Origin of the sequence: Nocardia sp. CDC153, from assembly GCF_035818515.1 — a bacterium.
Lineage (GTDB): Bacteria > Actinomycetota > Actinomycetes > Mycobacteriales > Mycobacteriaceae > Nocardia.
The window spans coordinates 1-57,671 of the sequence record NZ_JAYKYU010000004.1 but is presented as its reverse complement, the minus strand read 5'-3'; the positions used below and the strand labels follow the sequence as shown (position 1 = coordinate 57,671).

At 67.9% G+C, this 57,671-nt stretch carries 52 protein-coding genes (1 of these 52 running past the window's edge); 22 read left to right on the top strand and 30 right to left on the bottom strand.

Features of this window, described 5'->3' with window-relative positions:
• Positions 1-111 carry the final stretch of an MMPL family transporter gene (locus tag VMT65_RS22780; protein ID WP_326310394.1) on the top strand. 2,115 nt of this gene lie to the left of the window's left edge, so 111 of the gene's 2,226 nt are visible here — the last part of the coding sequence; its start codon lies off the left edge, out of view; its stop codon occupies positions 109-111.
• A 4-nt stretch (positions 112-115) separates the two neighbouring features.
• Here the strand turns inward: VMT65_RS22780 and VMT65_RS22775 are convergent, their stop codons facing one another.
• Both VMT65_RS22775 and VMT65_RS22770 read right to left on the bottom strand, forming a co-directional pair.
• Positions 116-385, bottom strand: coding sequence for a LapA family protein (locus tag VMT65_RS22775; RefSeq protein ID WP_326310393.1), 270 nt, complete (start codon positions 383-385; stop codon positions 116-118).
• Between the two features lie 267 nt (positions 386-652).
• A complete protein-coding gene (locus VMT65_RS22770; RefSeq protein WP_326310392.1) occupies positions 653-1,015 on the bottom strand; it encodes an ArsR/SmtB family transcription factor in 363 nt (120 codons plus the stop codon).
• A 95-nt stretch (positions 1,016-1,110) separates the two neighbouring features.
• Here VMT65_RS22770 and VMT65_RS22765 point away from each other — a divergent pair, with 95 nt between their 5' ends.
• A complete protein-coding gene (locus tag VMT65_RS22765; RefSeq protein ID WP_326310391.1) occupies positions 1,111-1,875 on the top strand; it encodes a hypothetical protein in 765 nt (254 codons plus the stop codon).
• A gap of 12 nt (positions 1,876-1,887) precedes the next feature.
• Here VMT65_RS22765 and VMT65_RS22760 read toward each other — a convergent pair whose 3' ends face one another.
• From VMT65_RS22760 to VMT65_RS22745, 4 genes are all read right to left on the bottom strand, one after another.
• Entirely contained in the window at positions 1,888-3,126 is a 1,239-nt protein-coding gene (locus VMT65_RS22760; RefSeq protein WP_326310390.1) for a thiolase family protein, read from the bottom strand.
• A gap of 124 nt (positions 3,127-3,250) precedes the next feature.
• Positions 3,251-3,979, bottom strand: a complete 729-nt coding sequence (locus VMT65_RS22755) for a TetR/AcrR family transcriptional regulator (protein ID WP_326310389.1) — start codon at positions 3,977-3,979, stop codon at positions 3,251-3,253.
• 13 nt (positions 3,980-3,992) lie between these two features.
• Positions 3,993-5,228, bottom strand: a complete 1,236-nt coding sequence (locus VMT65_RS22750) for a cytochrome P450 (RefSeq protein ID WP_326310388.1) — start codon at positions 5,226-5,228, stop codon at positions 3,993-3,995.
• Between the two features lie 69 nt (positions 5,229-5,297).
• Complete coding sequence (locus tag VMT65_RS22745) at positions 5,298-9,617, bottom strand: caspase, EACC1-associated type (protein ID WP_326310387.1); 4,320 nt, start codon at positions 9,615-9,617, stop codon at positions 5,298-5,300.
• 290 nt (positions 9,618-9,907) lie between these two features.
• On the opposite strand from VMT65_RS22745, the gene VMT65_RS22740 reads away from it, so the two are divergent.
• Together VMT65_RS22740 and VMT65_RS22735 are read left to right on the top strand one after the other, a co-directional pair.
• Positions 9,908-11,413 carry a sugar transferase gene (locus VMT65_RS22740; protein WP_326310386.1) on the top strand — a complete coding sequence of 502 codons (1,506 nt, stop codon included), beginning with the start codon at positions 9,908-9,910 and terminating at the stop codon, positions 11,411-11,413.
• A 68-nt stretch (positions 11,414-11,481) separates the two neighbouring features.
• The gene (locus VMT65_RS22735; protein WP_326310385.1) at positions 11,482-12,426 is read left to right on the top strand and encodes an aldo/keto reductase; all 945 of its coding nucleotides are present in this window, start codon (positions 11,482-11,484) and stop codon (positions 12,424-12,426) included.
• A gap of 307 nt (positions 12,427-12,733) precedes the next feature.
• Here the strand turns inward: VMT65_RS22735 and VMT65_RS22730 are convergent, their stop codons facing one another.
• The 3 genes from VMT65_RS22730 to VMT65_RS22720 form a co-directional block, all read right to left on the bottom strand.
• Complete coding sequence (locus VMT65_RS22730) at positions 12,734-13,735, bottom strand: 4,5-dihydroxyphthalate decarboxylase (protein WP_326310384.1); 1,002 nt, start codon at positions 13,733-13,735, stop codon at positions 12,734-12,736.
• Positions 13,736-13,863: 128 nt separating this feature from the next.
• Complete coding sequence (locus VMT65_RS22725; RefSeq protein ID WP_326310383.1) at positions 13,864-14,016, bottom strand: hypothetical protein; 153 nt, start codon at positions 14,014-14,016, stop codon at positions 13,864-13,866.
• Positions 14,017-14,046: 30 nt separating this feature from the next.
• Positions 14,047-14,508, bottom strand: a complete 462-nt coding sequence (locus VMT65_RS22720; protein ID WP_326310382.1) for a MerR family transcriptional regulator — start codon at positions 14,506-14,508, stop codon at positions 14,047-14,049.
• A 24-nt stretch (positions 14,509-14,532) separates the two neighbouring features.
• Between VMT65_RS22720 and VMT65_RS22715 the strand changes: the two genes are divergently transcribed.
• Positions 14,533-15,243: an SDR family NAD(P)-dependent oxidoreductase gene (locus VMT65_RS22715; RefSeq protein ID WP_326310381.1), complete on the top strand. Its 711-nt coding sequence runs from the start codon at positions 14,533-14,535 to the stop codon at positions 15,241-15,243.
• A gap of 38 nt (positions 15,244-15,281) precedes the next feature.
• Positions 15,282-15,896: a DinB family protein gene (locus VMT65_RS22710; RefSeq protein WP_326310380.1), complete on the top strand. Its 615-nt coding sequence runs from the start codon at positions 15,282-15,284 to the stop codon at positions 15,894-15,896.
• On the opposite strand, the gene VMT65_RS22705 is transcribed toward VMT65_RS22710, so the two are convergent.
• The 5 genes from VMT65_RS22705 to VMT65_RS22685 all read right to left on the bottom strand — a co-directional run bounded on the left by VMT65_RS22705 (position 15,883) and on the right by VMT65_RS22685 (position 19,777).
• Complete coding sequence (locus tag VMT65_RS22705; RefSeq protein WP_326310379.1) at positions 15,883-16,317, bottom strand: thioesterase family protein; 435 nt, start codon at positions 16,315-16,317, stop codon at positions 15,883-15,885. The two genes, VMT65_RS22710 and VMT65_RS22705, sit on opposite strands and share 14 nt — an antisense overlap.
• Positions 16,314-16,877: a YbaK/EbsC family protein gene (locus VMT65_RS22700; protein WP_326310378.1), complete on the bottom strand. Its 564-nt coding sequence runs from the start codon at positions 16,875-16,877 to the stop codon at positions 16,314-16,316. The genes VMT65_RS22705 and VMT65_RS22700 overlap by 4 nt, the downstream gene beginning before the upstream one ends.
• Positions 16,867-17,169, bottom strand: a complete 303-nt coding sequence (locus VMT65_RS22695) for an ArsR/SmtB family transcription factor (protein ID WP_326310377.1) — start codon at positions 17,167-17,169, stop codon at positions 16,867-16,869. Before VMT65_RS22695 ends, VMT65_RS22700 begins: the two co-directional genes overlap by 11 nt.
• 42 nt (positions 17,170-17,211) lie before the next feature.
• Positions 17,212-19,050 carry an asparagine synthase (glutamine-hydrolyzing) gene (gene asnB, locus VMT65_RS22690; RefSeq protein WP_326310376.1) on the bottom strand — a complete coding sequence of 613 codons (1,839 nt, stop codon included), beginning with the start codon at positions 19,048-19,050 and terminating at the stop codon, positions 17,212-17,214.
• A gap of 151 nt (positions 19,051-19,201) precedes the next feature.
• A complete protein-coding gene (locus VMT65_RS22685; protein WP_326310375.1) occupies positions 19,202-19,777 on the bottom strand; it encodes a DapH/DapD/GlmU-related protein in 576 nt (191 codons plus the stop codon).
• Positions 19,778-19,890: 113 nt separating this feature from the next.
• Between VMT65_RS22685 and VMT65_RS22680 the strand changes: the two genes are divergently transcribed.
• The gene (locus VMT65_RS22680) at positions 19,891-22,029 is read left to right on the top strand and encodes a heparinase II/III family protein (protein ID WP_326310374.1); all 2,139 of its coding nucleotides are present in this window, start codon (positions 19,891-19,893) and stop codon (positions 22,027-22,029) included.
• Here the strand turns inward: VMT65_RS22680 and VMT65_RS22675 are convergent.
• Genes VMT65_RS22675 through VMT65_RS22660 form a run of 4 tightly spaced genes read right to left on the bottom strand, consistent with a single transcriptional unit; the run spans position 22,013 to position 26,488 of the window.
• The gene (locus VMT65_RS22675) at positions 22,013-22,582 is read right to left on the bottom strand and encodes a YdcF family protein (RefSeq protein WP_326310373.1); all 570 of its coding nucleotides are present in this window, start codon (positions 22,580-22,582) and stop codon (positions 22,013-22,015) included. The genes VMT65_RS22680 and VMT65_RS22675 overlap by 17 nt on opposite strands.
• Complete coding sequence (locus VMT65_RS22670) at positions 22,579-24,087, bottom strand: oligosaccharide flippase family protein (RefSeq protein ID WP_326310372.1); 1,509 nt, start codon at positions 24,085-24,087, stop codon at positions 22,579-22,581. The genes VMT65_RS22675 and VMT65_RS22670 overlap by 4 nt, the downstream gene beginning before the upstream one ends.
• The gene (locus tag VMT65_RS22665; protein ID WP_326310371.1) at positions 24,084-25,094 is read right to left on the bottom strand and encodes a glycosyltransferase family 2 protein; all 1,011 of its coding nucleotides are present in this window, start codon (positions 25,092-25,094) and stop codon (positions 24,084-24,086) included. The genes VMT65_RS22670 and VMT65_RS22665 overlap by 4 nt, the downstream gene beginning before the upstream one ends.
• Positions 25,095-25,111: 17 nt before the next feature.
• Entirely contained in the window at positions 25,112-26,488 is a 1,377-nt protein-coding gene (locus VMT65_RS22660; RefSeq protein ID WP_326310370.1) for a nucleotide sugar dehydrogenase, read from the bottom strand.
• A gap of 206 nt (positions 26,489-26,694) precedes the next feature.
• Here VMT65_RS22660 and VMT65_RS22655 point away from each other — a divergent pair, with 206 nt between their 5' ends.
• The 4 genes from VMT65_RS22655 to VMT65_RS22640 are packed head-to-tail and all read left to right on the top strand — an operon-like array spanning position 26,695 to position 31,616.
• Positions 26,695-28,056, top strand: a complete 1,362-nt coding sequence (locus VMT65_RS22655; protein WP_326310369.1) for a phenylacetate--CoA ligase family protein — start codon at positions 26,695-26,697, stop codon at positions 28,054-28,056.
• 49 nt (positions 28,057-28,105) lie between these two features.
• A complete protein-coding gene (locus VMT65_RS22650; RefSeq protein WP_326310368.1) occupies positions 28,106-28,681 on the top strand; it encodes an AMIN-like domain-containing (lipo)protein in 576 nt (191 codons plus the stop codon).
• A gap of 11 nt (positions 28,682-28,692) precedes the next feature.
• Positions 28,693-30,069, top strand: coding sequence for a hypothetical protein (locus VMT65_RS22645; RefSeq protein WP_326310367.1), 1,377 nt, complete (start codon positions 28,693-28,695; stop codon positions 30,067-30,069).
• Positions 30,066-31,616 carry an O-antigen ligase family protein gene (locus VMT65_RS22640; RefSeq protein ID WP_326310366.1) on the top strand — a complete coding sequence of 517 codons (1,551 nt, stop codon included), beginning with the start codon at positions 30,066-30,068 and terminating at the stop codon, positions 31,614-31,616. The genes VMT65_RS22645 and VMT65_RS22640 overlap by 4 nt, the downstream gene beginning before the upstream one ends.
• Here the strand turns inward: VMT65_RS22640 and VMT65_RS22635 are convergent.
• Genes VMT65_RS22635 through VMT65_RS22610 form a run of 6 tightly spaced genes read right to left on the bottom strand, consistent with a single transcriptional unit; the run spans position 31,577 to position 39,473 of the window.
• Positions 31,577-32,785: a glycosyltransferase family 4 protein gene (locus tag VMT65_RS22635; RefSeq protein WP_442790293.1), complete on the bottom strand. Its 1,209-nt coding sequence runs from the start codon at positions 32,783-32,785 to the stop codon at positions 31,577-31,579. The two genes, VMT65_RS22640 and VMT65_RS22635, sit on opposite strands and share 40 nt — an antisense overlap.
• Positions 32,786-32,790: 5 nt before the next feature.
• Positions 32,791-33,915, bottom strand: coding sequence for a glycosyltransferase (locus VMT65_RS22630; RefSeq protein WP_326310364.1), 1,125 nt, complete (start codon positions 33,913-33,915; stop codon positions 32,791-32,793).
• Positions 33,912-34,982 (bottom strand): glycosyltransferase family 4 protein, encoded by a 1,071-nt coding sequence (locus VMT65_RS22625; protein ID WP_326310363.1) that lies wholly within the window; start codon positions 34,980-34,982, stop codon positions 33,912-33,914. The genes VMT65_RS22630 and VMT65_RS22625 overlap by 4 nt, the downstream gene beginning before the upstream one ends.
• A gap of 9 nt (positions 34,983-34,991) precedes the next feature.
• Positions 34,992-36,404, bottom strand: a complete 1,413-nt coding sequence (locus VMT65_RS22620) for a Wzz/FepE/Etk N-terminal domain-containing protein (protein WP_326310362.1) — start codon at positions 36,402-36,404, stop codon at positions 34,992-34,994.
• Positions 36,401-38,089 carry an oligosaccharide flippase family protein gene (locus tag VMT65_RS22615; RefSeq protein ID WP_326310361.1) on the bottom strand — a complete coding sequence of 563 codons (1,689 nt, stop codon included), beginning with the start codon at positions 38,087-38,089 and terminating at the stop codon, positions 36,401-36,403. Before VMT65_RS22615 ends, VMT65_RS22620 begins: the two co-directional genes overlap by 4 nt.
• The gene (locus VMT65_RS22610; RefSeq protein ID WP_326310360.1) at positions 38,082-39,473 is read right to left on the bottom strand and encodes a polysaccharide pyruvyl transferase family protein; all 1,392 of its coding nucleotides are present in this window, start codon (positions 39,471-39,473) and stop codon (positions 38,082-38,084) included. Before VMT65_RS22610 ends, VMT65_RS22615 begins: the two co-directional genes overlap by 8 nt.
• 146 nt (positions 39,474-39,619) lie before the next feature.
• Between VMT65_RS22610 and VMT65_RS22605 the strand changes: the two genes are divergently transcribed.
• The 4 genes from VMT65_RS22605 (at position 39,620) to VMT65_RS22590 (ending at position 44,175) form a co-directional block, all read left to right on the top strand.
• Complete coding sequence (locus VMT65_RS22605; RefSeq protein WP_326310359.1) at positions 39,620-41,032, top strand: GNAT family N-acetyltransferase; 1,413 nt, start codon at positions 39,620-39,622, stop codon at positions 41,030-41,032.
• Between the two features lie 57 nt (positions 41,033-41,089).
• The gene (locus VMT65_RS22600; RefSeq protein ID WP_326310358.1) at positions 41,090-42,244 is read left to right on the top strand and encodes a glycosyltransferase family 4 protein; all 1,155 of its coding nucleotides are present in this window, start codon (positions 41,090-41,092) and stop codon (positions 42,242-42,244) included.
• Positions 42,192-43,256, top strand: coding sequence for a GDP-mannose 4,6-dehydratase (locus VMT65_RS22595; protein ID WP_442790292.1), 1,065 nt, complete (start codon positions 42,192-42,194; stop codon positions 43,254-43,256). The genes VMT65_RS22600 and VMT65_RS22595 overlap by 53 nt, the downstream gene beginning before the upstream one ends.
• Positions 43,257-43,335: 79 nt before the next feature.
• Entirely contained in the window at positions 43,336-44,175 is an 840-nt protein-coding gene (locus tag VMT65_RS22590; protein ID WP_326310356.1) for a polysaccharide lyase, read from the top strand.
• A 20-nt stretch (positions 44,176-44,195) separates the two neighbouring features.
• On the opposite strand, the gene VMT65_RS22585 is transcribed toward VMT65_RS22590, so the two are convergent.
• Positions 44,196-45,695 (bottom strand): sugar transferase, encoded by a 1,500-nt coding sequence (locus VMT65_RS22585; protein WP_326310355.1) that lies wholly within the window; start codon positions 45,693-45,695, stop codon positions 44,196-44,198.
• A 520-nt stretch (positions 45,696-46,215) separates the two neighbouring features.
• Between VMT65_RS22585 and VMT65_RS22580 the strand changes: the two genes are divergently transcribed.
• From VMT65_RS22580 to VMT65_RS22565, 4 genes are read left to right on the top strand one after another with little or no spacing between them, the layout of a single operon-like run.
• On the top strand, positions 46,216-47,472 hold the full coding sequence (locus tag VMT65_RS22580; RefSeq protein ID WP_326310354.1) for a class I SAM-dependent methyltransferase: 1,257 nt from the start codon (positions 46,216-46,218) through the stop codon (positions 47,470-47,472).
• A gap of 5 nt (positions 47,473-47,477) precedes the next feature.
• Positions 47,478-48,275 (top strand): sugar phosphate nucleotidyltransferase, encoded by a 798-nt coding sequence (locus VMT65_RS22575; protein WP_326310353.1) that lies wholly within the window; start codon positions 47,478-47,480, stop codon positions 48,273-48,275.
• Positions 48,272-48,922, top strand: a complete 651-nt coding sequence (locus tag VMT65_RS22570; RefSeq protein ID WP_326310352.1) for a PIG-L deacetylase family protein — start codon at positions 48,272-48,274, stop codon at positions 48,920-48,922. The genes VMT65_RS22575 and VMT65_RS22570 overlap by 4 nt, the downstream gene beginning before the upstream one ends.
• A gap of 2 nt (positions 48,923-48,924) precedes the next feature.
• Positions 48,925-49,953 (top strand): NAD-dependent epimerase/dehydratase family protein, encoded by a 1,029-nt coding sequence (locus VMT65_RS22565; protein ID WP_326310351.1) that lies wholly within the window; start codon positions 48,925-48,927, stop codon positions 49,951-49,953.
• Here VMT65_RS22565 and rfbC read toward each other — a convergent pair.
• The gene (gene rfbC, locus VMT65_RS22560) at positions 49,937-50,506 is read right to left on the bottom strand and encodes a dTDP-4-dehydrorhamnose 3,5-epimerase (RefSeq protein ID WP_326310350.1); all 570 of its coding nucleotides are present in this window, start codon (positions 50,504-50,506) and stop codon (positions 49,937-49,939) included. The genes VMT65_RS22565 and rfbC overlap by 17 nt on opposite strands.
• 14 nt (positions 50,507-50,520) lie before the next feature.
• On the opposite strand from rfbC, the gene VMT65_RS22555 reads away from it, so the two are divergent.
• Positions 50,521-51,618 (top strand): methyltransferase domain-containing protein, encoded by a 1,098-nt coding sequence (locus VMT65_RS22555; RefSeq protein ID WP_326310349.1) that lies wholly within the window; start codon positions 50,521-50,523, stop codon positions 51,616-51,618.
• Between the two features lie 241 nt (positions 51,619-51,859).
• Positions 51,860-52,483: an MspA family porin gene (locus VMT65_RS22550; RefSeq protein WP_326310348.1), complete on the top strand. Its 624-nt coding sequence runs from the start codon at positions 51,860-51,862 to the stop codon at positions 52,481-52,483.
• Between the two features lie 71 nt (positions 52,484-52,554).
• Here VMT65_RS22550 and VMT65_RS22545 read toward each other — a convergent pair whose 3' ends face one another.
• The 4 genes from VMT65_RS22545 to VMT65_RS22530 all read right to left on the bottom strand — a co-directional run bounded on the left by VMT65_RS22545 (position 52,555) and on the right by VMT65_RS22530 (position 57,194).
• Positions 52,555-53,370, bottom strand: a complete 816-nt coding sequence (locus VMT65_RS22545) for a glycosyltransferase family 2 protein (protein ID WP_326310347.1) — start codon at positions 53,368-53,370, stop codon at positions 52,555-52,557.
• A complete protein-coding gene (locus VMT65_RS22540; RefSeq protein WP_326310346.1) occupies positions 53,371-54,762 on the bottom strand; it encodes a polysaccharide pyruvyl transferase family protein in 1,392 nt (463 codons plus the stop codon).
• A gap of 141 nt (positions 54,763-54,903) precedes the next feature.
• Positions 54,904-56,580 carry a serine/threonine-protein kinase gene (locus tag VMT65_RS22535; protein WP_326310345.1) on the bottom strand — a complete coding sequence of 559 codons (1,677 nt, stop codon included), beginning with the start codon at positions 56,578-56,580 and terminating at the stop codon, positions 54,904-54,906.
• 71 nt (positions 56,581-56,651) lie between these two features.
• The gene (locus VMT65_RS22530; RefSeq protein WP_326310344.1) at positions 56,652-57,194 is read right to left on the bottom strand and encodes a dihydrofolate reductase family protein; all 543 of its coding nucleotides are present in this window, start codon (positions 57,192-57,194) and stop codon (positions 56,652-56,654) included.
• A 120-nt stretch (positions 57,195-57,314) separates the two neighbouring features.
• On the opposite strand from VMT65_RS22530, the gene VMT65_RS22525 reads away from it, so the two are divergent.
• The coding region (locus tag VMT65_RS22525; RefSeq protein ID WP_326310343.1) for a hypothetical protein at positions 57,315-57,671 on the top strand (357 nt) is incomplete at its 3' end.

Genomic DNA, 57,671 nt, shown 5'->3' with positions numbered 1-57,671 from the left:
GCCCCCCGCTGGATGAAGCGCCTCCAACAACGCATCGGTCTGTCCGAGCCGGTCCTGCACGAAGAACCCGAGCACTTCCGCAAGCCCGAATTGGCCGACGCCCGAGCCTGATTCGCTAGGAGCCCGCGGCGGCGCGGCGCAGCTGCCAGATGCGCGCTCCGCCGACCAGGGCCATCAACAGGATCCCCGCGATCACCGCGAACAACAGCGCCACTCCGAGCGGCCACTCGAAATCCCAACCGAGAAAAGAGATCACGACCCGCTGCGTGTTCTGCAGGATGAAGATCAACACGACGACCAGCACCAGCGCCCCCGACGCGAGCGCCAGCCAAACGCGACCGGTCCGCGTGGATTTGATCGATCCGCGGCGCGGCCCGGTATCCACCGGTGGTCCGGCGGGCGGCGGACCGACAAGGGGCGGCGTGCCCGGTTGCGCAACCGGCGGCGGCTGCACGGGCCCTGGAACCGGGCGATCCCCCGGCGGAGTCGTGGCTGGTGGTTCCGGTGTACTCGTCATAAACCCCGAGTACCCGCAAATCCCCTGACGATCAGCCCAATTCCCCGCCCGGCAGTCGTGAGCTAGCTGCCGACGAGCATGCAAATTGGCAGGTAAATGTCGAGAAGCGACCTGCTGATTTGCATGCTGGTGGGGTTAGGACGCCGATTGGGGGTGGTCGGGGAGTCCAAGGCGGAGGTGGTCTATGTGGTAGATGGCCTCGTCCAGGAGTTGGGCTACGTGGGTGTCGTAGAGGGAGTAGATGATGCTGCGGCCGGTGCGGGTGCCGGTTACCAGGCCGAGGTTTCGGAGGAGGCGGAGTTGGTGGGAGACGGCTGACTGTTCCATGCCGACTGCTTGGGCCAATTCGGTGACCGGAAGGGGGCCCTGGCGGAGTTCGGTGAGGATCAGCAGGCGGCTGGGGGTGGCCAGGGCCTGAAGGGTACTGGCGACGTGAGCTGCGGATTCGGCGTCCAGGCGGGCTGCTGGCCGGTCGCGGCCCTCGACTCCATGTCCCATACTCCGGCATGCTACCGCGACGAGGATATATGAAGACGTCTTCATGTCTTCTGTTATCGTGGGCTGCGTCCCTACTGCTCGCTTCGGAGGTCGCGATGAGTTTGACCGCTCCCGCTCTGCTCGCCGCCGGAGCCGGCGTCGGCTTCGGTCATGCCGTCTTGCCCGACCACTGGGTTCCGCTCGCGGTGATCGCCCGGACCCAGCGATACCCGCTGCGGCGGGTGCTGCGGCTGTCGGCACTGGCGGGGATGGCGCATGTGGCGCTCTCGCTGGTGCTGGGCGCGATCGTGATCGGCGTCGGATTGCAGTTCCGGGCCACGGTCGAACGACACGAAAGCTTGATCGTGGGCGGGCTTTTGGTTGCGACCGGGGTGGTGTTCGCGGTGCTGGAGCTGCTCGGGCGCGGGCACACGCACAGCCATGACGAGCACGGTGGGCATGGGCATGGGCACGCCCACCACGACCATGCCCACACTCACGACCACGACGATCACGACCACGGCGCAGGGCACCGCGCGGTCGACACCATCCCGGTCACCGCCACCGCACATGAGCACAGGCACGGCCAGAACCGGGTTACGCGGTTGTTGGCCTTCGTGATTCCCTTCGGTGCGGCGGCCTCACCGGATTTGACCATCCTGCCGGTCTTTCTCGCCGCGAGTGCGGTGGGCGTGACGGCGGCGGTCGGAACTCTCGTGGCGTTTTCGCTCGTCACGCTCGGCACGATCGTCGGGTTGACGCTGCTCGGGGTGGTCGCCGGTTACCAACTGCGTGGCGCGTGGATCGACAAGAGCGCCAACCTGATCACGGCGGCCGTGCTGGTCCTCCTTGGAATCCTGGTCGCCACCAACGTCATCTGAGGAGGGGAATCCTCAGGCGGCGGAGGGGTTTTCGAGGACGATGGCCACGCCCTGGCCGGATCCGATGCAGACGCCGATCGCGCCGTAGCGCGCATTGCGTTCCCGCAGTTCGGTGGCCAGGGTCAGGACGTAGCGGGCACCCGTGGCACCGAAGGGGTGACCGATCGCGACCGCGCCGCCGTTGGGGGTCAGCTTCTCGTCCGGGATGGTGAAACCGCCCAGCTGGTTGGGCAATTCACGCAGCACGCCCAAAGCCTGCGCGCTGAACGCCTCGTGTACCTCCCACACGTCGATCTGCTCGGGTGTCAGACCCGCGCGTTGGATTGCCAGCGGCAGCGCCCATGCCGGAGCCAGGCCCATGTAGAGCGGATCGATGCCGTACACCGCGGACGACACCACCCGTGCCAGCGGTTCGACGCCGAGTTCGGCGGCCCGCTCGCCCGAGGCCAACACCAATGCGCTCGCCCCGTCGGTCAGCGGGGTGGAGTTCCCGGCGGTCATCTGCGTCGTCCCCGGCTGCGGGGGCAGGGCCGCCAGCGCTTCGGCGGTGGTGTCGTCGCGGATGAACTCGTCGTGCTCGAACAGGCGGGCCGGGGTCTTCCTCGTCCCGGGAATCTCGACCGGCATGATCTCCTTGGCCAGCCGCCCGGAGTCCCTGGCCGCCTTGGCGTTTCGCTGCGTCCGCAGCGCGAACGCGTCGATTTCCTCGCGGGTCAGCCCGTACCGGTCGGCCACGTTCTGCGCCGTCTCGATCATGCCGATGTAGGCATTTCGCGCCAACAGCGTCGGATTGGCCGGGCCGCCCGCACCGGCCCACATGGTGTCGAGCAGGATGACCGGGCCGCGCGGCCCGAACGGGGAGTCGCCCTTCATGTACGCCCAGCCCGACCGCGACATCGACTCGACGCCGCAGGCGATCCCGACGCCCAGGTCCCCCGCTTTGATCGCGTGCGCGATATTCACGGTGGCGCTCAGCGACGACCCGCAGAACCGGTTGATCGTCGCCCCGGCCACGGTATCCGGAAATCCCGCCGCCAATGCCGCCCACCGCGCGACGTCACCCATCCCCTCGTGGGCCGGATTCACGCAGCCCGCCACAATGTCCTCGATCTGGTCGAGCCCCACCCCGACGCGCTCGCACGCGCCCTTCATGGTCATCCCCAGCAGGTCGTCGGCCCGAATGTGCGAGAGCGAGCCGCCGTATTTGGCGAAGGGGGTCCGGACACCACCGAGCACGAACGCTTCCGTCATCACGATCTCCTTCGAGAGTGTCCTCGGATTTCAACGGACCGATCGCCGTTGCCCTTTCGATCTTGCCCCGGTTCCAACGGAATCCGCGACACCGCCCCGAAGGGCGCTCACTCGGCGACGACGCTCACTTGGCGACAAGGCCGATGCTGCGGCCGATGTCGGCGAGGGTGGAGTCGAAGAGAACGTCCGGGTGGGAGATCTGGATGGGGTAGTTGTTGAAGACCTCGAGGGTGACGTGGCCGTAGAGGCGGGCCCAGAACTGGATCATGACGTAGCTGACGCCGAGGTCGAGTTTTTCGGCGGGGAACTTCTGGCCCGAATCGGCCAGGACGCGAAGGAGTTCGGTTTGGAACGTGATGAGGTCGTCGCGGAGTTCGGGCGGAATGAGTTCCGTGGGCGGAGTGACGACCTCGTATTCGGTGAGCAGGCGGCCCGCCGCACCGAGGAAGATGCGGCCGACGGGTTCGCCGAATTGCTGCATGGCACTGGTGATTCCGGCAGTGACCGGGGAGGCGAAGACGAGGGTGAATTCGCGGGAATGGTTCAGCGCCCAGCGCCGGAACCCACGGCAGATGGCGAAGAAGCGGGTGCCCGCGTCGTCGGGGAGGTCGGCGATGGCGGCCTCGAGGTCCTTGGCGAGGTCGCCGCAGACGTCGGTGCGAACCGCCGCGACGAGATCGTCGCGGGATTCGTAGTACCGGTAGAGCGCGGGAGCGGTGATGCCCAGCTCCCGCGCGATGGCCCGCAGCGTGATCGCGTCGGGCCCCTGGTCGACCAGCAATGACCGCGCGACGCGGCGAATGTCGGCGTCGCTGACCGCGGGTACGCGGCCGCGTCGTCGAGGTTCAGTCATGCCGGTGTCGACCTCACTCGTACTTGACCTGCCAGCTCTTGATGCCGTTCAGCCAGCCGGAGCGCAGGCGGACGGGGTCGGAGACCTGGCTCAGGTTCGGCATCACATCGGCGATGGCGTTGAACATGAGGTCGATCTCCAGTCGGGCCAGGTTGGCGCCCACGCAGAAGTGAGTGCCGGTGCCGCCGAAGCCTACATGGGGATTCGGGTTCCGGAGAACATTGAAGTCGAAGGGGTTCTCGAAGACGGTCTCGTCGAAGTTGGCGGCGGAGTAGAACATTCCGACGCGCTGCCCCTTCTTCAGCTCCTGCCCGCCGAGGACGGTGTCCTGCAGAACGGTGCGCTGGAAGGCGATGACCGGGGTGGCCCAGCGCACGATCTCGTCGGGCGCGGTGCGCGGGCGCTGCTCGCGGTAGAGCTCCCACTGCTCGGGGTGGTCGACGAAGGCCTTCATGCCGTGGGTGATGGCATTGCGGGTGGTCTCGTTGCCCGCGACCGCCAACAGGATCACGAACCAGGCGAATTCGTCGGAGGCCAGCGCCTCACCGTCGACGTCGGCATTGAGCAGCGTGGACATGATGTCCCCGTGGCCGTCCAGGTCGACGGGGCACTTGCGCTTCTCCTCGGCGAGGTTCCACGAGTAGCCCATGACCTCCGCGGTGGCGACCTTGTGGTCTCCGTTGAAGTCCGGATCGTCGTAGGAGATCATCTGGTTGGTCCACTCGAAGATCTTGCCGCGATCCTCCTGCGGAATGCCGATGAGCTCGGCGATGGCCTGCAGCGGCAGCTCGCAGGCGACCTGGGTGACGAAGTCGCCGGAGCCGGTCTTCTTGGCCTCGTGCACGATTCGCTCGGCGCGCTCACGCAGCGCGTTGCGCAGGCTCTCGACCGCGCGCGGGGTGAAGCCCTTGGACACGATGCGGCGCAGCTTGGTGTGGCGCGGCGGATCCTGGTTCAGCAGCAGGAAGCGCTGGACCTCGATCTCCTCGCGCATGATGTCGTCGTAGAAGCGGATGACCGCGGTGTTCTCCTCGGAGGAGTACACCTCGGGGGTCTTGGAGATCTCCTTGATGTCTTCCATCTGGGTGACGGCCCAGTAGCCGTCATCCTTGAACCCGCTGCCGGCCTGCGGAATCCAGGCAACGGGGCTGGTACGACGGAGTTCGGCGAACTCTTCGACGGGCAGGCGGGTGGCGAGCAGATCGGGATCGGTGAAATCGATCCGATTGGGGATGGACGGCGCGGACACGGAACCTCCTTTGGAACACGTTCGCCGTCGAGTGAATCACACCACACCCGCGTTTGTGAACAGGTATTACTAAATGGGTTTCATTTGATGTGTCATGGCTTGCTCGGCGTCCAGACGCAGGGCCTCGTCGGCGATATCGGCCAGCAGGTTCGGGTCGAATCGGGCCAGCACATCCAGTGCCGAGAACCAGGGCCCGAGGGTCCACACCTCGGCCAGGAGTCGGCGGATCTCGCGTCGCGCGACCTCCTTCTCCGCGGGCGGGAGACCGGCGGAGGTCCGGACTCGCGCGTCCACGATGCGGGTGAGCAGGCGGGAGCGCGTCTCGCCCTCGGTCGTATGCGCCAATTGCTCCGCATAGCGGCCGTCCCCGATCGCCAGGGCCACCTCGACGAGGGATTCGACCGCCAGGTCGCGGAGGTCGGCGCGTGAAATCTCGCCGAGCAGCAGTGCCGCATCCCGCAGGATCGTTCGCGCGGTGTCGGTTCCGAGATTCTCCGACAGCGCCGGAATGACCACCGCCAAGGCCCGAATCCGCTCCCCCACCAGCGGAATTCGCTCACTGAACCGCAACGCCCGCTGCTCCTGCCCGGCGCGCACGAGGGCCGCGACCACCTCGCGATAGGCGAGGGACCGTTCCATCTCGTCCGAGACGACGCTCGCGATCATGGCCGCCTCACCGACCGGACCGGTCCGGGCCCGGGCCGCCGCGAGCACCGAATACACGTGCTGCGGATCGAGATCGAGGGGCGAGAGTCCGTCGACCAACCGGCCGACCCGATCACCGTCGCCCAGGGCCGCCGACAGCAGCACCAGGCTCACCCGATCCGGCAGCGTCGCACTGTAATCGGCCGCCGCCACGGTCTTCTCGAACTCGTCGAGCAATGGACCCACGATCGGCGCGGCGACCTCGATGCCCGCATTCTCGACCATGTATCGCAGCACCGTGCACCGGCGTACGACTCCGAAGATCCGGTCCAGCACGGCGTGCAGGCGATCGGCATGCCCCAGTTCGACGAAAACGGCCGCCAGGCAACCCAGTTCGTAGTCGAGTCCGGCCGGTGGTTCGGCCCAGCTCGAGTACAGGCCCGCGAGCCGACGACCCAGCCCCGTCGCCGCGTCGATGGCGCCGACGGCGATCAGGCCGCCGGTCAGCTCGGCCAGCGGCGCGGGCCCGTCGCGATCGGGCTTGGCCGCGACCAGCACGGTCCGGGTGAATTCCCACAGTGCCTTCTCGTCTCCCGCGATCACCCGGTCCAGCAGCAGGTGCAGCGTCCGAATCGCGGTCTCGAGGAAAACCGCTGCCTGCTGGGCGGTTTCGTCGGGTCGGGTGCCGAGGTGGGTGAACACCAGGAATCGGCAGCCACTGTCGTCGATGCGGTCGGCCAGCGCGGCGGCCCGGACCATGTCGCGGGCGATGACCTGGGCGCGAATCACCGTGTAGAACGCGAATCCGCGCTCGTAGGGATCGGTGGTCTGATACGAGGCGCGTTCGATTTCGGCGGCGAGACGTCGCCCGTCGGCGATCCGGTCGGCGGCGACCAGCGCGGGCAGCACCGCGGTCAGGATGTCGAGTCCGTCCGTCCCCGGCGCGAATCGGCGAGCCAGCCCGAGGGCACGATCCGGGTCCTCGAGCACGACCAGGCATTCGACCAGATGCTCGACGATCTCTATTCGCGCCCGCCGCGTGGACCCGGCCAGCCCGGTCTCGATGGTGTCGACCTCGGCGCGCAGCTCGTCCCGAAATCCCCCGGCCACCAGATCCGGTGCGACGCGGGCCAGCAGGCTCGACCGTTCGACCAGATCGACGATCGAGCGTCCGATGGCCAGCGCCGACCCGACGCACATGGCGGCGGGCTCCGGCTCACCCTGCAGTGCCATGGATCGCGCGATCCGGCACAGCGCGACGGCTTGGAAGTCCGCGGACTCGATCAGGCGGCCCAGGGAGAAGCCCTCCTCGAAATCGCCGATATCGGCGAAGGCGGCGACCGCGTAACTCAGAATCTCGTCCCGGTGATCGGGCCCCTTCACCAGCAGCGCGTGCCGGTGGATCTCGCCGATCGCCACCTCGAGCTCCGCCCGCCGATCCGCGGCCCGCCAGGCCGAAACCAGCTGCGCGAGAACGCGAACCCGCTCTCGCAGCGTGATGATCTCCTGCGCCAGCTCGGCCGCGGTCTCGGGGTCTCCGGCATCGATCAGGCCGGTGGCGATCCGGCGACGGTCGTTGTCGGTCAGGGTGCGATGGGTCGATTTGCGCAAGGCTTCGACCAACGATCGATTGCCCGACGGATCGGCAGCACTGAATTGCACCGAGTCCAAGGCGATTTGCGCCCGCAGCCGTCGACCGGACCGCAACATGCCGTCGACCAGGCTCTGGGCCCGGGGCAGGTCCCCGAGCAGCGCGAGCGCCGCGGGCAAGCGCACCGGGACATTGGTGCCGCGCTGGGTCAGCCGTCGCCGCCGCATCGCGAGCCGCGAGACGGACAGCAGATCGGGATCACGATCGGCCAGCCAGAGCCGCGAGACGGTGGCGATCTCGTTGCGCGCGGTCCCGTCCCCGCCGGTGAGGTCCAGCAACCGATCGTGGCGGACGGTGTCCAACGCCAGCGCGGTCATGCGCGCCACGTCACGCTGCCCGCGCAGCATCGAGAAGTATCGCGTCAGTAGGTAGGCCGGGGTGCGGTTCGGCCAGCCCTGTTCGCGGTAGCGGGCGGCCCAGGCGTGAATCCGCTCGCGATACCGCTCCATGAGCGTCCGCCCGAGCGCGGTCTCGGCCTCCCGCTGCAGGGTCTCGTGGGCGAGCAGGTTGATCTTGTCGGCGGCGTAGCGACTGGTGTAGGCGCGGAAGGTGCGGCCGGTGACGCCGGTGAGCGTCTTCTCGATCCGGAACGGCGGCAGACCGGTGAGGTCCTCGAGTTCGCTCGCGGTGAGACCGTGTGCCGCGGTGATCAATCCGAGGATCTGCTGATCGTCGTCGGAGCGGTCCAGGATGCCGTGCAACTCCAGCCGCGCGGCCTGAATGATGCCGAAGGCCGCCCGTGACCGATCGACCTCGCGTCGACGGCAATGATGCAGCGGGTGATTGCCGGGAACATCCAGCGGCAGTTCGGGATGCGGTCGTGCGGCGACGATGACCCGCAGTCCGGGGCCCGGATTCTTCGGCAGCAGTGAGGCGATGCTGGGTCTGCCGCGATCCTCGTCGAGGCCGTCGACCAGCAGCACCAGCCGCCCGCCGCTGTCGGCGGCCCGCTGGGCGGCCAGCTCCAGCAGATGCCGGCGCAGCGCGTCACGATTTTGACCGGCTCGCGCGACGGCCGCCGCGTGATCCGGGACCAGCACCGAAAGCTGTTCCAGCACAGCGTCGGTGAACGCGGTGTGGTCATCCTGCGCGGCCAGGCGCGAGGTGACGAAGAACGACACCACCCGCACATTCGGCGGCGGATGCAGCGCGAACCAGGTCATGATGGCGGTCTTGCCCGCCCACGGTCCCGCCTGCCACCAGACGTAAGGCTCGTCGCCCGAACAAAACTCGGCGAGTTCGCGCAGCTCGGCCTCGCGATCGAGCAGCCCGTCGGCGGGTGTCAGGTCGCGGATCTGCGCCGTATAGGCGGTGGCGGTCAGCTCCGGGAGCCCGACGGGCTCGCTGCGGCCGGTCCATCCGGCATTGGCCGCGAGCGCCACCCGCCCGGCCGTGCCGCGTTCCAGCGCTTTGGGTTTGGGCATATTGGCGGCGGGCAGCCGGTCGCGGAGTTCGCGGAACAGCACCGACATGGTCAGGTATCTGTCCGCGGTCGGCACCCCGGTGCGCAGGATGTCGAGCATCATGCCCGTGAACGCGGTGCGCCCGCCGTCGCCCTTCGCGACGGCGAACTTGGTTTTCTCGTCGGTCGCGGTGAGCACGAACGCGCCGTCGATATCGGTGGCGGCGCGCAGTATCTCGCCGTCGGCCGCGAGCACCTCGTGCCCGAACGCCTTGCCGCTGTGGCAGCAGTCGAGGATCACCACGACCGCTCCCCGCGCATTGCTCTTGATGCGCGACCGCACGATGGGATAGCGCAGCGCTGTCACATCCGCCTCGTCGACGCGGGTTCCGGTGTGTGTCAAGTGCAACTGGTTGTCGACGACCACCCCGTGCCCGACGTAATAGACGAGCAGCAGCCCGGTCGCCGCCCGCGCGGCGGCGGTGATGGCGGCGGCAATGGTCGACCCGTCGGCGGGGTCGAGCACGACATCGATGTGGCGCTCGGGGATTCCGGTATGGGTCCGCAGGAACTCGGCGAAGTCGGACAGGCTGCGTGCGATCTCCGGAAAGGAGTCGAGTCCCGAGTGCGCGTCGTAGTGCGCGGTTCCGATCAATACCGCACGGGTCGCTTCCGGATCAGGAAGCGTCATCCAGCACCAATTCCACTATCATCCTTCCCCCGGGCGGCGTGTCCGCAGAAAGTCTGCCATGGGGGGCGAGGCGGTGAGAACCCAACGGCCGACCTGGATTCACCCGGTAACACCCCACTTCCGGCCCTCGATGCACCGGGTGAACGGCGACTGAAACCCATTGAGACCCAAACCCTTCGGTCTCGGAACATTAGTCGCCGCCGGGGTCACAAACCCAGTAGGATTCAGCTCTGGCGTCCAGATCAGGGGGGACGGCCATGATGCGCAGTGTGCACACGATGGAGCTCGGAATGGCCTTCCAAGTCGATCAGGACCAGGCAACAGTCCACAATCACCGCAGCGTTCGGCTGCATCGGTCCGGGCAGGGGCGCTGGCAGGCCGAATACGGTCGCCGGCTACGGATCAGCGATGCGCTGGTGGTGATCGGATCGGTCGCGGGCGCCCAGCTCATCCGATTCGACGGACTCAACAATGACTCGCCGCTGGACTGGGCGGGCGGCGCGCGTGTCGGCTACTCGGTCATCTCGACCCTGCTCGTCGGGGCCTGGCTCGGTTTTCTCGCGCTGGGCAATGCGTGGTCGACCGCGGTCATCGGGACCGGCATGGAGGAGTACCGTCGTCTCGTCGCCGCCACCATGCGACTGTTCGGTCTGATAGCCATTGTGTCGCTGCTGCTTCGGATCGAGTTCGCGCGCGGCTATCTGGCCATCGCCCTGCCGGTCGGTCTCATCGGGCTGATGCTCAATCGGCTGGCCTGGCGCAAGTTCGCCGCCCGCCAACATCGTGACGGCCGCTTTCTGACCTCGGTTCTGGTGGTGGGACGCCATGATTCGGCGCGCGAGATCATGCGCTGCTTCGAACGCGATCCGGCGGTGGGCTACTGCGTGGTCGGCGTCTACAGTCCGTACGCCGCCGATGACGAGATGACCGATATCGAGGAGACCGGCCTGCCGGTGCTCGGTGCCGAGTCCTCCATCATCGAGGCGGTCGAGGCCACCGGCGCGGACACGGTCGCCATCGCGGCCACCGAACGACTAGGCACCACCGGCATCAACGATCTGGTCTGGCAGCTCTCCCCGCGCGGCATCGACCTGGTGGTGTCCCCGGGTGTGGTGGATGTGGCCGATCAGCGCCTGTCGATCCGCCCGGTCGCCAATCTGCCGCTGCTGCACATCGGCCGCCCGCAATACGATCGCGCGAAGTCCTTCGGCAAGGCCGCCTTCGACATTGTCTTCGCCGCGGCGGCGCTGCTGGCCGCGCTGCCGGTCATGGTGGCCGCGGCCCTTGCCATCAAGCTCACCAGCCGAGGGCCGGTGTTCTACCGCTCCGAGCGAATCGGCCTGGACGGCACCGCGTTTCGCATGATCAAGTTCCGCAGCATGTACCAGGACGCCGACCGCGATCTGGCGACGCTGCTGCCCGACAATGACGGCGCGGGCCCGCTGTTCAAGATGCGCGAGGACCCGCGCGTCACCCCGGTCGGCCGAATCCTGCGCCGCTACAGCCTCGATGAACTGCCGCAGTTCATCAATGTCCTGCGCGGCGAGATGAGCGTGGTCGGACCACGCCCGCCGCTGCGCAGCGAAGTCGAGCAGTACGACCGCAAAGTCCGCCGCCGCCTACTGGTCAAGCCCGGCCTCACCGGCCTCTGGCAGGTTTCGGGCCGCTCCGACCTGTCCTGGGACGAATCCGTCCGTCTGGACCTGTCCTACGTCGAGAACTGGTCCATGGTGCAGGATCTCCTGATCATCCGAAAAACGGTCTTCGCCGTCGCCCGCAGCGACGGTGCCTATTGACCCGAACCCAACCCGCGAACGGCCGCGGTGATGATGCCCGGTGGCCGTCGCGGCGCTAGGTTGGCGGCATGGCACTTTTGGGAACGACCGACCTCGATATCTACCCGCTGTGCTTGGGCGGGAACGTCTTCGGCTGGACCGCGGATCGGGAGCAGTCCTTCGCCGTGCTCGACGCGTTCGCGGCGGCGGGCGGGAATCTCATCGATACCGCCGACGCCTACAGCGCGTGGGTGCCGGGCAATTCGGGCGGCGAATCGGAGACGATTCTGGGCGAGTGGATGGCCGCGCGCGGCAACCGGGACAGCATGCACATCGCGACGAAGGTGGCCAAGTCGCCCGCACGCCCGGGCCTGAGCGCCGCCAATATCCGTGCGGCCGTGGATGATTCGCTCCGTCGACTGCGCACCGAGTACATCGACCTCTACTACGCGCACCACGACGACACGGACGTCCCGCTCGCCGAGACCCTGGGCGCGTTCGACGAATTGGTCCGGGCGGGCAAGGTGCGATACCTGGGCGCGTCCCAGCACACCGCCCCGCGCCTGGCCGAGGCCCTGGCCATCGCCGACCGCGAAGGCCTGGCCCGCTACCGGGTCGTGCAGCCGCAGTACAACCTGATGGACCGCACCGTCTACGAGGGCGAACTGGCAGACCTGTGCGTGCGCGAAAAACTGGCAGTACTCCCCTATTACGGCCTCGCGCGGGGCTTCCTCACCGGCAAATACCGCCCCGGCGACACCGACACCGCAGGCGCGAGCCCGCGCGCCGACGCCGCCCGCGCCTACCTCGACGCCCGCGGCATCCGCGTCCTGGCCGCCCTCGACGAAATCGCCGCCGCCCACGCCGTCCCCGTCGCCACCGTGGCCCTGTCCTGGCTCCGCGCCCAACCCGCCATCGCCGCCCCCATAGCCAGCGCCCGCACCGTAGACCAACTCACCCCCCTCCTGGCCTCCGCCGATCTCACCCTCACTCCCGCCGAGGCCGACCGACTCACCGCGGCGTCCCAGCGTTGAAGTCATCCCTGCCCCGCCCGCAGCCTCGCGCGCGCCGCCCCTTCCGCCCCCGCCTCGGCTACTTGATCCTGGCGTTCCTAGCTCTCCCCGTCGTATTCGGCTGCGGCACACTACTACTGATCATCCTCGTATCCCCGCACTCCGCCGACTCCTCTACCCCACACCTCCAATCCCCCATCCCATCCAGCCAATCCACGCCCAACCTACCCACCCAACACCCCTGCTACCCCTTCCAACCGAACTGCTGACATCACTGCTGGGCAACTGAGCGAGGGAAGGTCCAGCGGCCTGTTGCAGCCGGTGCCAGCTACGCGATGTCGAGCAGTTCCGGGGCGAAGGCGTCTTCGATGCGCCAACGGCGGGAGGACAAGCCTTGTTCGTAGTGGTAGCGGAGGTAGGTGTCGATAGTGGTGCGGTTGGCCGGGATCCCGTAGGGCCACCAGTCCTCGTCGAACTGTTCGCCATTGCGTTCGACCAGGGCGTTCATCCATGGGATCATCGTCTGGACTTCGTACAGCCTGCGGTTGCGGCGATACCGGTCGGCGGCGTCTTGTTTTGCTCGACTGAAGGCGCGGTAGACCTCCTGCGCGAGGCCCGGGCGTTCGTCGATCAGGTCCCGCCGGATGACGACGGTGTGCATGATAGGGAAGATGCCGGTTCGCCGGTGGTAGTCGCGTTCCAGCGGTTCGAAATCGGGGAACAGCCGCGCGACGTTCGGTGATCCGTCGAGCACACACTGCGGAACATTGGCCGAGAACAAGGCGTCGATCTCGCCCGCATCGAGCATCGCGCCCAGCGTCGCCCCTTCGGGGGCGGCGGTCACCTCGACATCCGCAGGGTGTGGGTGGGGGATGAAATCGAAAGGGGCCGAGGTCTGGTCGAGTCCGCCGATCACCCACCGGTTCTTGCGGGGCTCGAATTCGTACTCATCCATCAGAATTCCCTTGGCCCACACGCCGGAATCCTGGCCGTAGGTACCGAATTCGCCGATGGTCCGTCCGATCAGATCGGCCGGGCGGGCAATCCCAGCATGAGTATTCACGAAAACGCACGAGTGCCGGAACACGCGGTTGGGGAAGATCGGCAACGCCACATACGGCAAGCCGGTTTCCAGCAGCCGCAAATAGAACGTGAGTCCGAGTTCGGCGACATCGAACTCGTTTCGGCGGATAACCCGCTCGAAGATCTCCGGCAGCGTGGCCGCGCTGTGCACCGTGGCATCGGCACCGCCGACGGTGACGCTTCCATCGAACAGCGCCGCAGTCGTGTCGTATCGAAAACACCCGATGGAGAGAGCAAGATCGGTCATGACGTCGAACCTCGTGTCTGCCTTGTTCTTTCGATCGGCACCGTCGACCATCGAGTGGCACATCCTGGAGGGGATATACCCGAATTCCCCTCCAGGATGCACCACTCGGCGACTGGAAGCGCTCGGGGCTAGCGACTGCCCTCGGTACCGGGGTCGTCCAGGCCGAGATCGCCTGTGAGCTTGCTGACGTCGGAGTTGATCCCGTCGTCACCTGTTGTCGTTATGGAGGTTGTTCCGGGGAATTGGGTGTCGTCCACGTTGGATTTCTCGGCTGATGCCATGGGGTCAACGCCTTTCGGTCCCTCGATTGCTCAGCGGGCGTCTGGGTAGATCGCCCAGAGTGTGTCGGCGTCGCCTGCGTCGAGGCGGCCTCTGTAGACGGCGAGTTTGTGGTCTATGAGTTTCAGGTTTTCTTGGATCTCGGCGAGTTTCGCGATCACGGTGGCGCGGTGGGCTTCTAGTAGATCCAGGCGTTGCTGCTCATTGCCGCGGCCGGCGTCGACGAGTTGGGCGTAGCGGCGGATGGTTTTGATGGGCATGCCGGTGGCGCGCAGCTTCGTGCATACGGTGATCCAGTCCAGATCGAGTTGCCGGTAGCGGCGGCGACCGGTGGAAGTCCTGCTGATGTCGGTGAGGACCAGGCCGGCGCGTTCGTAGTAGCGCAGGGTGTGCACACTGACGCCGGTGCGACGAGCGGCCTCGGCAATGCTGACCCCCGTCTCCGGATCCGAATGGGCCGGTGCGGGTTTCGATGGCGCCTTGACTTCGAGCACGCTCTAAATTCTAGCGTCGGCGGTATGACAACAACTTTGATCACCGGAGCCAACAAGGGACTCGGCTACGAGACCGCCCGCCGGCTCGTTGCCGCGGGCCATACCGTCTACGTCGGCAGCCGCGATGCTGCCCGCGGTCGACGCGCCGCCGAACAGTTGGGCGCACGGGCCGTCCAGCTCGACGTCACCGACGACGCCTCCGTACTCGCCGCGGCCGAGACCATAGGGGCGGCAGGCGGGCTCGACGTGCTGGTCAACAATGCCGGAATCGCACCGGAGTGGAGCGCACCCGACGCCGTGGTCGGCGCAGGAGACGTGACCGCGGACTTGATGCGGAAGACGTTCGAGACCAACGTTTTCGGCATGGTCCGCGTGCTGAACGCGTTTCTGCCACAACTTCAGCGGTCCCCCGCCGCGGTGGTGGTCAACGTCAGCAGCGGGTTGGCATCACTGACCCGGTCCTCCACCAATGGCACAGCGGCACACCGCTACCCCGGCGTCGCCTACCCGGCCTCCAAGACCGCCGTCAACGCCATCACCCTGCGCTACGCACACGCATTCCCCACCATCCGCATCAACGCCGTGGAGCCCGGCTTCACCAGCACCGACCTCAACACGGGAACCGGAACACAGACCGTCGAGCAGGGTGCCGAAATCATCGTCCGCATGGCCCAAATCGACCCCACCGGCCCCACCGGCGGATACTTCGACACCGAAGGCCCCCTCCCCTGGTGATCGAGCCATGATATGTGTGTCCTGGCACAGTGGTTGGTATGAGTGTCCCTGGACCGAAAGCGGATCTGCATCGGTACTTGCGTTCTGCCCGCGAAATCATGCTGTGGAAGCTCGAGGGGTTATCCGAGTACGACGTGCGTCGTCCCATGACTCCTACTGGCACAAACCTATTGGGCTTGGTCAAACATCTCGGGGGCGTCGAGCTCGGCTACTTCGGTGACACCTTCGACCGCCCATACGATGAGCCGCTGGCAGTGCACGACTTCGACGCCGATCCCACCGCCGACATGTGGGCCACCCCCGAACAATCACGTCGAGAGATCATCGAGTTCTACCGCAGGGCCTGGGCGCACGCCGACACCACGATCGACACCCTCGACCTCACCGCCGAGGGCTGGGTCCCCTGGTGGTCCGAGGCCCACCGAACCGTCACCCTGCACCAAATCCTGGTGCACGTGATCGCCGAAACCCAACGCCACGCCGGACACGCCGACATCATCCGCGAGCTCATCGACGGCGCCACCGGCCTGGTCGAGGGCAACGACAATATGCCCGCCGACAAAACATTCCAGTGGCAGGAGTATCGAGAGAAGTTGGAGGACGCCGCAAAACGGGCCGCAGGCTCCCTTGCGGATCGCGCTATTGATGGGTGAGCGGGGGGACGGGGATGGTGGTGGCCTTGGTGTTGAGGCGGGCTATGAATTGGTCGGTGGTGATTATGGCGCGGTGATGGGTGCCCTCGCCGATGGTGTCGCAGTCGTCGCGGGCCTGGGCGGACCATTGAATTCGGCGGCCGAGGACGGCGGTGACCTCGATTTGGACGGTGACCGTCATGCCGGGGAGGGAGGGGGCGGCGTGGCTGACGTCGATGTGGGTGCCGACGCTGGATTGGCCCGGGGGCAGGTGCGGGTGGAGGTGGCGTGCGCACGCCCACTCCATCAGGCCGACCAGGTAGCCCGTTGCGAAGACGGCTGGAATCTGTTGGAACTCTGGCGAATCCGGATAGAGGTCGGGGACCGTCCGGCCCGCCGGGATTCGGTAGATCAGCTGCGAGCGGTCACCGACTTCGATCACCGGACTCCACCTCGTGGCACCGCGACGCCTTCGTCGCCGCTGTCGGCCATTTGGGCGATCGGCGCCAACCGAGGCTGGGCCAGCCGGATGTAGTCGTCGGTGGCCAGCGCGATCGAGCGATCCAATCGGGCGGCGTTGAAGTACAGCTCCGGGATCTGCAGCAGCGCCGGATCGGCGATGAGCTCCAACTGCGGGTGGTAGGTGAAAGGCAGTACGGTGCCGCTGACGCTGCCCGCCAACGCCTCCGCCTTGGTCTTGTCCGCGACCGCGACATAGCTGCCGCCCAGCAGCGCCTTGACCGCGGGCAGATCCACCCGAGCATCACCCGGCACCACGGCCAGCACGTACCGCGTCTGCTTCTTGCCGATCTTGACCATGGCGATCAGACATTTGGCCGCATGCCCCACCTCGTGCCCGCGCAGCGCGCTGACCAGGTCGGTGCGCCCTTCCGGGGCGTGGTCGATGAGCCGGTAGTCGGCACCGGCGGCATCGAGGTCCGAAAGCAGCCGCCGATACCGATCGACATCCGGTTCGGCGACCGCGCGGTCGTCACCACTCACCACTCAACAGCTCCTTCGCCTGAGCAATCCGAGATTCATTGCGCCGGTAGAACACCCACTGCTTGATCTTCGTGCCTTCGACCAGCCCGGCCTGGCTCAACACCTTCAGGTGCTCGCCACACGTCGGCTGACTCACGCCCAGCTTCTCGGCCAAGAACAGCGAGCACACCCCGTCGCGAACCAGATCTCCGTCCTGTTGCGGCGGAAAGTGCCGCTCGGGATCACGCAACCACTCGAGGATCAGCAACCGCTTGTCGTTCGCCAGCGCCTTGACCAGAGCCACATCGATCACTTAGCCAGTAAACTAATTAGCTAAATGCCTGTCAACCCCTGTTCAGGCGGTCAAAGATGTTATGTGGCGCTGTAATTCGCGGTGCCAGACCTCGAGGGAGAGCAGGGTCCAGATGCGAGGTTGTTCGTCGCGGGTCCCCGAGATGTGGGCCTCGAGCAGGCGGCGGACTTCGGATTCGGCGCAGATTCCGCCGACGAAAGACGAAGGGCCGGTGAGGAGGTCGAAGGCCATTTCCCGGAGGTGGCCGCGGAACCAGGTGTCCAGTGGAACTTTGAAGCCGACCTTCGGACGGTCGACGAGGTCGTTCGGGAGGTGGCGTCGCGCAACCTCTTTCACCAGCCATTTGGTGGTGCCGCCGCGGACCTTGTAGGCGCTGGGGAGCCGGAAGGCCAACTCGGCGACGCGGTGGTCGAGGAAGGGTGGCCGGAGTTCGAGGGAGGCGGCCATGGACATGCGGTCGCCGCGTTCGAGGAGGTTGTCGGCGAGCCAGGTGTGGACGTCGGCGTAGAGCATGCGGCGCAAGGGGTCTCCGCGACCGTCGAGGTAGGGGGCGAGGACGGTGCGTTCGGGCGGGGCGCCGAGCAGGCGGGTGCGTTCGCGGGCGGTGAAGGGGGCGAACCAGCCGCGCATGCGTTCGGCGTAATTCGGTTCCGACAGCGCGCGCAGGGCCACCGAAAGCCGGGCCTGACGCGGGGAGAGTCGGCCCTCGAGGGCGCGCAGGGGCGCGCCCGGTAGTGCGCCCGCCAGGCAGGTAGTGCGCGCGTAGCGGTATTTCGGGTAGCCGCCGAACAATTCGTCGCTGCCCTCGCCGGAGAGCACCACCTTCACGTGGTCGCGGGCCAACTCGGCCAGGCGGTAGACCGCGACATCGGCCGGTTCGGACAGCGGGGAGTCGCGGAACCAGCTCAGGCGCGCCCAGTTCTCCTCGAAATCGGCGGCGGTGACGATGGTTTCGTGGTGGTCGCTGCCCACGATCTTGGCGGCGACGCGGGCCCATTCGGTTTCGTCGACCCGGTCGTCGCCGAAGGCGGCCGAGAAGGTGTGCAGCCCTTCGCCCGCGCGCTGCCGGGCGACCAGGGCGCAGATAAGGCTGCTGTCCACGCCGCCGGAGAGGTACGCGCCCACCGGCACATCGGCGACCAGTGCGTCGCGCACCGAATTCCGCAGAGCGTCATCGAGGAGTTCGACGGCGCGTTCCGGACCGACCTGCAAGGTTTCGCCCTCGGCCGGGAGCTGCCAGTACGGCGCGATCCGCACCTTGCCGTCCGCGCGCACCACGAGGTGATGCCCCTGCGGCACCTTCCGCACCCCGTCGAGGAAGGTATACGGCGCGGGAACCGACCGGTGTGCCAGGAAGTCGTGCAGGCTGGCGGTGTCCACCCGCGGCGATTCGATGACCGGCAGCAGCGCCTTGATCTCCGAGGCGAAGGCGAAGAACGTGTCGGTCGCGTAGTAGTACAGCGGCAGGATGCCGAGCCGATCCCGGAACAGGTGGGTCTCGCCGGTCGCGGAATCGTGGATGGCGTAGGCGAATTGCCCGCGCAGCGCCCCGACGCCGGACGGTCCGTACTTGTCGTACATGGCGAGCAGCACCTCGGTGTCGCCGCGCGTGGTGAACGGATAGTCCAGACCGGTCCGTAGCTCTCGGTAGTTCAGGACCTCACCGTTGTAGGTGATGTGCGTGCGCGGCCCCGCCATCGGCTGCGCCGATCCGGCCACGTCGATAATGGCCAGTCGGGCATGGGCGAAACCGACCGACCCCTCCACCCAGACCCCGTGGTCGTCCGGGCCCCGATGGTGCAGTCTCCGGCCCATTTCCGCGAGCAGTTCCCTGCTCACGGGCGCGCCGTCGAAGCGGCGCACACCGGCTATTCCGCACACATCGTCTCCAGTTCGCCGTCAAACCTCACGTACTTCCTCCCCCTATGTGCCGCCCTGCTTCTCAGAGTAGTCGTGCCCGAGCGCCGGTGCCGATTCTCGCCGAGCCGGTGCGGTTCCTGTAATGCGTTGCCACATCGCCGAATTGGCGAGACTACCGCGAGGCGTGATCGATGTCCGACTTGGCCGGGCGAGACCCGTCCGGATTGCGGATGATCTTGGCGGGCACCCCGGCGACATGCGCCCCCGCCGGAACGTCCTTGGTCACGACCGCGCCCGCCTTGATTTCCACGCCATCGCCGATGGTGACGCCCACCACAATCGCATTGGGCCCGATCCAGACGTCGTCGCCGATGATCGGCCACCGCCCGGGCGCGCCGCTGGCCAGCGAGACGCCGTGGTGGATCCGACAGCGCGCGCCGACCTTGGCTCCGGAGTTCACGCACAGCAGCCCGGTGTGCGCGATCGACAGCCCCGGGCCGAACACATTGCGCGGCACCGTGAATCCGAGCCGCTCACCCAGCAGTTTGACGCGCAGTGCGTACCACGCGAACAGCACCCGCCCCAGCGGGTCGGTGCGAACATTGCCCCAGTACTCCGACTTGCGCAGCAACCGCTGGAAATACACCGGCCGCTGGGTCAGCCGGTAGCGCAGCCGCCAGCGCTCGAGGCCATTGGCCGCCAGATCCTCAGCGAGGTAGCGCCGCAGGCTCTCCTTGGAGTCGATCACCGGCTGATCCTCCCTCACCGGTCAGCCGGTCCACAACCAATTCTCGCGGTATGGTCCACACCGTTGTATTTCCACGGGGGTGTGTGCACGCCGTGTCGGAAGGGGCCCTCAGGGTGAGCCGCCTGAACTGGTATCTGCGTCGGCTGCGCGCCATGAGCGGCCCGGAGATCATCTGGCGCGCAGGACGATTGCGATATCGCGCGCTGAACCGGCCGATCACGTGGGCGGCGGCGCGGAGTTCGATCTTCGGGCGCGTCGAGCCCGACTGGGCGGGGCTGCTCGAGCGTTTCCGCGACGGCACGGATCGACCGGTCCTGCTCGATCGCGCGCGCGCCGAATCGCTTGCCGTGCAGTGCCCCGACGAGGTCGCGGCGGTGGTCGCCGCCGCCGAGCAGGTGCTGGCGGGCAAGGTGCGGTATTTCGGCTATCCGCTGGTCGGCGTGGGTGCCAGCATCGACTGGAACTTCGACGCGCAGTCCGGAATCCGCTGGCCCAGCGTGAATTCCGAACGCATCGACCACCGCACCGCCGCCGGTGATCCCAAGTGGATCTGGGAGTTGAACCGGCTCCAGCATCTGCCGTGGCTGGCCCAGGCGTGGCTGTTCACCGGTGAGGACCGCTTCGCCGATGCCGCCTTCGAGCACCTCGACGGTTGGATCGAGCAGCAGCCGCCGGGCACGGGCATCGCCTGGCGCGGGGCGTTCGAGTGCGGGTTGCGCGCGATCTCGGTGGCCATCGCGGTGCAGGGTCTGCGCACCGCACCGGGTTTGACCGCCGAGCGCTACGCGCGCATCGTGACGCTGCTGGCCGAGAGCGCGCGCCGCTGCTGGGCGGAGCGCTCGCTGTTCAGTTCGGCCAACAATCATTTGATCGGTGAACTGACCGGGCTCGCGGTGGTGGCGATCCTGGTGCCGGATTTGCCCGACGCGGTGCGTTGGGAGCGGGATGCGCTGGCGGCGCTCGCCGAACACGCCGATCGCCAGATACTGGCCGACGGTGCGGGCGCGGAACAGGCTGTGGCCTATCAGCTTTTCACCGTGGAACTGCTCGGGATCGTGTACGGCCTGCTGGCCCTGCGCGGCACCCCGCCGCCGCGGCTCGGAGCGGCGATCACCCGCAGCGCGCGGTATCTGGCGCTGCTGGTCGGCGATACCGATCCCCAGCCGCGATTCGGCGATGACGACGGCGGTTTCGCCCTGCGGCTCGGGCCCGAGGAGGTGCGTACGGTGCGTGAACACCTGGGCATCGTCAACGCGCTGCTCCCCGACCCGGCGGCCGCGCGTGCCGCCACCGACACGGTGACCGCCGCGTGGTGGCGAGCCGCGCTCGGCACCGCCTCCACCGCCGCGGACAGCGAATCCGGTGTGGCGTCGGAGGTTCCGGGCAGCGGCTACGCGGCCGACGGCGGTCTGGTGGTGCTGCGTTCGCGGGGTCGGCGCATCACGATGGACGTCGGTCCGCTCGGCTATCTCTCGATCGCCGCGCACGGACACGCGGACGCGCTGGCGGTGACGCTGGCCGCCGACGGGGTCGAGTTGATCGGGGATCCGGGCACGGCCAGCTATTACGGGCATCCGGAATGGCGTGCGGCGCACCGGAGTACGCGGGCGCATGCGACGGTGACCGTGGACGGGATGGATCAGTCCGTGGTGGCAGGGCCGTTCATGTGGAGCGCGCACGCCGGGGTCCGGGTGCGGGCGGTGGATATCGAGCGCGGCGTGGTGGATGCCGAACACGACGGATACCGTCGCCTGGCCGAGCCGGTGGTCCATCGGCGCTGGCTGATCGCGCCGCCCGATCGCGACGCCGTCGCCGTGGTGGATCTGTTGTCCGGCACCGGGATTCACACCGCGGACGTGTCCTGGCCCCTGCACCCGGCCCTGGAGGTGAGCGAGGTCGACGGCGGCCAGGTGGCGGTCGTGGACGGTAATCCGCTGCTGGCGCTCGCCTATGCCGCGACGGTCCCCCTCGATACCGCACGGGTCCGCGGCGACGAGCAGACGAATCTCGGCTGGTGGTCGGAACGGCTGGAGTCACGGGAACCGTCCTGGCTGATCGGCGCTCGCTGCGGCGGCGCAGGGCCTTTCGCGGTGGTCACGGTGTTGAGTCTCGACGCCGAGCCGGTCCGCGACCTCCGGATCGGTCTCTCCGGCGAGGAGATTCGGGCGAACTGGACCGAGGCGGGCGGCCGCCACACGCTGACCATCGACACGAGCCGCGACGGCAGCGCCGAGCTCAGCAGCGATCGATGAGCGCCCGTCCGTAACCGGCGGTCTGATAGACGTAGGACCAGGCCCAGTACCAGGGCTGGATCTCCTGCTCAGTGGGCCGCATGATGAGATCGCCGGAAAAGCACCGGTGCAGGATGAATCTCGCCCGCGACAGGTGCGGCCGCATGGTGACGACGATGACCGTCTTCCAGCCGCGCTCACCGGCCAGCCGACGCAGTTCGCGCCCCTCCCCCAGGGTGGTCGGCGGATTCGGGGCGAAGCATTCGAGGGTGAATCCGGTTTGCGGCGTCCGGCAGGGTTCACGCACCTCGTCGATATCGGTGTCCTCGCCATAGGGATTGGAGAACAGCACCGTCGAGGCGTATCCGCGACGGCCCAATTCCAGTCCGAGCGCGTACCGCTCGACGCCTTCGCCACCGAGGACCAGGATGGCGTCGGCGGGCCGCAGCGGATCCACCTGCGGGCGGACATAGACCGGGAAACCCGCGGCAAACACCGCCGCCAGGACGGCGAGAACGACACCGGCGAGCACCCACCGGCGGCGGGTTCGAAACCCGCCCCACTTCCGCGTCACCGTCGCCGCACCGCGAATACCGGTGAGGTGGGCGAAATCACCCGCAGCACAACCAGAAACAGCGCCGCGAAGGCCAGGGTCTCGACGACGAGGAGTCCCAGGCCGGGCGCGACGGCTCGCTGTCCGGCGTGCAGGACCAGATGCTCGAGCAGACTCGCCGCGACGGCGGCGAGGGCGGCCGCGACGAGCGGGGGTAGCAGGCAACGCGCCAGTTCACCTCGGGTCACATCGACGACGGTACGCGACCTCACAAGACCGGTCAGTCCGGTGAGCAGGGCCGACACCGACAGCGCCACGCCGACGCCGAACAGGCCGTGCGACACCAGGATCAGTACCAGCGGAATGGCGGTCACCGCGCCGACCCCGGTCATCCAGTTGATCGCCTCGGGTCGTCCGGCTCCCTTCAGCGCCTCCGCGCACACCGACATGAGCGCGTAGCCGATGCCCACCCCGGCCATGGATTCCACCAGCACGCCCGCGCCCTGCCAAGGCCGCCCGAGCAGCAGCACCACCGCAGGCTCCCCGAGCACGGCCAATAGCGCCGAGGCGGGCACCACGGCCAGCCACATCCAGCTCAACGCGGTGAGGAAGCCGCGCCGGAAGCGTTCCCGCTCCCCCGCGATGCTCGCGAAGGCCGGAAACAGGACATACGAACAGATTTGGATGATCGCCATCACCGGCAGAAAGGCCAGCCTGCGACCATTGCGATAGTTGCCCAGCGCGTCGGTGCGCAACCGATGGCCGACGAAGATCACCTCGAACGCCTCGATGGCCCGCTCCACGACGCTCTCGATGAGCAGCGGCAGCGCGAACACGGCCATCTCCCGCCACACCCGCACCCGGAACCGCCCGCGCCCCGGCCGCCACCGCGACAGTCGCCAGGCCGCCACCGCGGACACCAGCACCGCGGCGTAGTATCCCGCGACCAGCGCCCACACCCCGAAGCCGCACGCCGCCAAGGTGATCGACACCCCGGCGAAGGCCACCGCATTGGCCGGATCCACGATCACCCGACGCTCGAACTGGAACGACCGCTGCATCATCGCGTCCGGCACCGACATGAGCGAGGTGAACACCACCGTCCCCGCGCACGCCGCCGCCACCGCCGCCACCTGCCCGCTGTGAAAGACCACCCCCAGCACCGGCGCGGTCGCGACCAACACCCCCGCGACCACCACCCCCGACCCCAGCGTCACCCAGAAGACCGTCTCGGCCGCATCGTCGACCTCGTCCTGCCGCTGAATCAGCGCATGACTCAACGAACTGTGCGAGAACACCACCACGAAGGTCGTCAACACGGTCCCCGCCGTGAACACACCCACCTGCCCGGGCGACAGCAAATGCGCCAGCACCAGCGTCTGAATCAGCGCGACAACCTGCACCGATCCCATCCCGATGGCCGACAGCACCGCCCCGCGCCGCAAAACCCCGCGCAGCCCACCGGACTCGGATACGGCCACTTCGGTCGGTGTGCCGGTGGGGGTTGCGGGGTCGTTGGGGGTCACCGGCGGGTGGCGGTTGCTATGCGGCCCGCGATTCGGGTGATGCGTTCGGATACTTGCTGTTTGAGGGGGTGCACCTTGCGCAGCGCACCCGGGGCCACGGTGACGGCGGCGGTGACCGCGGCGGCGCGGAAGGTTTTCCGTTGGGCGAAGGCGGCGCGGGCGGAGCGGCGGGCCTCGGCGTCGTCGTGGGCGAGCAGGGCCTGTTGGGCCTTGCGGAGCAGGACCCAGTACCGGAAGGTGCGCAGGGTTTTGTCCAGCGCGGCTTTGGCTTCGGGGTCGGCGGGGGCGGCCCAGGAGAAGGAGCGTTCCAGCTCCTCCATGAAGGCGTACACCTTGGCCGGGTCCCGGGTCAGCGAGTCGCCGCGAATTCGGAAGCGGGCCAGGCGTTGTGGGAGGACGCGAATGTCGTAGCGGCCGACCATGCGGATCCAGATGGCCACCGATTCGTGCAGTTCCTGCCCACCGCGGTCGTAGCCGCCGACCGCGTCCCAGGCGGGTCGGCGAATGGCGGCCGTGTAGTACGGCATGAGTCCGCCGAGCAGATCGGTCAGGGTCAACCGATGCGCCGGATCGGGCTTCTGCTTCACATTGGTCGAGCGGTAGTACGCCACGGGTAGGTCCGCGCCGGTGTCGTCGAATCGGTAGGCGTCGCAACCGATCGCGTCGATTCCGGGTTCGGCGTCGAACACCGCCTGGATCGTCTCGCAGAACTCGGGCATGACCTGGTCGTCACTGTCGAGGACCACCACGGCGCGCCCGGTGGCCACCGCCGAGGCTGCCATGACACCGCCGTCGTAGCCCTTGTTCTCCTGCCGGACCAGCCGAATCCGCGGATCCTCGCGGTAGGACTCGACGATCTCGGCGATCTCGTCGGACATCCCGTTGTCCACGACGATGAGCTCCCAGTCCGGAAACGTCTGCGCCACCACCGATTCGATGGTGTCGCGCAGATACGCCTCGGTCTTGTACGCCGTCGTCAGAAAGCTGAACGCGGGTGCTGCCCCCATCGAATTCCCCCTACCGGTTACCACCCGATACCCACATAACCCGGCTGTTGCCGCCGCTGCGCCGCCCCGGGCAGACGCACCAGATCGATGACGGTGCGCTCGGGCCCGAGCCCGTCCACCGCCGCGACCACCGCGGGTTCCTTGGACCCCGCGATGAAGATCTCACAGTGTGCCACAACGGCATCGATGTCATCGGTGAGCAGTTCGCCGATGTGCGGCAGCCGCTCCTCGATGAAGTCGCGGTTCGCGCCCATGAGCCGCGACAGCGCCACATTGGCGTCGTAGATGAGTACGTCGTAGCCCTTGCCGATGAGTCGCTCGGCGAATTCCACCAGCGGGCTCTCGCGCAGGTCGTCGGTCCCGGCCTTGAACGACAGGCCGAAGATGCCAACCCGCTTGCGCCCCAGCGAGATCACCAGATCCACCGCGCGCCGGATCTGCGCCTCGTTGGAGACCAGCACGTTCTGCAGCACCGGCAGTTCCAGATCGTGCTGGCGCGCCGTGTGATTGATCGCCCGCACGTCCTTGGGTAGGCAGGAGCCGCCGAAGGCGAAGCCGGGCCGCAGATAGGCCGGGCTGATATTGAGCTTGGTGTCGGCCAGGAAGATGTCCATGACCGCGTGCGAATCGAGGCCGAGTGTTGCGCATAGCGCACCGATCTCGTTGCCGAACGTTACCTTGAGCGCATGGAAGCTGTTGTCGACGTACTTGGTGATCTCCGCCACGGCGATGGGCACCCGGAAGCGCGGTCCGGGCAGCCCGTCGTAGAGGCTGGTCATCTCGTCGCCGGTGCGCTCGTCGCTTTGGCCGATAACGGTTTTGGGCGGGTTCTCGAAGTCGCGCACGCTGCTGCCCTCGCGCAGGAACTCGGGGTTCACGCAGACCCCGAAGTCGATTCCCACGCGTTTGCCGGAGGTGCGTTCGAGGATCGGGATGAGGCTGTGCTCGCAGGTGCCGGGCACCATGGTGCTGCGGTAGGCGATCACGTGCCAGCCGGGTTTGTCGGCCAGCGCGGCCCCGATCTGCTCGCTGACTCGTTCCAGGTAGGCCATGGAAAGCCCACCCCCGCTACCGGAGGGCGTGCCCACGCAGACGATCGAAACATCGCTGTTCGCAACGGCTTCCGCGACATCCTCGGTGACGGTCAGCCGACCGGCCGCCACCACCTCGGCGATGAGTTCGCCGATGCGTTCCTCCACCACGGGCGTGCGCCCCTGCCGAATGAACTCCAGCTTCTGCGGATTCACGTCCACCCCGACCACCGCGTGCCCGCGAGCAGCGAAGCAGGCCGCCGACACGCAGCCGACGTATCCCAGTCCGAAGACGCTCACCCCCAGTTCGCGGCCTGTTCGCCGCGGCTCTCCGTCGCCCACCCACCGGTCCTGCTCGTCCACGTTGCCCACCACCAGGGATCGTCGCTACCGCCGAATTGTTTTATACCAACGTATTCGGAGATTCGCTGGCGTTATTATCGGCCGGTGCGGTGCACGACGGGTCTCGCCTCCGTCGTGTACATTGCGGTCGGGGGTGGAGACTATGCCGGGGCAAACTCGGGCACCGGCTGGGGGATCGCGGATTGATGGCACTATCGACAGTCGGCTTGACACTGAAGTACCAGCTACGACGAACGCATCCGCAGCGCAGCCGCCTGCACAAACGCCTGCGCGAACTGGAACACGCTGACGCCGATGCGATTCGGGCATATCAGGAGCAACGGCTGCGGGCGCTGGTGTGCATCGCGGCCCGGCGTTCGCCGTTCTACCGGGAGTTCTTCCGGACCTCCGGGGTCGATCCCCGGTCGATAAGGACCCTCGACGATCTGACCCGGCTGCCGCTGCTCTCGCGCCAGGATCTGGCCGAACGGTCCGACGACTTCCGCACGCTGCCGCGCTGGCTCATGCGCTCGGCGCGCTCCGGCGGCACCTCGGGGGTGCCGATCGAATGCCATCGCACCCTCGGCTCGGCCATGTTCGAGGTGGCGGCGCTGGAGCGGCAGTGGAGCTGGTTCGGGGTCTCCCCGAACGCGCGCCGAGTCATCTTGCGCGGCAACACCTTTGCCACCGACGGCAAGCGCCCGACCCTGACGGTGCCGGGCGCGCGTCAGCTGCTGGTGTCGAGCTATCACCTCACCCCCGATCGCGTGGACGTGATCGCCGAGGACATCCGCCGCTTCGGCCCCGATGTGGTGGAGGGTTGGCCGTCGAGCATCGCGCTGCTGGCGGCGCTGCTGCGCGACCGCGACATCCGCATCCCGGTGCGGGCGGTGATCACCTCCTCGGAGGTGATGGCCCCCGGCCAGCGCGCCGTCATCGCGCGGGTCTTCGACGCGCCGATCGTCGACCACTACGGGCAGACCGAGCGGGCCGCCATGGCCGGGGTCTGTGAGGCGGGCGGCTATCACGTCTTCCCGCACTACGGGATCGTGGAGCTGCTGCCGGTGCCGGACGCGCCGGACCGGTGGGAGATCGTGGGAACCTCCTTGCAGAACAAGGGTTTTCCGCTGTTCCGCTATCGCACCGGCGACGAGGTGCGCCCGGCCACGCCCGGCCCGTGCCCGTGCGGGCGCGCGTTCCCGCTGTTGGGTGTGGTGGACGGGCGCGTGGAGGACACCTTCGTCTCCGCCGACGGCCGCCCCCTGCCGCTGCCGTCGAGCATCGTGGACGATCTGACCGGATTGCGGGAGGCCCAGATCGCCCAGCTGCGGCCGGGTGTCTTCGAACTGCGGGTGGTGCCCGGCACCGGATTCTCCGAGGCCCGCACCACCGCGCACGCCCGCCGGAATATCGCGCGCCAGTTCGGATCCGGGCAGGAGCTGCGAGTTCGGGTGTTCGACGTGCTGCCCCGGCCCGCGAGTGGAAAGCTCAAGACCGCGGTCGTGGAGCCCGGGTCGAGTGTGAAACCCAGGTCGACAACGGACGAAACACCGCTGCGGCGGCCCACGATACCCGGGCAGCGGACGTAGTTGCGAGAACGTAGTGGCGGGGGCGTGTGATGAGAGAGGTGGGGCCGCGGTGGACGGTCGCTGCGCGAGATCGACGGTGCTGGCGGCGGTTTCGCTGGTCCTGGCCGGAAGCGTCGCGGCCTGCGGCGGCGGTTCGGACACCCAGCCGAATCAGCCGGTCACGGTGACCACGACCGAGACGGTCGACGAATTCGCGGCCCGCGACCGCACTCCGGACCCCGGCGCGGTGGGCATCGGTCTGACGAGCATCACACTGGCGCACACGAATTCGGCCGATCAGGTGACCTTCGAGTTCACCGGCGCCTCGATTCCGGGTTGGGCGGTGCACTACGTGAATCAGCCGATTCAGAACGGCACCCGGGCCGCGTTCCCGGTGACCGGGGAGTCGGTGATCGAGGTGCTGATTCGCGAGGCCGCCAATCCGTTCGGTTCCGGCGCGCCCGCCTACTCGGGTCCGCAGGTCGTGACCGATGCGGGGACGGTCGCGGTCGGCGAGGTGCGCTACGCCAGCCAGGTGCGCGGTGTGACACAGGCTTTTATCGGTCTGGTGACCCCGCAGCGCAAGTTCCGGGTGACCGGACTGACGAATCCGACGCGGGTCGTCGTGGAGATCGATCACCGATGACCGGGGGAGACATGGGAACAAGCACGCTCAGCGTGGTCATCGACCGCATTTGGCAGCGCCGCTGGCTGGTGGCGGCCGTGGCGCTGGTGGTGGCGTTCGGCGCGTACTACACCGCACACGGGCGCATGACGACTTATACGGCGCGGGTGCTGGTTTCGGCGGGTTCGAACCGCCCGCCCACCCAGGACGCGATTCTGGCGCAGGGGTTCACCTACTACCTCAACGATCCGTCGTATCAGGCCTCGCTCGGGCACAAGAAGGGTTTCCCGGACGGCATCAACAGCTTCTCGGCGCAGTTCGTGGCGGCCAGTCCCCTGTTCTACGTGCAGGTGACGGCGAATTCGGCGGCGGCGGCCGTCGCCGCGGCCCCCAAGGTCGCGCAGCTGTACGTCGATGATGTCAATGGCCGTCTGGACGCGAACCGGGCCGCGACCGCCGATGCCATGACGGCGTCGATGATGAAGGTGTGGAGTGATCGGCTGGCGGCCAACGACCCGAATGCCTACAGCGCGCAGATCCAGTTGCAGCAGGCCATCGACGTTCTCAATGCCGACACCCAGAATCGGCTGACCGTCCTGCAATCCGGTGCGGGCGCGACACCCATCGGTCCCGGCAAGACCAAGACGATGGGCACCGGCATCATCGGCGGCCTCATCCTCGGCTGCGTGGTGGCGCTCATGGCCGGGGCGGGCACGCGGCGGCTCTACACCGATTACGACGTGGCCGAGAAGACCGGAGTCAAACCGCTGGACGTGATTCCGGCCGGGGGCAGTCCGCGCCGGGATGCCCGCCGCGATGTGGCGCTGCGCCACGTGGCCAATCTCGTCTCGCGGGAATGTACGCGGACGCCGACTTCGATTGCGGTGGCTCCGGTTTCGCGCGGACCCGGCGGTACCCATATCGCCCGCGCCATTGCCGAGCACCGGGCGGCGCAGGGCACCAAGACCATTTTCCTCGACACCGATCTGCGCGATCCGGGCGACGGGCAGGCGGGTGTCGTCGACTATCTCGAGGGCCGCATCCGCGACCTGCGGGAGCTGACGCACCATGGCGCGGCGGGTTTCGCGGAGATCAAGTCCGGTGCCGCCGGCGGCGATCCCTACCCGCTGTTCGACCGCCGACGGGTGCGCGAGTTGCTGCACACCGCCGGTGCCGCCGCCGATCTCGTGGTGGTGCGGGTGCCGCCGCTGAGCCTCGCGGCCGAGGCGCAGATCGTGGCCGATGTCGCGGACCTCACCATCCTCGTGATCGAGTGCGGCCGGACCCGGGTGCGGGAAGTGACCGAGGCGGTGCGGGCGGTGAACCAGGTCGGCGCGGAGGTGCTCGGCGCGGTGCTGATCGACTCCGCCGCGGGCCGGGGTCCGCTGCGACGCTGGATCCGCCGATGATTCCCGGTCCGGTGGCGGATCGCTTCCGGCAGTTCGGGTTCGCGGGTCCGACGGCCGAGCGGGTGCGTCAGCTGGTCATCATCGCCTCGGCGCTGGTGGTCGGGCTCGGCGTCATGCTCGAGCTGTCGAAGAAGGCGCCCGGCGGACTGGGTGTGGTGGCGGCGGCCGGTGGCATTGCCGCGGCCATGGCGGTCATCGGTCTGCGGGATCCGCGGTGGGCCTTCGTCTTCATGATGGTGGCGACCTTCCTGCGTCCCGCGATCCCCAAGATCCTGCCGACCACCGACCCGTTCGTGCTGGCCTTCGGCGGCCTGATCATCTCGGCGCTGGCCTGGATGCGCGGCCGACCGGAGCGCCGGGTGCGGATCGGTGCCATCGAATGCGCGATGCTGCTGTACGTGCTGTGGAATCTGAACTCGATTCTGCAGGCGCACGAATACCAGCCCATCCTGTATCCGCTGACCGGTGAAATGCTGGACCTACGGCGCTATCTCATCATCGGCACGGTCATGCCGTTCGCCACCTATCTGATCGCGCGCATGATCTTCAGCACCCGCGCCGCCGTCGGATTCCTGGTCGGCACGCTGCTGGGCTGCAGCGCGTACTCGGCGTGGGTGAGCATCATGCAGTTCTACGGGCCGAAGAGTCTGATCTGGCCCAAATACATTGCCTACGCCCCGGCCTGGGCCGAGCGCGCCTGCGGGCTGCCGAATCAGCCGGAGGTCAACGGCCTGATCCTGATTGTCGGGTATGTGCTGTCGCTGGTGTTGATGAGCAGCGAGAAGCGGCCGCGCTGGCAGAAGATCGGGCTGGCGGTCATCGCGGCGGCGTGCGCGGTGTCGGTGTATCTGACGCACACGCGCTCGATCTGGCTGGATTTCGCGGTGGTGGTGCTGCTGGCGATCGTGCTGGGCAAGGGTTTTCGCACCGGATTCGTGGTGACGGCCCTCGCGGCGACCACGATCATCGCCATGAACTGGTCGACGTTCACCTCCGCCGACCGCAAGGCGGGCGGTGTGGCCTCGACCAATGAGGTCTACGACCGGCTCAATGCCGACACCACCGCGGTGTGGGCGTGGACGCAGAAGCCGTTCAGCGGGTGGGGTCTGGGCCGGTTCGTCATGGTGAACACCTATCGGCACCAACAGTATTCGCCGTTCACCCCGTGGGAGCGCGGGCTCGGCATTCCGGCCCACGAGACCGAGCTGGGCATTCTCGCCGAGCTCGGCATTGTCGGGCTGCTGTTGTGGTTGACGGTGCTGATCCTGTTGTCGCGGCGGCTCCTGCTGGCCTATCTGCGACTGCCCGCCGAGGGGCTGATGGGTCGTCCGTTGGCCTTCACCGCGGCCACGGCGTTCGTCTCATTGCTGCTGGGCGGTGTTTTCGTGGATCTGCGGCTGTTCGACTATCCGAGCACCATGGTCTTCGCGCTGGTCGGCGCGACGGTCGGGGCCGCCGATCGATTGCCCCGACCTCCGAAGGTGAACCCGCTCGAGGCGGGTCGGGCTCACCGGGCCGAATTGCGCGCGGCGAACAGCTCGGCGTAGAAGCCCAGCAGTCGCTGTCGCGAAGTGTCCCAGGACAATTCGCGTTCGACCCGGTCGCGGCCGAGTTCACCCATCTGCTTGCGCCGCACCGGATCGTCGAGGAGTTCGGCGATGGCCGCGCCGAAAGCGGCCTCGTCATTGGCGGGGACGTAGACCGCGGCCTCGCCCGCCGAGACCCGGGCCTCGGTGAGTTCGAAGGAAACCAGCGGACGTGACATCGCCATGTACTCGACGACCTTGTTCATGGTCGACACGTCGTTGAGCGGGTTGTACGGGTCCGGGGACAGGCAGATGTCGGCGGTCGACAGGCAGGTCTGCACGAACTCGTCGGAGACCCGGCCGGTGAATTCGACGATGTCGTCGAGCTTCAGTTCCTTCGACAGCGCGACCAGGTCGTCGAAGGCGTCGCCCGCGCCCATGAAGATGAAGTGGGTGTCGGTGCGGCCGAGGTCGTCTCGCAGGTGGGCGATGGCGCGCAGGGCATAATCCACGCCGTCCTGCGGGCCCATCACGCCCAGATACGCTCCCAGATAGGCCTTTCCGCGCTTGAGGGCCGGATCCGGTGTGCGCGGGACGAATCGCGACAGGTCCGGCGCGCTGCGGACCACGGTCACCTTGTCCGGGTCCATGCGCCCGCGTTCGATGGCGACGCGGCGATAGCTCTCATTGGTGGAGATGACCGCGTCCGCGCATGCGAAGGTGATGCGCTCCAACAACATCGACGCCCGGTACAGCAGCGTGCCGCCGCCTTCGAAGCGGGACAGGAACAGCTCCGGCACCAGATCGTGGTGATCGAAGACGAAGCGGGTGCCGCCGATTCGCAACACCAGGGCGATGAGGAACAGCAGGTCCGGCGGATTGCAGGCGTGGACCACGTCGATCGGTCCGGCCCGGCGTACGCGCAGCGCGATGCGCAGCGTATGGAACAGTGCCAGCGAGTATTCGCGCAGATATCCGGCCGGTCCCCCGGTGGCCGGTCGCAAGGGGTAGCGCAGGATGTCGACGCCTTCGATGCTGGCCTCGGCCTCGCGATCCTGCTTGGTGCCCATCGGGCAGATGACCGTCACCCGGTATCCGGCGTCGACCAGCGCGCGGCTCTCCTGCCACACCCGCCGATCGAAGGGCACCGAGAGATTCTCGACCAAAATCAGAATGTGTTGTCCCGCCACGCTTGTCATCCCCTGCGCACAACTTCCTCCACGGCCCGCTCGGCGGCCGTGATGCTGGTTTTCGAGCTGAATTCGGTTTCCACGCGGACCCGCGCGGCCGCGCCCATGCGGCGGCGCAGGGGCTCATCGGTGAGCACGGCGATCAGTTTGTCCGCCAAGGCATTCGGGTCGCGAGGCGGGACCAGGTAGCCCGTCACGCCGTCCTCGACCATCTCCAGCACGCCGCCCACCGCCGTACATACCGCGGGGCGTCCGGCGGCCATGGCCTCCAGGACCGCCATCGGGAAGCACTCGACGCTGTGTGAGCTGAGCACCACCACCTGCACGGCGCGCAGAACATCGGCGACATCGGGGCGCGAACCCGCGAGGACCACCCGATCGCCGATGTCCAATTCCCTTGTCAGGGCTTCGATTCGGCCGCGCTCGGGACCGTCGCCGACGATCAGGAATCGGGCTTCGGGCACGGTGTCGACCACCCGGCGCGCGGCACGCAGAAAGGTTTCGTGGTCCTTCTCCGGGCGCAGGGCCGCCACGATGGCGACCACCGGTTCGTCAGCGCCGATGCCGAGATCGGCGATCGCGCCGCGGTCGTCGCTGGTCTCGTAGAGCGCCGGATCCACCCCGTTGTGGATGATCCGGATCTTCTCCCTTGGATAGCCGAGTTCGCCGGTCATGTAGTCGATCTGGGCGTTGGCCACCCCGAAATAGGCTGCGGTGCATCGATCCAGCACCCGGTCGGCCAGCTCCCGAGCCCGCCCGCGCGGTTCGACATCGCCGTGATTGTGCACCCAGACAACCGAATTCGGGACCCTGGTCAGCCAGGCCGCGACGCGACCGAGCCCCTCGGCGTTGTAGCCGCGCGTGATCACCACGTCGGGTCGCTCGCGCCGCAGCACCCGCGCGATGTCCCAGAGTGCCCGCACCGCTTGGCGTTTGGTTCGGTGCAGCGCCCGCGCGGGCACTCCCGCGGCAGCCAGCTCGCCGAACAGCTCCCCTTCCTCGCCGATGCACAGCACCGAGGGCGTGAAGCGGCCGCGGTCGAGATGGGGCATGAGGGTGGTCACGTGTCGTTCGGCCCCGCCCACCCGCAGGTCCGGAACCAGGTACAGCACCCGGATCGGTCGGTTCACGATCCGATCTCCCGGTAGATGCGGTCGAAGCGCCGCCACACCACGTCGATGTCGAATTCCTCGCGCACGCGCTGTAATGCCGCCGCCCCCAATCGTTCCCGCAGGGCGTCGTCGTCGATGGCGCGCCCCAGCGCCACGGCCAGGTCCTCGGCCGCGCCGGGCGGCACCACCAGCCCGCAGCGTTCGTCGATCATGTCGGGTATCCCACCGACCGGGCAGGTCACCACGCACAGTCCGCGCGCCATGGCCTCGAGAATGGCCATCGGCTGCCCTTCCCGATGCGAGGGCAGCACCAGCACCTGCGAGACGTCCAGGAGTTCGGGAACCCGTTGCGGCTCCAGCCATCCGGTGATCTCCACGGTCGAGGCGATGCCCAGATCGGCGGTCATCTTGCGGGCGCGCTCGACCGCGCCGGCCCCGGCGACCGTCAGCCGCGGCGGCGGCGCGTCACCGCGCGCGTCGAGCATTCGATGCCAGGCTTCGAGCAGAGTGAAGGTGCCCTTGCGCTCGCCGACCTCGCCCAGGAACAGCACCCGCACCGGATGGCCGGGCCGCTGGTCGACCGGGGCGGCCGGGCGGATGGCATTGGACACCACCGTGATTCGCGCGGTCGGGGCGATGGCGCGCAGGGCGTCCGCCCACGGCTCCCCCAGCGCGATCACCACCGCCGCACCGCCGATGGAATCGCGGATGGCGGCGCGCAGCGCGCGATTGGCCCCCTCGTAGAAGACGCTGAAATCCGAGCCGTGCACATGCAGGACCACCGGGATGCGCAGCACCCGGGCCAGCAGTTCGAACAGGTATTTACGCGGAAAGCTGCCGTAGGACGACATGTGCAGGTGCACCACCGTCGGCCGGTGCACCAGCAGCCGGTAGGCGTAGACGAACACCGCCACCTGATACGCCGCGAGTTTGGTGGCGATACTGCCGTCCCGGTGGGTGGGCACATGGTCGATGTGCCATTCGTCCCACAGCGGCGTGGAGCGCATATCGCGCACGAACGACGCCACGCCGCCGCGCGTCGACATACTGGTCGAGACCCACAGGGCCCGTTGTTTTTTCGTCACTGCGGTACGTCACTGTCGGGGGCTGAGGGGTTGTGCGTCGGCGTGGTTCCAGCGAATGCGTTCGGTCGGCGGGTCCGCGGGCGGCGGCGGTTCGGCGGCCTCCTCGGGTTCATCGCCCTCGACGAGCACCGCGCCCAGCACCGTCGCTCCCGCCCCGTCGAGCAGATGCCGCGCCTGGCGTGCCGCGCCCACCTTCATGGACCGGTCCAGCACCAGCACCGTGGTCGCCGCCTCGGCGACGAGCACCTGGGTCTCGACCGCGTCGTTCACCGGCGGGGCGATGACGACGACCAGATCGGCCAGCTCGTGCAGGTCGGAGAGCAAGCGCGCGAACCGTTCTCGGCTCAGCGCGGTGAACGGGTCCTCCCCCGTGCTGCCCGGCTGTAGTTCCCGCAACTCCGGCATGCGGGTGGCCCTGAGCACCGTGTCCAATTCGACGCGGCCGGACACCACTTCACCGACGCCGCTGCCCGAGGGGCGACGCAGATCGGCGTGCACGAGGATGGTGCGCACGCCCTGTCGTGCGCGCTCCTCGGCGATGGCTCGCGCGACCGCCGCGATACCGGTGCTGGATTCGGGCGCGGTGACCGCGATCGTGGCCTTGCGTGCCGGAACGGCCAGACCGGCGGCGGTGGCCACCTGCCGGAAGGCCTTGTCCCGCAACCCGGGTTGCTTGCTCGACGGGCCGGGCACCACCGCGAGCGCGGTCAGTCCGACCCGCTGCTCGATCTCGTCGGCGCTGCGCAACCGCCGCGACGCCAGGGCGACCGCGTAGGCGGCCACCACACCGGCCAGCAGCCCGCCGACACCGTAGGTCAGCAGCGTCGGCAGCCGCGAGGGCACCGTGCGCACCGGATCCGAGGCGGCCTGCAAATCGATGAGCTTGTTCGAGGTGTCGGCATTGATACGGTTGATCTGATCCTGCATCTGGGTCAGCGACGCGTCGCTCACCACGCCGTTGGCGGCGCGAATATCGTCGAAGGGCTTGCGCACCGCCGCGATGGCCGAATCCTGCGCGGCGCGCAGACTCGCATTGATCTCGTCGCGGAAGGCGCTGCCCGCCTTGGTCGCCGCGTCCTTGGCCACCTGCGGCGTGGAGGCGGTCGCCTCCAGATACAGGATCGGACTCGACGCCACCGTCCGCGCGGTCAGCGTCACGTCGGCCGGAACCGTCTTGGCCGACCGCAGTTTCGACTGATACGCCGGATCCATGAAGTACTGCGCGTAGCCGACCGAGAGCACCGCGTCCTGATCGGGGGCGCGATTGGGCGAACCGATCGTCAGGGTCAACCGACTGGTGTAGGCGGGTTGCAGATCCCGGGTGGAGACGAAACCCAGCGCCACCGCCAGGACGGTGATCGCCAGAATCAGCCATTTCCTGCGCCAGAGTCTGCGGAGGTGAACCGTTGTGGCGCTGTTCAATTCGTCTCCCTCGGGGTTCGAAGCCGCGCGTCTGGGATTATCGCGCGCCGGGCGCGGCCGTTACGACGCAGACGGGCGGTCAATCGTGCTGCCAACCGCGCGAATCCGATCACGATGTCGGGTGCGAGCACGTACAGCACGAGCAGGTACAACACGGTGAAGGCGAGCACGCCCACCAGCAGCATTCCGATGCCCAGCGCGATCGGCCGGGCATCGGAATGCAGGATCCGGTGTTCGAGCACCCAGCTCACGCCGATGGCGATGACCGCGGCGGGCAGCGGTGGGCCGACCGCCCGCAGCAGATCGCGCACGCGGACGCCCATGACCGAGCGCGCCAGTATGGTCACCACGACGCCCACGATGAGCATGGTCGTCGAGGTCGCCAGGCCGACGCCGATCAGTCCGAAGAATTTGATGCCGACCAGCAGCAGGCTGATGCCCAGGCCCAGTTCGACCATGGTCTGCCAGTTCAGCAGTGCGGTGCGTCCCGCGCCCTTGATGGCTTCCTCGCCCACGCTCATCCAGGCCTTGCCCAGGCCCAGACCCGCCATGGCCACGACCACCGTGCCCGCCTCCCGCCAGCGCGCGCCGAACACCAACACCACGGTCTGCTCGCCGAAGACGATGATGAGCCCGGACAGCAGGGCCGCGCCGACCGTGGTGAGCCGAATGGCCCGCAGATACGCCGCCGCCAGGCGTTCGGGATCGCCGTCCTCGGCAATGCGGGCGAAGGCCGGAAACAGCGACACCGCACCGACTTCCACGATGAAGCGGACCGGGATCTGCGCGATGCGCTGCCCGTAGCGGTAGAAGCCCAGCGACGCGGAGTTCAGGCCGCGCCCGACCACCGCCGCCTCGACCATGGTCTGCACGCGTGCGCCGATCATATTGACCACCACGGGCGATCCGAATCGGGCCAGCTCGCGCCACATTCGGATCGACGCGTGCCCGCGGCCGGGCCGCCAGCGCGCCAGCCACCACACCGCGACGACCCAGACCACGTAGGACGCGTAGGTGCCCACGACCATGCTCCACACGCCGAACCCGCACGCGGCCAGCGCCACCGACACCACGGCGAAGCTGACCGACACCGCCGGGCCCACGATGATTCGGCGTTTGACGCTGAATTCCCGCTGTAGCAGGGCTTCTGGAACATTGGTCAGCGAGAACAGCAGCAGGAAGCCCGAGGTCACCGCGGCGATGGTGCCGATGGTGCGATTGTGGAAGAGCAGGCCGATGACCGGCGCGGCGGCCAGCGCGCCGAGGGTGACCGCCAGACCGTTCACCAGTGTCGCGCGGAAGACGGTTTCGGCGGCGTCGGCGACCTGCTCGTCGCGCTGCACCAGCCCCGAGCGCAGACCGCCCTCGACGAAGGTGGTCAGCAGCATGGTGATGACCGTGCCCGCCGCGAACATGCCGACCTCGTCGGGGCTCAACAACCGTGCCAGCGCGACGGTTTGGGCCAGCGAGACCAGCTCGCCGAAGATCAGCGCGAGCGCGGAAGCCGCCGCCACCTTGCCGATTCGCTTGGTGAGGTTGCCGTCGTCGCCGGGCGGGGCTTCGACCGGAGGCGCGGGGGGCGCCAGATCGTAGCGCGGCAGTTCGACGGTGTCGTCCCACCGCCCGATGAGTTCGTAGGCCCGGACCGTGGCCCGGTCCCGATCCTCCCGGTCGAATCTATGCATGTTCGGCGTGGGTTTCTTCGAGGAGCCCGAATAGTCGCTCGAAGGCCGCGCGGCTGGCCAGCACTTGGGCGTCGGCGCTGGCGCGCAAGGGTTCCCGCAGCACCGGGGCCTCGTCCCAGGCGGCGCGGATGGCCGCGGGCAGGTGGGCGTTCAGCTCCGGATCGTCGAGGTGGACCAGGCGGACACCGCCGCCGAACATATCGGCCAGGCCGAGGAATTTGTCGTCGTAGTACTCGGTGGAGGTCAGGCCGACCACCGGAATGCCTTGGCTCAGTGCGAAGACGGCGAGATGGTAGGCGCCGGTGACCAGCATGCGGCAGCGGCCGACCGCGGTGGCCACCGCGCCGGGACGGACGAATCTGCCGACCGGTTCGACCGGGTTCGCGCTGCCCTCGACGAGCGGCACCGTGGTCGCCCGATCCGGGGAGCCGGGGGTCTCGGCGATGATCAGCGGCACCAGCCGTGCCCCGAATTCGCTCGCGGCCGCGCGCAGCGCCGAGCCGACCGTTTCCTGGGCTCGCGCGGCCACCGGAGAGTATTTGGCTACCCGCAGGCAAACACCAATGTCATTGCCCGGGCTAACTTTTCGCTTGGCCTGGGCCAGTTCGATCGCATCGTCGCCGGTGACCACGACCGCGCTCGACGGCACGCCGAGCGATTCGAGGAGTTCGGGGCCGCGCCGCCGCTCGCGCAGGGCGATGAGGGGCAGCTTGCCCAGCGCCTGGGTGGCGCGGGCGCGCAGTTCCGGATCGCGCAGGGGGCCGAGGCCCTGACCCACCATGGCGGCGGGAATTCCCGCGCCGCAGGCGTATTCGAGCAGGTCCAGCACCCGACCGGCCTGCGGAATATCGGCGTCGGTCATGTATCCGCCGCCGAGCGCGACGACCAGTGACGACTCCCGGACGGCTCGTGCCGCACCGGGATGGCGGCGTTCGATTCTCGGGACGACATCCTCGGTAGGCACAGCCTCGGAGGTGCTTGACGCCTCCGGCTCGGCCGCCGATGATCTCCGAGACAGCGTGTCCCGCAGGAGATCTCGCGCCCGGATCGCCTTCGGCAGCGCCCAGGCGCGGGCGCGCAGCGCGGCCACCGCGGGCGGTCCGGCCACCGCGGGACCGGCCGCGGCGGCGAAACGTTCGATCCGGCCTGGCGCGCCCCAGGGGTCGCGGTCGCCCACGGTGATTCCCAGCACACCGGGGAAGTAGGCGGCCACCAGCGCCGGGGATTCGGTCATGACGCCGACGGTGGCCAGTGGCCAGCGCTCGCGAATGCGGCGCACGGTCACCTCGAGCATGGCGAGGTCACCGTAGTTGCGCAGCCAGTACTCACTGTTCTCGATGAGAATGCGGTGTCCGGCCCCACCGCACGGCAGTCCGGTTCCCATCTCGACCTCCCCCGGTCATCTGCAAGGGCTGCCCGAACCTTGCGAACTGGCGCGGCTTGCTGTGCCAACGGTAACTCAATTAGCCACAACCGCAGAGTCTTTGCAACTTCTCGCGAACCTGTGAGCGGTCGGGTAGCTTCTGGTTCATGCCGCACCTTGCCGCGGTCCGTGGATCCGCCCTGCGCCGGGTCCGCCTCGGTCCCCTGCAGGTCGACGGACACAGCATGATCGTCCGCAATACCCGGCTCACCGATTTCGACCGCTGGCGCGAGATCCGCCTGCGCGACCGAGAATTCATCGAACCGTACTGGACCACCTCCGCCCTGACCTGGGACCAACGCCACACCCGAACCTGGTGGATCCGCGAATACCTCCGCCTCCGCTGGGCCTGGGCCCGAGGCCGCGCCCTCCCCCTGAGCATCGTGATCGACGGCGAATTCGCCGGCCAATGCGCCCTGAACCCCATCGACCCCCACCACCGCTCCGCCGAACTCGGCATCTGGATGGACTCCCGCTCCGCCCGCCACGCCGTCGGCTCCCTCGCCGGCGCACTAACTGTCGACTACGCCTTCACCACCCTCGGCCTACACCGTGTCACCGCCCCCACCTGCGTCGACAACCGACCGGCCCGCCTGGCAACCAGCCGCTCCGGAATGCGCCTGGAAGCCACCATGGTTCGCGCCCTCTCCGTCGGCGGCCACCCCCGCGACCACGAACTCTGGGCCGTCACCACCGACCAGATGCCACCCGGCGGCTGGGTAGCGGGCCTCATCGCCGCAGGCGTCCGCGCCGAGCGCCCGGAGACGAATCGGTCCGGCCGCAGGCGGCGCTCACGCACCCGGAGCCCACAACGATCCGCACCCACGAACCCGCCAGACACACTGTCCGCCAGCGCGCGAGACACCTCGCCCACACCTGACACCGAACCCCGCGAGCCAGGCGCGATCCCCGTGGGCGAGCGAGACGCGGTGACCATGGGCGCGCGAGACGCGGTGCGCTGGAGTGTGGCGGTTTTCGCCGTCGGTCTTCGCTTTCTGTTGGGCACGTTGGCGCGGGGTGTTATCTCGGCGGTGCGGCGAGGTGGCGGGGACGCACTGCCGGACCGCATCGATGGCGTGGATACGGACAATCAGCCAATTTCATTGCACAAGCGACCAATTCGCGGCCGTCTACATCGCGGGGCGTCTCCCGATGGCTACGACGTTCTGGCGGTCGGGCAACCGATCGGCTGGCTCGAGCTCGTACCGACCGGGCCGAACGCGAGCCTTGCCATGGGGTTTCGTCCGCAGCACGCGTCCAGCTCGGCCGCAGCCGCGCTCGCTCTGCTGATCGCCACCGCATTCGAGGATTTCGGCGTGGAACGTGTCGAAGTTCGCATCGATACCGACCACCCCCATCTTTCCGCGCTGGCTGCGGCGGCCGGCCTGCGGCGGGAGGGTGTGCTTACCGGGGCTCGGCGGGAACCGGACGGCCGCTTTCTTGATGTGGAGCTGTGGGCGGTGACCAGGGCGGAGGAGGGGGCGAGAACTGGTCGCGCACAGGCGCATCCGAAGCGGTAGAGTGCGCCGTAGCCGACCGCTGGGGGTTTCGGTCGTGGGGATGAGCGAGGAGCATCGGTGGGTCTGAACGTCGTCATGATCGCGACCTATCCCCTCGAACCGGGTCGGATCGTGGGCGGGATCGAGTCCGTGACGAGCACGCTGGTGCCCGCGTTGGCGGCGCGCGAGGAGATCGACTCGCTCACCGTGCTGCGGTTCCATACCGGGGAGACCACCGAGGTCTCGCGGCGCGAGGGTCCGAAGGTGGAGGTTCGATTCCTGCGCGGCCAGCGCCGTCTGGGCGTCGCCACCGGATCGTTCCTGGATGTCCGCCAGGCCCGCAAGATCCTGGCCGAACTGCGCCCGGATGTGGTGCACGCGCACGAGATCGGGCTGCGCGGCGATATCGCCACCCAGATCAGCGACAAGACGGTGGTCACCGTGCACGGGCTGATCCACCTCGAGACGCGGCTGCAGGCGCGGACCAGCCTCAAGGAGCGGGTGCGCTACTACCTGGTCGAGGCCATGGTGCGGCGAGTTCTGCGGCGCGCCAAGGCCGTCGTCTCCATCTCCGACTACGACGCGCGGGCATTGGGCGATCTGGTGCGCGGCGAGCACGTCAGCATTCCGAATCCGACGGCCCCGGAATTCTTCGCGCTGTCCCCCTCGGGCCCGACCGAACAGCGCATCCTGTTCGCAGGCGTGCTGTCACCACGCAAGAATCCGGAGGGCCTGCTGGCCGCGTTCGCCCTTGTGCTGCGCGAGGTTCCGAAGGCCAAGCTGGTCCTGGTCGGCCCGCAACCCGACCCCGAGTACGCCGCCGCGATTCGCGCGCAGGCCACCGAACTCGGACTCGACGACGCCATCGAATACGCGGGCATGGTCGACAACGACCGACTGCGCGCAGAGATCGCGCTGGCCCGCGCCGTGGTGCTGTTCTCCCACGAGGAGACCTCGCCGACCATCCTCGCCCAGGCCATGGCCGCCGGAAAGCCGGTGGTGGCCGCGCGGGTGGGCGGCATTCCGGAAATGGTGACCGACGGCGTCAACGGCTATCTGGTCGAGCCCGGCGATACGGCGGAATTCGCCGACCGCATGGTGAGCCTGCTCCAGAACCAGGACCGGGCCCTGGAATTCGGCGCGCAGGGCCACCTGATGGCCCTCGAGCGCTTCGAGCCCGATGCGGTCGCGCGCCGCACGGTCGAAACATATCTACGGGTCGCCGGGATGTAGAGGGCAGCCCAGAACTCAGCACGGGGGAGGCACCATGCCCGAAAATAATCACGAAATCGATTGGGCCGCAACATCCGTCCTGGTGACCGGAGGCGCGGGATTCATCGGCTCACACCTGGTCGAACTGCTCGTCGCGGCGGGTGCGCGGGTGACGGTGCTCGACACCTTCGCCTCCGGCAGCCGCGAGAACCTGGCCGCGGTCGCGGACGCGATCACGCTGCGCGAGACCGATATTCGCGAGCTGGACTGGGTCGAGTACCTGACCGAGCACCCGGCCGACGTCATCTTCCATCTCGCCGCCAATGCCTACGTGCCGCCCTCGGTGGCGGATCCGGCCTTCGACTGCGAGCTCAACTTCACCACCACCTTCCGCCTGCTGGACGCGCTGCGCGTGCTGAGCTGGCCCGGGCGCATGGTGTTCGCCTCCAGCGCGGCGGTGTACGGCAACTCGGTGCGCATTCCCATCAGCGAGAGCGATCCGACGGTCCCGATCTCGCCCTACGGGGTCGGAAAGCTCGCCGCCGAACGCTATCTCGCGGTGTTCGCCAATCTGTACGGGCTGCGCCTGGCCGCGGTCCGCTTCTTCTCCGCGTTCGGCCCGCGCCAGCGCAAACAGGTGGTGTTCGACCTGCTCGCCAAGATCGACCGCGATCACGAGCACCTGTTCATCCACGGCGACGGCACCCAGGTGCGCGACTTCCTCTTCGTCGAGGACGCCGCCCACTCGGCCATGATCGTGGCCGCCAATTCGCCACTGCGCGGTGAGGCCTACAACGTGGGCGCGGGCCGCGAATACACCATCGACCAGCTGGCCAAGTCGCTGTGCGAGATCACCGGCACCAGCCCGGCCTTCGAGTACAGCGGGTCCAATCGCCCCGGCGATCCGGAGAAGCTGGTGGTCGACATCTCCCGCCTGCGCGCCATCGGCTACGAGCCGCGCGTCGATTTCGATCAGGGCTTGACCCGGACTGTAGCCTGGTACGAGTCTTTGACCGGAGCAACCTGGCGGTGAGCGCTCGATGGGCGAAAGCCGCTCCTCCCCAACGCTATCCATTCGCGTGCTGAGCGCACGCCCAGGTAGGAGTTCTCGGTTGAGCTTGGCAACCGCCGTCGGCGCCGCCCTCATGTCCCTCATCACCGCCTGCGCCCCGGCACACACCGCACTGGGGTCCGAACCGTTCGTCGGCGACTTCGAGACCGGCAATTTCGACCAGTGGGCGCAATGCCAGAACGTGGTGCTACCGAGCGTGCCGTGCGTGAAGTTCCATATCGCCAACGACCGCATGCAGGTGGAGTCGACGGTGGTGCGGCAGGGCCGCTTCGCCGCCCGGTTCGAACTGCATCAGAACGATGTGCCGTTCGGGCTGTGCTGTGGGGCGCGCGCGGAGGTGAGCGGGGAGGAATTGACCCGGGCCGACGAAGGCGACGAGCGCTGGTATCAGTGGAGCACCCGCTTCCAGGCGGGTTTCCCGGCGTCGCAGGGGTGGACGGTGTTGTCGCAGTGGCATGCCGATCAGGACGGGCCGCCGCCGCTGGCCATCGCCTCGGGGCCGACCAATGTCGCGGTGGACCGTTGGGGCGTGGTGGTTTCCACCTGGAATGCCCCCGGCAATCCGGGCAAGACGTACACGCCGTGGAGCGCGCCGATCGTCCCGGACGTGTGGACCGACATCAAGCTGCACATCAAGTGGTCGGCGCACGACAACATCGGATTCATCGAACTGTGGATCGGCGGCGTGCCGCAGGTGTTCGACGCCGCGCCGTGCCCGGGCCAAACCCGTTGCATGGTGCGGACTCTCATGCCGGGCGGCGGTGGCATCTACTTCAAGCAGGGCTACTACCGCGATCCGACGATCGCACCGACGGGCGTGGTGTATCACGACGGATTCTCGATGGCGCCGACCGAGGCCGGGCTCGCGCCACTGTCCTAGCTCAGGTGGCGTCGTATAGCTCAGACGGCGTTGTGGCGCTTGGCTCCGATCATCTTGGCGATCAAGGACAGATCCAGAATCGTGGACCAGTTCTCCACATAGGACAGATCCAGCCGCATGACATCCTCGGGCGTCATGCGCGCCCCGCCGCCCGCATGCCACAGCCCGGTCATCCCGGGCCGGACCAGCAGCGTCCGGCGCATGATCCCGTCGTAGGCATCCACCACGCGCCGCACCTGGGGACGCGGCCCCACAATGCTCATCTCGCCACGCAGCACATTGAAGAACTCCGGCAGCTCGTCGAGATTGTATTTCCGGATCAACCTACCGACCGCGGTCAGGCGCGGGTCATCCCCGGACCGCCTGTCCACCACCGGATCCCGGCCCTCGAGCAGCGCGTCGAGGTGCGGTCCGGGCTCGGCGTACATGCTGCGGAACTTGATCAGCCGGAAGGGCCGCCCGTCGCGCCCGATGCGCTCGGACAGCTGGAACACCGGGCCGCGGCTCTCCAGCTTGACCGCCAGGGCGATGGCGCACAGCGCGGGCGCGATGAGGAACAGCGCCGCGACGGCGAAGCAGAAGTCGAACAGCCCCTTGCGAATCGACTTGGCGCGATCGTATTGCGGCTTCTCCACGTGCAGCATCGGCAGATCGGCCACGACCCGGTGGGTGAGCCGGGTCCCCGCGATGTCGACCAGGCCGGGTAGCACGATCAGTTCCGCGCCCAATTCGTCCAGTTCCCAGGCCATTCGGCGGAAGTCGGCCGGGCCGAGACTCTCGGTGGCGGTCACCGCGACGGTGTCCGCGCCGGTGCGACGGACCGCGTCGATGACGACGTAATCGCTTGCCACCACCGGGATCTCGCGACCGCCGACCGACAGCACCCGATCGCCGAGCGCGCCCTCGTCCCGGGTGCAGACGCCGATCACCTGAAAGCCGGAGCGCGGATCGCGGGTGAACGCGTCCACCATGGTCCGCGCGGCCTCGGGGGTGCCGACCACCAGCATGGCCGTCCGGTACTCCCCCCGCGCCCGCTGGCCCGCGACATAGCGCCGCCACAGTCGCCGCTCGAGCACCAACCCGAGCATGCCCAGCGGCAGGGCGATGGCCAGGTAGCCGCGCGCCAGATCGATACCGAGAAGTAGCGAGACGATAGCGATACCGCCGAACAGCTTCAGGGTGGCCGCCACGACCCGCCGGTATTCCTCTGTGCCGCTGCCGATTACGCGGGGTGAACGGGTGCCGCTGAGGGTCAGCACCACCAACCAGGTCAGCACCAGCACCACCCAGACCACCGGGTATCGGATGTCCAGGGGAATTCGGGCGGTGAGCCGCGCACCGGAATCGCCGCCGAAACGAATCAATTGCGCGATGCCGACGGCGAACACCAGAACGAGAAAATCGCTGAAAAATAGCCGCCGCGCGTAGTCGGCCTGCCACCGCTCACGATCGGAGCGCGGTTCGGGCCGTGGCGGGCGATACGCGCGCAGCGCGCGACCGGCGGAAATCTCGAAACTCATGAAACGAACGCACCTCCCCCACGGGAGAACTCGGTTCCGATCCCCACTGATCAGTACGCAGAACGGGCTGACGCCGGTTTCCCAAGGGCTTTCAGGACCATGACAACCGATGCGGCCACCGAATGTTTCGGCCACCAGATGCCGAATGTTACACATCGAAGCCGCCGCGAAGGCCCAATCCCGCACGGCCCCAGACTTTTCCCAAAATTAACGGACGAACCGGGCCCCGTACCCGAATCTCCTCCCCCAATTACCCCCTAATCGCAACTTCGCAGGTTGTGCCGCCCCTGGTAGAAGGAGTGTGCTGTTCTAAACCCTTGCGTTGCAAGACTCTCGGGTTTGCCAAACGTACACCGGATTCTGCGGGTCGCAGAAATTCGCCTGTTTTGGCACTGTTCGTCACCCTCGCGACACCCCGAGCACGATCAGAACTGTTGTAACGTAATCCCGAACCGAGCCGACCTGTGGTCGTGGGGCGCTGCGCGGGCAGCGTCGGTCTCGGCGAAAGGTGGGGAACTCCGTGCATTGCCGTCTGTGTGGCTCCGAAACGCTCATCAGCGTCCTCGATCTCGGAGCCACCCCGCCCTGCGAGAAATTTCTCACGGCCGACGAACTGGATCTGCCGGAACCGACATATCCGCTGCACCTGAGGCTGTGCCAGAACTGCCTGCTGCTCCAGATTCCGGCGCTCATCACGCCGGAGGAGACTTTCACCGAGTATGCCTACTTTTCGTCGTTTTCCGACAGCTGGGTCCGACACGCGAAACTCTTTGTGGATCAGGCAATCTCGCAGCTACATCTGAACGATAGCAGTTTCATTGTCGAGGTGGCGAGCAACGACGGCTACCTGCTCCAGCACGCGGTGGCCGCGGGCATCCCGTGCCTGGGCATCGAGCCGTCGGTGAATGTCGGTGCGGCAGCACGGGACAAGGGCGTGCCCACCGAGACCGCCTTCCTCGACGAGGAACTCGCCGCCCGGGTGCGCGCCGAGCACGGGCCCGCGAATCTGGTGGTGGCCAACAATGTCTACGCCCACATCCCCGATCTGCTGGGCTTCACCCGCTCGCTGCGCGGACTGCTGGCCGACGACGGCTGGCTCTCGATCGAGGTGCACCACGCGCTGAACCTGGTGGCGCTGGCCCAATTCGACACCATCTATCACGAGCACTTCCAGTACTACACCCTGCTGTCGGCGCAGCGGGCCCTGGCCACCGCCGGGCTCGAGGTCGTGGACTGCGAACTGATCGGCACGCACGGCGGTTCGCTGCGCGTATGGGCGCGACCGCAGGGTGCGGGCGCGCCGACCGAGCGGGTCGCCGAGGTCTTGAAACTGGAGGCCGACGCGGGTCTGCACGAGGTCGCCGGCTACCTCGAACTGCGCCCCGACACCGAGCGGGTGCGCCAGGACCTGCTGCGGTTCCTGTTGGAGGCCAAGGCATCCGGCAAGCGCGTGGTCGGGTACGGCGCGCCGGGCAAGGGCAATACCCTGCTCAACTACTGCGGCATCCGCACCGATCTGCTCGAGTACACCGTGGACCGAAACCCCTACAAGCACGGGCGATTCACACCGGGCACCCGGATCCCGATACACGAACCGGAGCGGATCGACGCCGACCGCCCGGACGTGGTGCTGGTCCTGCCGTGGAACCTGGAACGGGAGATCACCGCCCAGCTGCGCCACGTCACCGAATGGGGCGGCGAACTCGTCTACCCCCTCCCCCATCTTCATCATGCGACGTTCGACGATGCCGCCGCATCCGTTCAGGTTGAGAGGTAAGCGAAGTGAAGGTCGTTCTGTTCTGCGGCGGCTACGGCATGCGCATGCGCAACGGCAGCGAGGACGTCATCCCCAAGCCCATGCAGATGGTGGGCCCGCGCCCGCTGATCTGGCATGTCATGCGCTACTACGCGCATTTCGGGCACAAGGACTTCGTGCTGTGCCTGGGCTACGGGGCCGCCCACATCAAGAACTTCTTCCTGACCTATCAGGAGTCGGTGTCCAACGACTTCGTGATCCGGGGCGGCAAGGTCGAGATGCTGCAGTCCGATATCAGCGACTGGACCATCACCTTCGTCGACACGGGTTTCGAATCGCCCATCGGTGAGCGGCTGCGCCGGGTGCGCGACCACCTCGACGGTGAACCGTACTTCCTGGCCAACTACGCCGACGTGCTCACCGATGCCCCGCTCGACGAAATGATCGAGCAGTTCCAGGCTTCCGGGGCCGCGGCATCGATGATGATCGTGCCGCCGCAGTCCTCGTTCCACTGCGTGGACGTGAACTCGGTGGGCGAGGTCAAGAACATCACGCCGGTCTCGAAGCTGCCGATCTGGGAGAACGGCGGCTATTTCGTGCTCACCCCGGAGGTCTTCGACCATCTGCCGCCCGGCGGGGATCTGGTGGAGGACGCCTGTGGCGCGCTGGCCGCGCAGGGGCGGTTGTTCGGGTATCAGCATCACGGTTTCTGGAAGCCCGCCGACACCTTCAAGGAGCGCGCGGAACTGGATGCCGGGTATCAGCAGGGCGATCGGCCGTGGATGGTGTGGGAGCGGGACACCGCGGGTGAACGCACCGCATGATCCGACTCGACACCGGCGCGATCACCGAGATCGCGCTTCTGGCAGCCCATTGCGATGATCTCGCCATCGGTCTGGGCGGGACGCTGCTGACGCTCGCCGATTCCGTTCCGGGGCTTCGGGTCCGGGCGCTGATCCTGACCGGCGCGGGCACCGAGCGGGAGGGCGAGGAGCGGGCCGCGCTCGAATCCTTCTGTCCGGGAGCGGATCTGGATGTGCGCGTCCTGGACCTGCCCGACGGCCGCACGCCCGTGCACTGGGAGCGCGCCAAGGAAGCGGTGGGCGAGCTGCGTCGCGGTGGCGACCCCCAGGTGGTGTTCGCGCCGCAGCGCGACGACGCCCATCAGGATCACCGGCTGCTGGCCGAGTTGGCCCCCACCGAGTTTCGCGACCACCTGATCCTCGGCTACGAGATCCTCAAGTGGGAGAACGATACTCCGCGGCCGTCGCTGTTCCATCCGCTGTCGGAGGTCGTCGCGCGGCGCAAGGCCGAGCTGTTGATGAAACACTATCCGTCGCAACGGGATCACGACTGGTTCGACGAGGAGTCGTTCCTGGGGCTGTGTCGATTGCGCGGGGTGCAGTGCCGCGCCCGCTACGCCGAGGCGTTCCTGGTCGAGAAGGCCACCATCACTTTCGGAGGTGCATAGTCATGCGCGTGCTCGTCACCGGGCATCAGGGGTATCTGGGCACCGTCATGGTGCCGCTGCTACAGCGGGCCGGTCACGACGTGACCGGCCTGGACACCGGGTATTTCGCCGAATGCGTGCTGGGTGCGGCCCCGCCCGCGCCGCCGAGCATCGACGTGGACCTGCGCGACGTGACCGTCGAGCAGCTGGCCGGATTCGACGCGGTCGTGCATCTGGCGGCGCTGTCGAACGATCCGCTGGGCGCGCTCGCCCCGCAGATCACCTATGACATCAATCATCACGCCTCGGTGCGGCTCGCGCGGCTGGCCAAGGAGGCCGGGGTGCGCCGATTCCTCTACGCCTCCACGTGTTCGGTGTACGGGGCGGCCGGGGATGGTCTGGTGACCGAGGACGCTCCGCTGCGTCCGCTCACCCCCTACGCCGAGTCCAAGGTTCGGGTGGAGGACGATGTGGCCGCCATCGCCGACTCCGGCTTCTCCCCCGTTTTCCTGCGCAATGCCACCGCGTTCGGGTTCTCCCCGCGGCTGCGCGCCGATATCGTGCTCAACAATCTGGTCGGGTACGCGGTGCTCACCGGCGAGGTGAAGGTGCTCTCCGACGGCACGCCGTGGCGGCCGCTGGTGCACGCCCAGGACATCGCGCAGGCGTTCGCCACCTGTCTGGAAGCGCCCATCGAGGCCATTCACTGCCGCGCCTACAACGTCGGCACCGAGGCCAACAATCTCACCGTGGCGCAGATCGCGCAGGCGGTGGTCGACGTGGTCCCGGAATCCACGTTGGCCATCACCGGCGAGAGCGGCGCGGACCCGCGCTCCTACCGGGTCGACTTCGGTTATGCCCGAAAGGAATTGGGTTTCGAGGCGCGGTGGAGCATTCCCGACGGCGCGGCGGAGCTGTATCGCGAGTACACCGCGCGCGGGCTCACCTCCGAGGCGTTCTTCCAGCGGTTCACGCGGCTGGCGCATTTGACGTCGCTGAAGCAGGCCGGGGTGCTCGATGACGAGCTGCGTCGGGTCAGGAGCGGGGTGTGAGGTGAAGGGCGGCGAGCAGCTCACGCCACGAGCCCGCGCCCGCATCGCGCTGCGACACCACGGTGACCGGCCGCGGCCAGGCGATGGCCAGCTCCGGGTCGTCGAACGCGACGCCCAGGTCCTCGGCCGGATCGTGCGGGCGGTCGATGCGGTAGCAGACGTCGGCGATCTCGGTCAGCGCCTGGAAGCCGTGCAGGAAGCCCGGCGGGACGTAGAGGTGGCGGAAGTCGGTGTCGTCCAGCAGGAATGCCTGCTGGCGGCCGAAGGTCGGCGAGTCCGGGCGGATGTCGACCAGGACGTCGTGGACCGCGCCGTGCGCGCAGCGCACCAGTTTGGCCTCCCCGCGCCCGGACCGGCCGTGCATGCCGCGCACCACGCCCTGGATCGAGCGCGACTGGGAGTCCTGCACGAAGGTCGCGGACAGGCCGGGCGTGCCGAGATGGGCGTCGAACTCCTCGGCGTCGAAGGTCCGGGTGAACAGGCCGCGGTCGTCGCGGTGAGGCTGCGGGGTCAGGAGCAGGACGTCGGCGAGGGCGGTCTCTTCGATGCGCACCGGGTCATCGTGCCATGAGCGGCGAACCGTTGTACCGGTGTCGCGGCTGCGGGCTGGGACCGCTGGTGCGGGTGCTGGATCTCGGGAAAATGCCTGCGGCGGACGACTTTCCGAGTCTGGAGTCGGCGCGCGAACGGGACGAGGCCACGCACGGGCTGGCCATGGACCTGTGTGCCATGTGCGGGCTGGCGCAGTTGGCCGAGGACGATACGGTGACCGCGGAGCCGCGCGGTGTGGAACCGCAGGCGCTGCGTGATCAGGCCGCCGACGCGGTGGCGCGGGTCGCGGCGGGCGGATGGCTGCCGGGCGGCGGCACGGTGCGCGAGTTCGGGAGTCCACACGGCGGCAGTTGGCTGCCGCTACTGACCGAGCGCGGCTACACGGTCACCGAGCGGCCCGCGGATGTGGTGATCGACTGCTTCGGCATCATGCACGAGCCGCATCAGCGGGTGGCCTTCGCGCAGCGGGCCGCGGCCGTCGCGCCGGGCGGGGTGTTGCTGCTGCAGTTCCATTCGCTGCATGCGATCGTGCGGCAGGGGCAGTGGAACGCGCTGCGGCACGGGCATTTCGCGTACTACTCTATGGCGGCATTGCAGGCGCTGCTGCGGTCGGCGGGGCTGGTCGCGGTCACCGCGTGGGAGTTCTCGCTGTATGGCGGAACGGTATTGGTGGCGGCGGTGCACGCGCCCGCCGAGGCCGATCCGTCGATCGCCCGCATTCGCGCGGCGGAGTCCGCCGTCGCGGATCCGGCCGTGGTGCGCGGACTGCAGCAGGCCGCCGACGCGCAGGCCGGGGCGCTGCGGCGCTGGCTGGAGGCCGAAAGCGCCTCCGGCCGGACGGTTTACGCCTACGGCGCGGCCTCGCGCGCGGTGGCGCTGTTGCATCTCGCGGGTGCGCATCGCGGCCTGCTGGCGGGGGTCGCCGACGCGTCCCCGGGCAAGCAGGGCCGCCGCATGCCCGGCACCGACATCCCGATTCTGTCTCCGGCCGAACTCGTTGCCGCGCAGCCCGATCGGGTTTTCCTGACCCTTCCCGATCTGTTGCCGGAGGTCTCGTCCCGGTGGCCCGAGCTGGATGGGAGGTGGATTGTCGAAGTGCCCGAACCACTATGAACGCCAGCAACCTTCGCCCGGCCGCGACATGGGTCCGCCGAGCGCGCAACTCGTCGGACTGTGATACCGATCATGCGATTGCGGCCACACGCAGGGGAATTGAGTGGGATAGTCTCAGCGTGGGGTCGATCACGACCGAGGGGGACGGGGGGAAGTACACCCGTGTCCCGAGCACACAGGGGAATCATCAAGCACGCGTAGACATTACGCAGCTACATCTGATGAGGGAATGGGATTTATCATGCGCAACACCAAGACTGCGCTTTCGCGCACCGCCGTCGTGGCGGCCGCGGGCACCATCGGCCTCGTGCTGAGCGGCGGCACCGGTGCCGCCGCCGTGGATGCCACCAATCAGATCGTCGACCAGAAGGGTCGCACCGTTCAGGCCATCTCGGCCGACACCCGCATCGACTGGGTGCCGCCGCTGGACGGGAACCCGCTCACCCGCGAGTGGTTCCACAGCGGCAAGGCCTGCTTCAAGGTGGATCTGCCCGAGGGTGATTCGTGGAACGGCCACATCACCATCGGCTACCAGGTCGGCTACCCGGCCACCCTGTCGGGCAAGATCTCCTTCCAGTACCAGACCCCGGGCCTGGAGCTGGAGATCGGCAACGACGCCAAGGCCGATGTCTTCAATCTGATTCCGACCCTGGGCATTCAGCTCGACGTCGGCTTCGGTCCCGGCATCCAGTCCGTCGACGCCGCCGGTGGCGACATCTCCGGTACCGACGGCTGCATCACCATGTCCGGCTTCCACGGCACCGTCACCGGCGTCCTCGGCACCACCACCATCCGCCCCTTCGTGCGGCTGGTGAGCGGCAGCGGCGACACCGTCGTCGCGTACGGACCGCTGTCGAGCATCTGATCGATCGGGTCCGGGCGGACACCGCGCCTCGGCGGCCGCCCGGATCCGTTCAGTTGATGGACTGCCGCCGATCAGCGGGATATTTCAGGGCGACGGCGGGCAGCGGCCGTGCCTCGAACGCGGTCGGCGGCGGCGCGGGCCAGTCGCCAATCACCGCCGAAAACTGCTGCGCGACCCACATATTGGGGGTATTCCGCGCCCAAACGGTGGTGGAAGCGCAGCATTTCGGTGAGCGCGGCGGTCGATGGGGTGGTATCGGAATCGCGTTGGGCGGTGAGGGTTTCGGGCATGCCATAGAAGTGGCCGAAGACGCAGACGCGGGCGAAGAGGTCCAGGTCGAGGGGTGAGCCGGGGTTGCCGCGGAAGCCGCCTACGCGGTCGAAGTCCTGGCGGCGGAAGACGGCGGCGGAGGTGGGGCCGAAATCGGCGGGGCCGCGGTGGATGAGGGCGCGCATGAGGGTGCGGGCGTCGCGGCGGCCGAGGAGGTTCGTCAGGCCGAGGTCGGTGGCCTGGACCGCGCCGTGGTCGTCGATGATCTGAAACTTGGCCGAGCACAAGGCGATTCCATTGTCGCCCATGACTTCCAGCTGTCGGTTCAGCGCGCCCGGGAGCAGAATGTCGCCGGGGCGGACCACCTTCACGAAGCGGCCGCGGCTCAGCGAGATGGCCTTGTTCCAGTTCTCGCCGAGCGGTAGGGACTCGACATTGCGGTGCACGCGCACACGTTTGTCGTCGAAGGATTTCGCGATCACGCCGGTGTCGTCGGTGCTGGCATTGTCCAGCACGATGATCTCCGCGTCGGTGTCCTGGTCCAGGATCGAACGCAGGGTCGGCTCCAGGGCCCGCCCGGCGTCTCGGGCGGGCACGCACACCGAAAGGGTCTTCATTCAATCCCCCTGACGTGGTTCGGCAACTGTCACCGGACCGGCCTCACCTCCCGCCACCAGCCCGGCTACCCGATCCAGACCGGCGCGACCGGCGTCGATCTGCTCAACCGCCCTCTGCTGCAGCGTATCCCGCACCTCGGGCGCGGACTCCCACAACTGTCGAACCGCACGTGTCAATTCGGCATCGAGGTTGTCCACGTCCAGGTGCACGATCCGCAGTCCGGCGTCGGCGGTCGCGGAGTCGAATGCGTCGGCCAATCCATGGAATTTGTCGTCGTAGTACCGCGACGCCGTTACAGCCACGGCCGGAATGCCCTGGGAGAGGGCGAAAAGCGCGAGGTGGTAGGCGCTGGTGACCACGACCCGGCAGCGCGCGACCTGGCGCACGAGATCCTGGGCGGTGCCCGTGCGGGCGAGGGCGGGGCGGGTTCGGGTCGCGTCCGCCAGCAGCGGCAGGGTGTGGCGGCGGTCCTCGTCCTCGTGCTCGGACACGATGAGTGGGGCCAGGGCGACGTCCAGGTCGCCGGCCTCGCGGCGCAGCACGGTGGTGAGGGTGTCGCGGGCCGCGTCGCTTACCTTGGACTTCTTCGAAATACGCAGGCAGACACCGAGATCCGCGCCGATCGCGGATCGGCGTACACGGTAGGCGAATTCGACCGCGTCGTCGCCGGTGACCAGGATGCGGTCCGCGGGGACACCGAGTTCGGCCAGCAGCGCGGGACCGTAGCGGCCCTCACGGACGGCGATGAGGTCCACGTCCGGCAGCACCTCGGCGGCACGGCGGCGCAGCTCCGGGTCGTGTATCGGGCCCAAGCCCTGCCCGGTCATGACATTCGGAATGCCGTGGTGCTGGGCGGCTTCCAGCAGATTGAGGGTGCGGTGCGCTTGGCGTGGATCGACATCGGTGAGATAGCTGCCGCCCAGGGCGACGACCAGGTCCGACGCCGCGAGGGCGGCGGGGACGGGCGGCAGATCGAGGCCGGTCGGTGCGGGCCGAAGGTCGCGCAGGGTCAGCCGGTGCACCTCCCGGCGGGCGCGGTCGGTGGCGTCGCGCAGATGGCGTTTCGGCATGTCGGTCATGGCTCGCCATTGCAGTGCGGCCGGACCGATGAGATGGACACCCGCCTGCTCGTCCATCATTCCCGCGAGACCGCTTCTGCCCCAATGCCCGCCGGTGCGCGACACCACGGGTTCCACCTGGGGCAGCAGCCCGCGCAATACCCGGGGCTCATCGGTGAGCATCCCGATGCGGGCGCGCGGCCAGCGTTCCCGCAATCGCTCGACGGTGATCGCCATCATGGCGATATCCCCGCGATTGTGTAATCGATACTCGCCGTTCTCGACGAGTATTTTGAATGTCCCGGCACTTACCCCCGCGCCAGAATTCCCCACGCTCGATTCCTTCCGACGCCCGGCTCCGAGCAGTCCGCAGGGCAATCTATCGCACGTCCAGTTCTTGCGCTAGCCGGGTAATTCGAGCGTCGGCGTATGAAATCCGTTTGTGCTCCAGATCATCCGAGGTGGTCGGTTCGGTCAGCCGGAGAGGCCCGGAATGGTCAGCTTGCTGCACAGCCAGCGGCCATCGGTGTAATCCATGGCCATCGGGAAGGTCTGGGTGCGCTGGTTGGTGTCCTTGCCGTCCTTGGTGTCGACCAGATCGAAGCTCGCGGTGAATTCGTAATGCGTGCCGCTGCCCGAGGTAACGGTGCATTTGCCGCCGGTGGAGCGGGTGTGGTCGCCGGACTCCAGCGCCACCCGAAGGATCGGCATCAAGGTCGACAGCGTGCCCTTCCAGGTCCCGGTGGCCCCGTCCTCGACCTTGGTCTGCCAGGCGTCGCCATCGCTGTAGTCGTAGGTCTCCACCAGTTGGCCGTAATCGCAGGCGGCCTTCGTAGCGGCGGCCTGGGAGGCGTCGGCGGGGACGGGCGTCTGGCCGCTGGAATCGGTGACGGAGCTGGAACCGGTGACCGAGCTGGAATCGCCGAAATGCAGTGCGCCGGTGCCGAATGCGGTGCTGACGCCACCGGCCACGACGAGGACCGCGGCGAAGGCGGCGATCAAGGGTTTGCGGGTGCGGCGGGGCGGGGGCGGCGGGGCGTCGACGGGGCGCGGCCCACTGCCAAGCGGGCCGTACGCCGGTGGGGCGACGAGCTCATGCGGTTGCGAGGTGAACTGGTGTGGCTGGGAATCGAATGGGGAGGCGGAAAATCCGGCCGCGTTGACCTGCGTCGGGGCCGTCCATGACGGCGGGCGCTGGGTGGTCATGCTGGGTTTGGTCGTCGCGCCGGTGAATTTGCTCGGATCCAAGCCCATTCGCGCCTGCGGTTGCGCGGCTTCCTCGTGCCGGATCCACGGCCCTGCGGTGGCGGGCGTCGCCGTGAGGGCCTGCTGGGCCGCGGCGGCCAGTTCACCGCAGCTGCCGAAGCGCTGGTCCCGGTTCTTGGCCAAGGCCCGGGCGATGACCTGGTCGAAGGCCTGGGGCACAGCGGGATTCACCTGGCTCGGGCGTGGGATCTCCGCGCTCAGGTGTGCGGCCACCAGTTGGGCCGTGGTCTCGCCCGGGTACGGCAACTGGCCCGTGAGCATGTGAAAGAGCGTGCAGCCCAAGGCGTACACGTCGGCGCGGTGGTCGGTGTCGGTGCGTAGCTCGAACTGCTCCGGCGCGGCGTATTGGAAGCTCGCGTACATCTCCCCGGTCCGGGTGAGCGCGCTGGTGTGGTCCACGGCCTTCGCAATCCCGAAGTCCGCCAGATACACCCGCTGATCCGGCCCCCACGCCAGCAGGATGTTCGCCGGTTTCACGTCGCGGTGCAGCACGCCCGCCCGATGCGCGTGGTCCAACGCCCGCGCGGTCTCCCCGATGATCCGCACCGCGTAGTCGGGCCGCAGCGGGCCGTCGCGCAGCACTGCCGACACGTCGGTTCCCTCGATGTACTGCATGGCCATCCACAGCCGATGCTCGTCATTGCCCCGCGCGTACACCGCGACGATATTCGGATGCGAAAGCCGCGCAGCCGTATCCGCCTCCCGCAGAAACCGCGCCCGGACCTCCGGGTCATCGGCCTTCGCCGCCGCCAACAGCTTCAACGCCACCGGCCGCGGCAGGTCCCGATCCTGGGCGAGATACACCTCCCCCATCCCGCCCACGCCGAGCAGCCGCTCCACGGTATAGCCCGCGAATACCTGCCCCTGCGCGAGTGTCCGCCCCACAGCCTGCTACCTCCGACCCACGTCGTGCTCGCCGCTCACCGTAACGCAGATCCCAAATCCGAGCGCCCCCGTTAACCGCGCCCCTCGACGGCAAACCGCAAATCGGTAATCTGCCCCACCCCATCCCCACCGATCTTCCGCAACGGCGCCGGTCCGCCACTCCCGAACAACCGCACCCCGGCCCCGAGCAACACCGGCACCACATGCAACACAACCTCATCCACCAGGCCCGCCTCGAGGCATTGCTGCGACAAGCTCGCCCCGAGCACCGCCACATCGCCCTCCCCGGCCGCGGCCTTCGCCCTTGCGACCGCGTCCTCGATTCCGTCGGACAAGAACGTCACATTCGGATCATCCGGCACGTCATTCGCCCGATGAGTCAGCACGAACACCGGCCCCGCCCACATTCCCCCGTACAACTTCCGTTCCCCATCGTCGGGCCGATTCCCAAGGTCGTACCCCCTTCGCCCTGACAACACAGCCCCGAGCCGCTGCATGGTCTCCATCCCGAGACTCCCCGCCGCTCCATAACCGAACATCCACTCTGTGGAGTCATCCTCCGGCGCGATGAATCCATCCAACGACATGGTCGTATGCAACAAAACTTTCGTCATGAAAACCCAGACGGCCGCATCTCCCGAAACTCATCGCAGGGCGACCAGTTTTTCTGAAATGCCTTATGTAACAATGGAATTCGTCTATCGCTGAGATCATGAAAGCGGTAGAATTAGCACATGGATTCGAACGGGGTGACATTCGAGAACTGCGGGATCACCGAACTGGGGGCCGCGGTCGAAGCCGTGTCGAATTCGGTCCGGCACGGTCGCCTCGAGTTCTCCAATACCGAGGTCGTGGCCTTGATGCAGCAGCTGGAAACCTCCATCCGTCGACTGTCGGCGCTGGATTCGAAGCTGATCATCGAAGCCCACGAACGCGCCCTGCCCGAGGAAAGTGGCGCGGGCAAGCTGATTCCGTTCCTGCGCCGCACCCTCGGTTTGTCGGCCCACGACGCGTCGGTGCGAGTGAAGATCACCCACGAATGCGGTGAGTTCCGGCAGCCGACCGGGCACCTGAGTCCGGCGAACCTGCCC

Excerpts from the sequence above, each read along its gene's own strand:
- VMT65_RS22770 (WP_326310392.1), bottom strand. The coding sequence starts at position 1,015 with ATGGGACATGGAGTCGAGGGCCGCGACCGGCCAGCAGCCCGCCTGGAC.
- VMT65_RS22765 (WP_326310391.1), top strand. The coding sequence starts at position 1,111 with ATGAGTTTGACCGCTCCCGCTCTGCTCGCCGCCGGAGCCGGCGTCGGC.
- VMT65_RS22760 (WP_326310390.1), bottom strand. The coding sequence starts at position 3,126 with ATGACGGAAGCGTTCGTGCTCGGTGGTGTCCGGACCCCCTTCGCCAAA.
- VMT65_RS22755 (WP_326310389.1), bottom strand. The coding sequence starts at position 3,979 with ATGACTGAACCTCGACGACGCGGCCGCGTACCCGCGGTCAGCGACGCC.
- VMT65_RS22745 (WP_326310387.1), bottom strand. The coding sequence starts at position 9,617 with ATGACGCTTCCTGATCCGGAAGCGACCCGTGCGGTATTGATCGGAACC.
- VMT65_RS22740 (WP_326310386.1), top strand. The coding sequence starts at position 9,908 with ATGGCCTTCCAAGTCGATCAGGACCAGGCAACAGTCCACAATCACCGC.
- VMT65_RS22735 (WP_326310385.1), top strand. The coding sequence starts at position 11,482 with ATGGCACTTTTGGGAACGACCGACCTCGATATCTACCCGCTGTGCTTG.
- VMT65_RS22730 (WP_326310384.1), bottom strand. The coding sequence starts at position 13,735 with ATGACCGATCTTGCTCTCTCCATCGGGTGTTTTCGATACGACACGACT.
- VMT65_RS22725 (WP_326310383.1), bottom strand. The coding sequence starts at position 14,016 with ATGGCATCAGCCGAGAAATCCAACGTGGACGACACCCAATTCCCCGGA.
- VMT65_RS22715 (WP_326310381.1), top strand. The coding sequence starts at position 14,533 with ATGACAACAACTTTGATCACCGGAGCCAACAAGGGACTCGGCTACGAG.
- VMT65_RS22710 (WP_326310380.1), top strand. The coding sequence starts at position 15,282 with ATGAGTGTCCCTGGACCGAAAGCGGATCTGCATCGGTACTTGCGTTCT.
- VMT65_RS22665 (WP_326310371.1), bottom strand. The coding sequence starts at position 25,094 with ATGGGGGCAGCACCCGCGTTCAGCTTTCTGACGACGGCGTACAAGACC.
- VMT65_RS22645 (WP_326310367.1), top strand. The coding sequence starts at position 28,693 with ATGGGAACAAGCACGCTCAGCGTGGTCATCGACCGCATTTGGCAGCGC.
- VMT65_RS22640 (WP_326310366.1), top strand. The coding sequence starts at position 30,066 with ATGATTCCCGGTCCGGTGGCGGATCGCTTCCGGCAGTTCGGGTTCGCG.
- VMT65_RS22615 (WP_326310361.1), bottom strand. The coding sequence starts at position 38,089 with ATGCATAGATTCGACCGGGAGGATCGGGACCGGGCCACGGTCCGGGCC.
- VMT65_RS22610 (WP_326310360.1), bottom strand. The coding sequence starts at position 39,473 with ATGGGAACCGGACTGCCGTGCGGTGGGGCCGGACACCGCATTCTCATC.
- VMT65_RS22605 (WP_326310359.1), top strand. The coding sequence starts at position 39,620 with ATGCCGCACCTTGCCGCGGTCCGTGGATCCGCCCTGCGCCGGGTCCGC.
- VMT65_RS22595 (WP_442790292.1), top strand. The coding sequence starts at position 42,192 with ATGCGGTCGCGCGCCGCACGGTCGAAACATATCTACGGGTCGCCGGGA.
- VMT65_RS22585 (WP_326310355.1), bottom strand. The coding sequence starts at position 45,695 with ATGAGTTTCGAGATTTCCGCCGGTCGCGCGCTGCGCGCGTATCGCCCG.
- VMT65_RS22570 (WP_326310352.1), top strand. The coding sequence starts at position 48,272 with ATGATCCGACTCGACACCGGCGCGATCACCGAGATCGCGCTTCTGGCA.
- VMT65_RS22565 (WP_326310351.1), top strand. The coding sequence starts at position 48,925 with ATGCGCGTGCTCGTCACCGGGCATCAGGGGTATCTGGGCACCGTCATG.
- VMT65_RS22555 (WP_326310349.1), top strand. The coding sequence starts at position 50,521 with ATGAGCGGCGAACCGTTGTACCGGTGTCGCGGCTGCGGGCTGGGACCG.
- VMT65_RS22550 (WP_326310348.1), top strand. The coding sequence starts at position 51,860 with ATGCGCAACACCAAGACTGCGCTTTCGCGCACCGCCGTCGTGGCGGCC.
- VMT65_RS22545 (WP_326310347.1), bottom strand. The coding sequence starts at position 53,370 with ATGAAGACCCTTTCGGTGTGCGTGCCCGCCCGAGACGCCGGGCGGGCC.
- VMT65_RS22530 (WP_326310344.1), bottom strand. The coding sequence starts at position 57,194 with ATGACGAAAGTTTTGTTGCATACGACCATGTCGTTGGATGGATTCATC.